Source organism: Chachezhania sediminis, from assembly GCF_009765275.1.
Classification (GTDB): Bacteria; Pseudomonadota; Alphaproteobacteria; order Rhodobacterales; family Rhodobacteraceae; genus Chachezhania; species Chachezhania sediminis.
The window spans coordinates 171446-228291 of sequence record NZ_VOPH01000007.1 but is presented as its reverse complement, the minus strand read 5'-3'; the positions used below and the strand labels follow the sequence as shown (position 1 = coordinate 228291).

Sequence of the window (56846 nt, the reverse complement as noted above, 5' to 3'; positions counted from 1 at the left end):
ACGCCTGCATGCAGCCGGGTCCAGGCCATGGCAAAGGGGCGGCGACACGGGGTCCCTACTGACGGCCTGGCAGCGTCGGTCGCGGAACGCCAGGTTGAAGAGGGCGGCGCCGCCGGCTTTCGTGCGGCCCTCCTTCGCTTCGCAGCGGCCCGACCCGCCATTGCCCGAATTGTCGACCGTCTTTGCAATCCCGCCAGACCGCATGTCCTGTCAGGTCCGCAGACCGGCGGCCAGGCCCGGGGCCTGTTCCAGCGCCGCACGATAGTCGCGGGCCATCTCGCGGCATATCTTGGCGGCAGGCTCTACCTTGCCGATGCTGCCGATCCCCTGCCCGGCTGCCCAGATATCGCGCCATGGGCGCAGGTTGCCGGTAGTGCCGAAGTTCCGTTCGTGGGCGATCTCGGCCCCGTCCGGGTCGATGCCTGCCGCAGCCAGGCTCGCCCGCAGGAAGTTCGCCGGGACCCCGCTGACCGCGGCGCTGAGCGCGACGTCGCCGCCCCCGCCGTCCAGGATCATGTCGCGGTGGCCGGGCTGCGCACTGCTTTCGGGCGTGGCGATGAAGCGCGTTCCGATATAGGCCATGTCCGCCCCCATCAGCTGCGCCGCCGCGACCTGTGTGCCATGGGTCAGGGCGCCGCCCAGGACCAGCGGACCGGCAAAGTCGCGGCGCAGTTCGGCCACCAGCGCGAAGGGGTTCAGCGCCCCGGCATGCCCGCCCGCCCCCTGTGCCACTGCGATCAGCCCGTCGACGCCGGCCGTGATCGCCCGTTCCGCGAAGCGCCGCGTGGTGACATCGTGAAAGACCAGCCCGCCGGTTTCGTGGACAGCGGCGATGACCTCGGGCTCCACCCCCAGAGACGTGATCACCAGCGGCACGCGGCGCCGGACCGTCACCTCCAGATCGGCCGCCAGCCGGGCGTTGGACCGATGGACGACAAGGTTCACGCCGAAGGGTGCCGCGTCCTGTCCGTCGAGCCGCTCCTCGATCCGGTCCAGCCAGAGGGCATAGCCGTCGGTGGTGCGCTGGTTCAGGGCGGGAAAGGTGCCCAGCACGCCGTTCAGGCAGCAGGCCGTGACAAGTTCGGGGGTCGAGACCAGGAACATCGGCGCCGCGATCACGGGCACCGACAGCCGGCCATGCCAGTCCTTGGGCAGGGTCATGGGGATGCGTCCGGGATGGACCGGTACGGAAGGCAAGCCCCCCGCACCGGCTGGGATCAGTAGTCGGCGAAATCGGTCTTGCGGGTGAAGGTCTTCGACGCGGCATCCAGCTGGTAGACGGCGATGGCCGTGCCCGACAGCTGCTTGTCGTTGTCGAAGCTGATCGGCGCCATGATGCCGCCGACCTCGAAATCCTTCAGCTTGCGCAGGTTCTCGACGGTGCAGGCGCGGGTCAGGTCCTGGCCGCACTGTCCCATCGCCTCGGCCATCGCATGCAGCGCCGCATAAGTCACCAGCGTGTAGCGGTTCATCGCGGCGATGTCGTCGGCGGTGACATACTGCTTTGCCTTCTCGACAAAGGCGTCATAGTCGTCGCCGGTCAGTGCCACGTAGTCGCCGACATAGTAATCGTACCCCGCCTGCGCGGCGAGGTTCACCGACAGCGGCATGTCCTCGCTCCAGACCTGTGCGGATTCCAGCGGCATGCCCAGCTTGCGCGCCTCGCTCAGGATGTTGGCCGCGCCGGAGATGATGCCGCCATTGGCCAGAACGTTCACGCCGGCCGCACGCATCTGGATCATCTCGGCCGCGAAGTTCGACGTGCCCTTCTTGAAGCGCACGATGCCGCCGTCCTTGACGCCGAAATCCTTCACCGCACGCTCATAGCCATGTTCCACCGCCAGCCCGAAATCGTCGTCCTGCCGGATCAGGCCATAGACCGGGTTTTCCGGCTGGGTGTTCTCGTGGATGTATTTCAGCTGCGCATAGAAGGCGTCGGAATAGCTGGCACCCAGCGTGAAGACGGACGGCCGGACCGGGTCATAGACCAGCTCGTTCGGGGCCGTCGACACGATGGTCGGCAGGTTGTTTTCCTCGATCAGCGGCATCATGGCCAGGACGTTGGCCGTGCCCGACGTGCCGTTCAGCGCGAAGATCTCGTCGACTTCCAGAAGCTTGGTCAGCGCCTGGAACGACCGCGCCGGAATGTAACCGTCGTCTTCGGTCACGATGGTGATCTTGCGCCCGTTCACGCCGCCGGCGGCATTGATCTCGTCCGCGGCGATCTTCGATCCGATCGACACGGCCCGCCCGATGAAGGACGCGGGCCCCGTCATGATGTTCACGTCGCCGATCCTGATTTCGGTATCGGTGACCCCGGGATCGGCGGCCATGGCCGCGCTTCCCATCAGAGCGGCGATGACCGCGCCTGCGAGATGTTTCATTTCTCTCCTCCTCCGCTTGTGCGGCCGCCGGCTCAGTAGGCCAGCGGCCAGTTGCTCCAGTACTTCCGCGCATCCCGCCAGAGGCCGATCAGCCCGTCCGGCTTGAAGCGCAGGAACGCGACGATCACCGCCCCATAGGCGACGCCGCGGATTTCGTAGACATATGTGGAATAGAAGGCCGACCCGGGCGTCAGGATCAGGTTGAAGGCGATCCGGATCGCCTCGGGCAGAAGCGTCAGGAACACCGCCCCCATGATCGCGCCCGCGACCGATCCCATGCCGCCCAGGATGATGATCGCCAGCGCCTCGATCGACAGGATCAGGCCGAAGACGTCGATGTTGATGAACCGGATCTGCAGCGACAGAAGCCCGCCGGCGATGCCCACGATGAAGGACGACACCACGAAGGCCAGCAACTTGTAGCGGGTCAGGTCGATCCCCATCGCCCGCGCCGCGATGTCGTGGTCGCGGATCGCCAGCCACCCGCGGCCCAGCCTTGTGCGCTGCATGTTCAGGACCATCAGCACCACGCAGACCGCCACAAACAGCGTCAGATAGTACAGCGCCGGCCCCTTCTGGACGTTGACGCCAAGGATCTTGGCCCCGTTCACGAAGATGCCGTTGGGACCATGGGTGATCGGTTCGGCATAAAGGATCACGTGGCTGACGATGAAGGAAAAGGCCAGCGTGGTGATGGCAAGGTAAAGCCCCTTCAGCCGCAGGGACGGGATGCCCACCAGCAGGCTGATCAGCGCCGACACCACGCCCCCCGCGGGCAGCGACAGCCAGACCGGCCAGCCGTAATCGACCATCAGCACGGCATTGCCGTAGGCGCCCACCGCCAGAAACCCGGCCTGCCCCAAGGAGATCAGGCCCGTCGTCCCCGTCAGCAGGTTCAGACCCACGGCGCCCACGACGGCGATCAGGACGGTCACCATCAGCGTCAGTTCATAGTTTCCGACCACCAACGGCGCGGCCAGCAGGCCCGCGATCAGGACGCCGGTCCAGCCGATCACGGCAGGACTGTCGGTCAGGGCGATCAGCTGCCCAGTGGTTTCCTGGAAATGTCCGGTGCGCATGGCTCAGACCCTTTCGATGTCCTTGTCGCCGAACAGGCCGTACGGACGGACCATCAGGACGACGATGATGACGATGAAGCCGGACGTCTCGCGCAGGCCCTGGCCGATATAGCCCTGGGACAGGTTTTCGATCAGGCCGATGATCAGACCGGCCATGGCCGAGCCGAGGATGGCATCCAGCCCGCCAAGGATCACCGCCGGGAAGGATTTCAGTCCCTGGAACCACAGATCGGGCGCCAGCTTGAAGTTCATGGCAAAAAGGACGCCCGCCACGGCGGCCAGTGCCGCGGACAGGGCCCAGGCGATGGCATGGATCCGCTTGACCGAAATGCCGACCAGCAGCGCAGCCGTCTCATGCGCCGCCACGGCCCGCATGGCGATGCCGATGCGGGAAAACCGCAGGAAGGCCCAGGCCAGCGCGGTACAGATTGCCAGTGCCGCGATGGACATCAGCTGCGCGGCATAGAACGGCAGATGGCCGATCATGATCACGCGGGTGGTGACGCCGGCGGTCAGGTTGTGCGGGTCCGGCCCCCAGATCATCATCGTGACACCCCGCAGGATCACCGCCAGCCCGATCGTTACCATGACGATGGAAAAGACCGGTTCCCCCAGCATCGGACGGATGAAGATCCTCTCCAGCGCCAGTCCGATCAGCATGGAAATCGGGATCGTCACCAGCATCAGCGGAATGAAGGACAGATCGAAGGCCTGCGTCAGGCTGAAGGCGACATAGGCCGTCAGCATCACCAGCTCGCCATGGGCGAAGTTCACCACGCCCGTGGCCTTGTAGACCAGCGCGAAACCCATCGCGATCAGCCCGTAGGACGCCCCGATCACCAGCCCGGTCGAGACAAACAGAAGGAAAAGGTCCATCACGCGGCACTCCCGTAGATGATGTCGATTTCGGCGCTGAACTTGGTCTCGATGGCCTTGCGGCGGACCTTCATGGTGGCCGTCAGCTCGCCGTCGTCATGGTCCAGTTCCTTGCGCAGGATCTCGAACTTGCGGATGTTCTCGACCCGGGCGAAACGGGCATTGACCCGGCTGACCTCTTCCGCGATCAGGTCCCGGACGGCCGCGTTTTCGGCAAGTGTCCGATAGGTCGTGTACTGGATCGCATTGGCCTGGGCCCATTTTCCCGTCGTCTCCAGATCGATCTGGATCAGCGCGGCCAGGAACTTGCGCCCATCGCCCAGCAGGATCGCCTCGCGGATATAGGGGCTGTCCTTCAGCGCGTTCTCGATCAGGGACGGCGTGATGTTCTTGCCGCCCGAGGTGATCAGGATGTCCTTCTTGCGGTCCAGCACGCGGGTGTCCCCGCCTTCGCCGATCTCGACGATGTCGCCGGTATGAAGCCAGCCGCCTGCATAGGCATCGGCCGTGGCCTGATCGTTGAACAGGTAGCCCTGAAAGCAGCTGTCGCCCTTCAGCAGCAGCTCTCCGTCCGAGGCGACGGTCTGTTCGACGCAGGCCAGGTTCGGGCCGGAACTGCCAAGGCTCGTGAACCCGGGGCGCTGCGTGTGCGAGGCGCCGGCGCATTCGGTCATGCCGTAGATCTGGAAGACCGGCACGCCCAGCGTCCAGAAGAACAGCAGCACCTCTTCCGAAATCGAGGCCCCGCCGCAGAACCCGGTCCGGACCCGGTTCAGGCCCAGGAACCGCTGCAGGCTGCGGAAACAGACCATCCACAGGGCGAAGTAGGCCAGCCGGTCCGCCAGCGACGCGAAACTGCCGCCGTTGTCCAGCCGTCGCCGGGCGATCTCGCGCCCGCGGGTCAGGGTGGCATTGTAGACGCGGCGTTGGAGCGGAGTAGTGTCGCGGACCCGGTATTCGATGCTCTGCTGCATCTTCTCCCAGATCCGTGGCACGCCCAGAAAGCCCAGCGGCGCGATTTCCCGCAGGTTCACCACCACGGTGTCGACGGATTCCGCGAAGGACACGGCGCAGCCCGTCACCAGTTGCTGCACCAGCGAAAAGCTGCGTTCCGCCACGTGGCACAAGGGCAGATAGCACAGCACCGAATAGCAGGACGCGTCCAGCCCGTGGATCCGCGAGATCTCGCAGGCCGAGGCCAGCATGTTGCGATGGCTCAGCATCGCGCCCTTGGGCATGCCGGTCGTGCCCGAGGTATAGACGATGATCGCCGTATCGTCGGGCTTCCCGCCGGCGATCAGACGGTCGACCTCGGCACCGTGGGTGGCCTCGTTCTCGTCCCCCAGCGCCATCAGGTCGTCCCAGGACATCAGCCCGGCGCGGTCATAGGACCGCATGCCCTTCATGTCGACGCAGATGACGCGTTCCAGGTCCGGCAGGCCGCCTTCGTTGGCCTGTGCGTCCAGCACCTTGTCGGTCTGTTCCTGGTCGCCGCAGACGATCACCCGGGCGCGGGAATGACGCACGACATATTGCAGTTCCGGCCAGGGGTTGGTGGGATAAATCCCCAGACCCGCCCCGCCCAGCATCTGCGCCGCCAGATCGCAATAGTACCATTCCGGCGTGTCCTCGGACGCGATCGCCAGCCGGTCGCCGGGCCGGAAGCCCATGGCGTAAAGCCCGATGGCCGCGCGCCGCGCATTGGCGAAGTATTCGGCCCAGGTCGTCCGCCGCCACAGGCCGCGGACCTTCTCGCGCAGCGCCAGCCGCGCGCCATGGTCCTCCGCCCGGCGCTGCAGCACCTGCGGCATGGTCAGTCCCAGAATATCGTCTCGGGTCAGGGTCATGCCGCACGGCTCCGGCTGCCCAGATAGGCCTCGATCACCACCGGATCGGCCGACACCTCGGCCGGCGTGCCCTCGGCGATCTTCGATCCGTGGTGCATCACGCAGACCCGGTCCGAGATGTCCATAACGATGCCCATGTCGTGTTCGACCATGAAGACGGTCATCCCCAGCTCCTCCTTCAGGTCCAGGACGAAGCGGCCGATCTCCTCGCGCTCTTCCTGGTTCATGCCCGACACCATCTCGTCCAGAAGCAACAGCTTCGGATCCACCGCCAGCGCCCGGCCCAGTTCGACCCGCTTCTGCTGGCCATAGGACAGCGTCCCCACCGGCAGATCGCGCAGGTCCTCGATTTCAAGGAATTCGATGATCTCTTCCGCCCTCTCCCGCGCGCGGATCTCTTCCCTACGGGCGCGTCCCCAGAAGATCGCGGCCGAAAACAGGTCGGTCCGCAGGCTGGAATGCAGGCCCACAAGGATGTTGTTCACCACCGTCTCGTGCTTGAAGACCGCCAGGTTCTGGAAGGTCCGCGCCATGCCCAGCCCTGCCATCGCATGGGTCGGCGTCCGGGTAATGTCCTGCCCGTCGAAGGTGATGCGCCCCGCGCTGACCGGAAAGATCGAGCTGATCAGGTTGAACAGCGTCGTCTTCCCCGCCCCGTTGGGCCCGATCAGGCTGTAGATCTGGCCCTTCTCGACCGTCAGGTCGACGGCATTGACCGCGGTCAGCCCGCCGAAGGTCTTGGTCACGCCGTCCAGTTTCAGGAAACTCATGACAGCCACCTCTTGCGGCGCTTGTAGTGCTTCACGTCCCGCATCGACCGCCGTTCGCCGCCGGCCATGCCCAGATAGAATTCCTGCACGTCGTTGTTGGCCCGCAGCGCCTCGACCGGCCCATCCAGCACGATGCGCCCGTTTTCGATGATGTAGCCGTAGGAGGTCACATCCAGCGCCAGCTGCGCGTTCTGTTCCACCAGCAGCACCGTCAGTCCGGCCGACCGGTTCAGGTCGACGATGGCATCGAAGATCGCGTCGACGATCTGCGGCGCCAGACCCAGCGACGGTTCGTCCAGCATGATCATCCGCGGCCGCGCCATCAGCGCGCGCCCGATCGCAACCATCTGCTGCTCCCCGCCCGACAGATATCCCGCGATCTGGTGCCGCCGTTCCTTCACCCGCGGGAACAGGGCATAGACCCGTTCGATGTCATCGCGCGCCTCGGCCCGGTTGCGGGTGAAGCCGCCCATCAGCAGGTTCTCCTCGACCGTCAGCGGCGCGAACAGCGCGCGCCCCTCCGGCACCTGAATCAGGCCGCGGCGGACGATGTCGGCCGGCGACCGGCTGCCCAGGGGGGCGCCGTCCAGCACGACCGAACCCGACACGATCTCGCCGTCTTCCTGGTACAGCACGCCGCTGATCGCCTTCAGGATCGTCGACTTGCCGGCCCCGTTGGACCCCAGCAGCGCGATCATCTGCCCCTCGGGCACGGAAAGCGACACGTCGCGCACCGCTTCGATGGCGCGGTCATACAGAACCTGAACGTTCCGCAGCTCAAGCATTGCACTTGCGGCACAGGATGCTGCGTCGCCGCAAATGAATTGCATTTATTACTTGCGCGCCCTTCGCGGAAGCCTGACCCAGCCTGATAAGACCGAGGTTCTTACCTTTTATCACTAGCAATATCCCCTCCGCTTGCGCTCAGCGATCCGTTTCGCGGAGTTACCCTCTTGCGTCTGGATCATCTTTAATGAACTATCTTCATTACAGGGGCACCCCCGGGGGCTGTCAACGGTTTTTCGACGCGGAGTGAGGGAGGTTCAGGAATGACCGACACGCAGGAAGACGCCATCCTGACCAACTGGCCGGCGCCCGGCATCGCCCGGCTGGTGCTGGCCCGGGACGCCACGATGAACACGCTCACGTGGGAGATGATGGACGCGATGGAGGCGGCCTTCCGCGCCATGATCCGCGCCGAACCGCGCGCCGTGATTGTCACCGGACGGGGCCGCGCCTTCTGTGGCGGGGCGCAACTGACCTATTTCACGGACCCAGAAAGCCCGATGACCGCCAATCCGGGCGGCGTACGCGACGTGTATGTCCGCCGGGTGCTGGACGTCTTCGGACTGCTCCGCAGGATCCCCTGCCCGGTCATCGCGGCGATCAACGGCCATGCCCTGGGCGGCGGGATGGAACTGGCCATCGCCTGCGACTTCCGCCTGATGAGCGCGTCGGCCCGCATCGGCCAGCCCGAAGTCCGGCTGGGCCTTGCCGCCGGAGGGAATGGCGTTCAGCAACTGCAGCGGCTGGTCGGCCGGCCGGCGGCGCTGGACCTGCTTCTGTCGGGCGATTCGATCACGGCCGAGGCCGCGCTGGCCATGGGCCTTGTCGGCGCCGTCCACGCGCCCGACGCACTTCTGCCCGCGGCGCTGACCTTTGCCGAACGCTTCCTGGTCTGCGGGCCCCGCGCCGTCGCCGCCACCAAGCGCGCGGCCTATCGCACCGAAACCGCATCGCCCGAAGAGGCCGACGCCATCGCGCTGGATGCAGTCTTCGAGACCTTCTCGACTGCGGAATCGCGGGAAGGAATGACGGCCTTCGTCGAAAAACGCCCGCCCGCCTTTGCCGTGAAGGCCCCGCGATGACGCGCCCGCAAGCCCCGGCCACCCGCCGCCCGCGCGAGGAACGCATCGCCGACATCATGGCCGCCGCCAGCGAGGAATTCCGCATCTCGGGCTTTGAAGGGGCGTCGATGGCCAGCATCGCGCGGCGCGCCAATGTCGTCGAGGGCAGCATCTACCGCTTTTTCACCCACAAGCACGACCTGCTGACCAAGGTCGTCGAACAATGGTACGAGGACATGCTGGCCGACTATGCCCGCCAGCTTTCGTGCATCGCGGGGACGCGGAACCGGTTGCGCTACATGATCTGGCGGCACCTGAAGACGATCCACGACGACCCGGAGATGTGTCGCCTGATGTTCGATCATGTCCGCAGCGCGCCGGACTATCGCGATACGGCCGTGTTCCGCCTGAACCGGCTTTACACGTTGCGGACGCTGGAGATCGTGCAGGAAGCGATGGCCGCCGGGCGGGTTCGACAGGACCTGGACCTGACCATGGTACGCGACTTCATCTATGGCGGGGTCGAGCATCGAAGCTGGGCCTATCTGCGCAGCGAAGGGACGATAGATCCCGATGCCACCGCCGATGCCATCGTCGACCTGGTCCTGCACGGGCTGTGCGCCCGTCCGGAGGAAGCAGCAGAGGACCTGCCGATCGACCGGCTGGAGGCGCTGGCAACGCGGCTTGAGGCGGCGGTCAACGGGCTTGGGTGACATGGGGGAGATCGCGATGGCAAACGTACCGACAGCCAGGGCCGGAATGGCCAGTGTCTTCGACCTGTTCCATGCGCAGGTGCGCGCGGCACCCGATGCGGTGGCGCTGTCGGACGCCGATGGCACGGTCGGCTATGCCGAACTGGAACGGCGCGCCCTGCGGCTGGCGGCGCTGTTCCGTGCCCGCGGGCTGGTCCGCGGCGACCGGATCGCGCTTTTGTCCGAGAACCGCCGCGCCTTCGTCGAGATCCAGCTGGCCGCCGCCGCGCTTGGACTGATCGTAGCCTGCCAGAACTGGCGGCTGAACCGCGAGGAGCTGCGCCACTGCATCGACATGGTGACGCCCGGGCTGGTCCTGGTCTCGGCCCGTCACGAAGAGGCGTGGAAGGCCACCGGGCTGAACCTGCCCGCGCTGGTCATCGACCGGGACCTGAACGACCTGCCCGTCCCCGCCACGGACCTGCCGGACGTCGATCCGGAGGACGGTCTGGTGATCCTCTACACCAGCGGCACGACTGGCCTGCCCAAGGGGGCGCTGATCAGCCATCGTGCGGAAATCGCACGAATGTGCGTATATCGCACAGACTTCACTGTGGGGCCTTCGGATGGTTTCATCGCCTGGGCGCCGATGTTCCATATGGGTTCGACCGATCAGGTGCTGGCGACGCTGATGTTCGGCGGCACGGTCCATGTCATCGACGGGCTGGACCCCCGGCGGATCGTCGACATCATGGGTACGCACCGGCTGGGCTGGCTGCTGCTCATGCCCGGGTCGATCGAGCCGGTTGTGGCGATCCTGAAGGCCGAAGGCACGCAGGTCGCAGGGATCCGGGCAATAGGCGCCATGATCGACCTTGTCCCCCGCGCGGTTGCGGCCGATCTGGCGCGGCTGACCGGGGCGCCCTATCTCAACAGTTTCGGGTCGACCGAAACGGGGCTGCCGCCCTGTTCCGGTCGGCTGATGTCACCCGACGACCTGCTGCATGGCAACCTTTCGAAAAGGCCAAGTTCGCTAGTGACCATCAACCTCGTGGACACGGACGGCCAGCCCGTCTCCGACGGCGATCCCGGAGAGATGTCGGTCCGCGGGCCCACGATCTTCAGCGGCTACTGGAACGCTGCAGACGCCAACGCGAAGGACTTCGCTGACGGGCGGTTCCGGATGGGCGACATGTTCCGGCGCAATCCGGACGGCAGCTATGATTTCGTCGACCGGGCCAAATACATGATCAAGTCGGGGGGCGAGAACATCTATCCCGCCGAAGTGGAACGCGTCCTGCTGGCCGACCCGCGCGTCCGCGATGCCGTCGTGGTCCGGAAGGCCGATCCTCAATGGGGCGAAATCCCGGTGGCCTTCATCGCGCGTCAGGACGACACGCTGGATGCGGCCGGGGTCGAAACCCTGTGCCGCGCGCACCTGGCCGGCTACAAGCGCCCGCGCGAGGTGCGGTTCGTCGACTATGATGCCCTGCCCCGCAGCACGACCGGCAAGATCGTCCGGCACGAAATCGAGGCGCAGCTGAAAGCGGAACTGCCGGGCCGATAGGCGGCCCGGCCAAGGCCCGGATGTCAGCCGTCCTTCAGGACGACGATCATCTGGCCGGTCTGCACCGTCTCCTCCCGCTGGTTCAGCACGCGGAAGGCGAAGGTGCCGACCGCGCGCCCGGGCTTGGACGACGGGCGGATCCCGGCGATCTCGACCTCGCCATGGATCGTGTCGCCGATCCGCACCCCGCCCGAGAAATCCCAGCCGATATTGCGCAGCCCGATCACCCGTTCGCCGAAGATCCCCAGCCGCGTGGCCAGCCCGATGACCACCGACAGGACCAGCGGCCCATGCGCGGTACGTTCGCCGTAGGGCGTGGTGCGGGCGAATTCCGCATCCGTGTGGATCGGCGTGAAATCCCCCGAAAGCCCCGCGAAACCGACGATATCGGTCTCGGTTATGGTCCGCGCCTCGGTCCGGTAGCGGGCGCCTTGCGTCAGGTCCATGTGCCGGCCCTCATGTCTGGAAATAGGATGGTTTCGGGATTGTCCATGTCTCGCCCCAGTGCTGGCTACCGCCGTCGACGGTCAGGACTTCCCCGGTCACGAACCGGCCCGAAAGGGCGGAGAGATAGGCGCAGGCCTCGGCCACGTCCCAGGCGGTGCCGACCCGCATCATCGGGTTGCTTTTCGGATAGGCATTGCGCGCTTCGGGGGTGTAGACGTTCCAGCCGTCGGTCTCGATCGCGCCGGGGGCCACGCAGTTCGCGCGGATCCCCAGCGGCGCCCATTCAACGGCTACGGCCTTTGTCAGGCCCACGACCCCCGACCGCGCGGCGATGGTATGGGCCACGCCATGAAGGCCCCCGGTCGTGACCACAACGATATTGGCAATCGACCCGCCCCGCCCGGCCGCGCGCCATTTCAGCGCCGCGGCCTGCATCATGTGCCAGGTGCCGTTCAGGTTCGTGTTGATGACCGCATCCCAGCCTTTCGGCGTGAAGTCGATGGCCGCCTGCGGGAACTGCCCGCCCGCGCTGTTGATCAGGATGTCGACCGGGCCCTGAAGCCACACCCGGTCCCAGAACGCATCGACGGACGCGCGGTCGCGGATGTCCACGACCTCTCCCCGCGCGTCATGCCCGGCCTCCGTCAGCGCGGCGACGATCCCGTCGATCTTCTCGGCCTTCCGCCCGGTGATCACGATCCGCGCGCCCATCCGGGCGAACTGCCAGGCGGTGGCCCGGCCGATCCCCCCGGCCCCGCCCGAGATCACGGCCACCTGCCCCGCCAGCGCATCCGCGGCAAAGCTGCTGGGCATGTCCTTCAACTGGGCATCGGTCAGGCCGAAACGTTCCGGCTCAGCCACGGGGCATATCCTTCAGAAGCTCGCCCGCGATGATCATCTTGCGCACCTCGGTCGTACCGGCACCGATCTCCAGCAGCTTGGTCGACCGGAACAACCGGTTGATCTCGGACTCCCAGATATAGCCGGTGCCGCCGTGGATCTGGACGCCAAGGTCCAGGATCTTGTTCACGGTCTGTGCCGCGTACATGACAGAGGCCGCGGTCAGCTTGTGGATGTCGCCACGTCCGCCGGCACCGATTTCGACCTTCGCGCCCGCCGCCAGCACGCGATAGGTGAAGGTGCGCATCGTCTCCAGCAGAACATACATCTCGGCCAGCATCGACTGGACCATCTGGAAACTGGCGATGGGCTTGCCGAATTGCCTGCGGGTCTGAGCATAGTCCAGCGACAGGTCGAACGCCCGTTCCGCGATCCCCAGGCAGATGGGGGATATCATGGCCCGTTCCAGGTCCAGTCCGCTCATCACGATGCCGACGCCCTTGTTTTCGGCGCCCACCAGGTTTTCGGCCGGGACGCGACAGTCCTCGAACACCAGTTCGGCGGTCTGGCTGCCGCGATAACCCATCTTCACCAGCTTCTGCGCCACCTTGAAGCCGGGCGTGTCGGTCGGCACGATGAAGGCGGAAATGCCCTGCGCGCCATTTTCGGGATCGGTCTTGGCATAGACCAGCACGATGTCGGCGACCGGCCCGTTGGTGATGTAGATCTTGGCGCCGTTCAGCACGTAGTGGTCGCCGTCCTTCTTCGCCACGGTCCGCATCGACCCCAGCGCATCCGACCCGGCGCCGGGTTCGGTCAGGCCAAGCGCGCCGATCTTCCGCCCCGAACACAGGTCCGGCAGGTATTTCGCGCGCTGCGCGTCGCTGCCGTTGCGATAGATGTTGTTGGCGCACAGGTTGTCATGCGCCACGACCGACAGCGCCATCGCGTGATTCCACCGCGAAAAGCCCTGCAGCACCAGCCCGGCGGAGATCAGGTCCATCCCTGCCCCGCCGAACTCTTCCGGAATCGTGGCGCCGAAGAAGCCTGCATCGCCAATGGCGGGAAAGGCCGTGTCGGGCCACCACTCCTCGTCATCCATGCGCTGCGCCAGCGGAAAAAGCTCGTTCCGGCCAAAGCGGTCCGCCTGATTCAGAATCTCTCTCTGCTCGGCGTCCAGCTCGAAGGTTTCGGGATAGTTCGCGGTCATCTTCGGGGTCTCCTCCTGAACCAGGCTCATTTTGCATCCGCAGAATAATGAGGTGGTTTCATTTGTCAGCATCGCCTTGATGCGTTCGCCACTCAAGAGAAAAGTTCCGCGTATGGAAAATAACGCTAGGCCTGACGGAGGCCCTTGATGGCCGTATTGACATCCTTACTGAGTTGCGATCATTAATATTGGAAAGCGGCCCGCGAACGAGTGCGGGCATCAGGAGGAGCGCGATGAACGATACCGTGAACATCCGGCAGGACGGGGCCGTGCTGACGGCCACGATCACGCGGGAAGAGCGGCGCAATGCGCTGAACGCGCAGGTCGCCGAGGGCATCATCGCTGCGATTTCCCGTGCCGAAGCCGATCCCGACATCCGCGCGCTGGTTCTGACCGGCGCCGGCGACCGCGCCTTCTGCGCCGGGGGCGACCTGCAGCCGAACGCCGAAGGCACGCCCTTCAAGCTTGATGAGGCGCACCCGGTTAACTATGTCGCGGACCTTTTCCGGGCGATGAATGACGCCAGGGTGCCGATCATCGCACGGCTGAACGGGCATGCGCTGGCCGGCGGTTTCGGGCTGGTCTGCGGCTGCGATCTGGTGGTCGCGCGCGAAGACGCACTGATCGGCGTGACCGAAGTGAAGATCGGGATCTTCCCCATGATGATCCTGCCCTTCCTGATGCGCAACACGCCCAACCGCCTGCTGATGGAGATGTGCCTGACCGGAGAGCCCATCACCGCAGCCGAAGGTCTGCCCCACGGGCTGGTGAACTATGCCGTGCCGGTCGCGGATCTGGACGCGAAGACCGACTGGCTGGTGGAGCGGATCATCTCAAAATCGCCCACCGGCGTCCGGCTTGGCCTGCAGGCGCTGTCGAAGATCCGCGAGATGAGCTTTGACGCGGCCCTGGAATACGCGCCCTTCATGTTGGCCAACATGGCCCGGACGGAAGATGCCCGCGAAGGATTCCGCGCCTTCGTCGAAAAGCGCGCGCCCGAATGGACGGGGCGCTGACCATGGGGCGCGAGATCCGCATCGGAGGCGGCGGCGGCTTCTGGGGCGACAGCCCGGAAGGCGCACGCCAGATCGTCGAACGGGGGGATGTCGATTACCTGGTGATGGACTATCTGGCCGAGATCACCATGTCGATCCTGGCCCGGATGAAGGCCAAGGATCCCGGTCAGGGCTATGCCCCCGATTTCGTGACCCGCGTGATGGCACCGCTGGCGCGCCAGATCGCCGACAAGGGCATCAAGGTCGTCACCAATGCGGGCGGGCTGAACACCGCGGCCTGCCGGACCGCGCTGGAGGCCGTCTTTGCCCAGGCCGGCGTGGCGCTGAAGGTGGCGATTGTCGAAGGCGACGACATCTCGGCCCTGGCCGACCGGCTGCGCGCCGATGGCGTGACCGAGATGTTTTCCGGCGCCGCGATGCCGGAGCGGATCAGCTCGATGAACGCCTATCTGGGGGCCGGCGCGATCGCGAAGGCGCTGGACGAAGGGGCGGACGTGGTCCTGACCGGCCGCGTGGTGGACAGCGCCACTGTGCTGGGTCCCCTGATCCACGAATTCGGCTGGGGGCCGAGCGACTTCGACCGGCTGTCGGGCGGCAGCCTGGCGGGGCATCTGCTGGAATGCGGGCCTCAGGTCACGGGTGGGATCTTCACCGACTGGCAGGACGTGCCGGGCTGGGACGATACAGGCTTTCCCATCGCGATCTGCCGCGAGGACGGCAGCTTCGACCTGACCAAGGTGCCCGGGACCGGGGGACTGGTCTCGCCCCGGACCGTGGCCGAACAGGTCTGCTACGAGGTCGGCGATCCCGCCAGCTACCTTCTGCCCGACGTGACCTGTGACTGGAGCGGGATTTCCCTGAGCCAAGCCGGGTCGGACGTGGTCCGCGTCGCTGGCGCGAAGGGGCGCGCACCCGGCAAAAGCCTGAAGGTCAGCGCGACCTACCCGGATGGGTTCCGGTCTGCGGTGACGATGATGATCGCCGGCCGCAGCGCCGCCGCCAAGGCGCAGGCCACGGGCGAGGCGATCCTGAAACGCGCTGGCCGGCTGCTGGCGGAGCGCAACATCGAACCGTTTTCCGAAACCATGGTCGAGGTGTTGGGCGCCGATGCCAGCTATGGCGCGGATCCTATGACCCACTCCGCGCGCGAGGTGGTGCTGAAGCTGGCGGTCCGGCATGACGACGCCAAGGCGCTGAACATCTTCGCGGGCGAGATCTATCCCGCCGCCTGCTCCATGGCGCAGGGCATCACCGGTTTCGCCGGCGGGCGCCCTGCCCCGCAACCTGTCATCCGGCTGTTTTCCTGCCTTGTGGACCGGGACCTTGTGCCCGTGACCGTCGACCTCGAAGGCCGGACAATCGCGGTGCCACATCCAAAAGGGCAGGACACGGAAGCCGCGACGGTCCCCACGGGCGAAACGGCCGTGCCGAAAGGTTCGCTGGCCCGCGTTCCGCTGATCGCGCTGGCCCATGGGCGCAGTGGCGACAAGGGGGACAAGGCCAATATCGGTGTGCTGGCCCGCGATCCGGCCTATCTGCCGTGGATCCGGCGGTCGGTCACCGAAGCGGCCGTGGCCCAGTGGTTCGGGCATTTCGTCAAGGGAAGCGTAACCCGATATGAATGGCCCGGGCTGCAGGGCTTCAACTTCCTGATGGACCGGGCGCTTGGCGGCGGCGGCGTCGCTTCGCTGCGCCATGACCCGCAGGGCAAGGCACTGGCGCAGGTGCTCCTGGACCTGCCCGTCGAGGTGCCCGCGGACTGGATCGCCCCCGGCGGCCCCCTGTCCGCCTATGCCGAGGAGGCCGTACCGGCATGAAAGACTATCCCTTCACCCGCATCCTTGTCGCCAACCGGGGCGAGATCGCCTGCCGCGTGATCCGTGCCATCCGCGAGATGGGCCTGACCTCCATCGCCGTGCACCACGCGGTCGAGGCCAGTGCCCGCCATGTGCGCGAGGCCGACGAGGCCGTCGAGATCACCGGAGACACGCCCGTCGCCGCCCATCTGGACATCCCGCAGCTGATCGCTGTGGCAAGTACCACGGGCGCACAGGCGATCCACCCGGGCTATGGCTTCGTGTCGGAAAACGCGGGCTTTGCCCGGGCGGTGGCCGAGGCCGGTCTGGTCTTCATCGGCCCCGACGCCGACACCATCGCGCTGATGGGCGACAAGATTTCCGCCCGCACCTTCGCCGAAGCCCATGGCGTGCCCGTGGCGCCATCCGTCCTGCCGACCGACGATTTGGACGCCTTCGCCGAGGCGGCGGCGCAGATCGGGTTCCCGCTGCTGATCAAGGCCTCGGCCGGGGGCGGCGGCAAGGGGATGAGCATCGTGCGCGAAGCGTCATCGCTCCGTGACGCCGCGCGGCTGGCGGCCAGCGAGGCGAAGCGGTATTTCGGCGACGGACGGGTATATGCCGAACTTTACGTCGAACGTCCCCGCCATATCGAGGTGCAGGTACTGGGCGACGGTCAGGGCCGGGTGCTGCACCTGCACGAACGGGAATGTTCGGTGCAGCGGCGGTTCCAGAAGATCGTGGAAGAGGCACCGTCGTCGAACCTGTCGCCCGACGTCGCGGCCGAGATCTGCGCCAGCGCAGTGCGGCTGGCCGAGGCCGCGAAATACCGCAATGCCGGGACGGTGGAATTCATCCTTGGGCAGGACGGGCGCTTCTTCTTCCTTGAGATGAACACGCGGCTTCAGGTCGAACACCCGGTGACCGAGATGATCACCGGCATCGACCTTGTGAAGGCCCAGATCGACGTGGCCGCCGGGCGCGGTCTGCCCTGTCCGCAAGGCGAGATCGGCCGCAACGGTCATTCCATCGAATGCCGGATCTGTGCCGAGAATGCAGATCAGGACTTCCGCCCCGAAACCGGCCGCATCGATTTCCTGCACGTCCCCGAAGCGCCCTGGCTTCGTTTCGAACATGCGCTGGATCAGGGGCAGCGGGTGACGGCGGATTTCGACCCGATGCTGGCCAAGCTGGTCGTCCACGGCGCCGACCGGGCGCAGGCCATCGACCGGGCCATCGGTGCCCTGGGGGAACTGTCGATCCTGGGTGTCACCACCAATGTCGACTATCTGGCGCGGGTTCTGGACAACGCGGCCTTCCGCGCGGCCGACATCCACACCGGCTTCCTCCAGGAACAGGCCGAAGCCTTGCTGCCGCCACCGATGGACGACGCCGCCACCGACCGCGCGCTGATCGCGGCCGCCCTGGGCTTCCGCGACTTTCGCCGGATGATCTTCGACGTGCCGCCCCTGCAGGCCGCCATCGGGTACTGGAGGAACTGAGATATGAGCTTTCGCATCCTTCTTGACGGCGTGGAGCGGCAGGTCGACATCCTGCAGCGCCGCCCGCACCTGGTCCTGTCCGTCGACGGCCGCACCCATGTGGTCGAGGACGCAGGCCCGGACGGTGACGGCCTGATCGACCTGACCGTCGCGGGGCAGTCCGTCACCGTGGCCCGCGCGGATGGCACGGAAGGTCAGTCCCTGCGGATCGCCGGGCGAACCCATCACGCGACGCTGCTGGTCGAGGGCGAAGGCCCCGACGACGCGGCCGAAGCCGAGATCCGTGCGCCGATGCCGGGTGCCGTGGTGGAAATCCATGTCGCCGCCGGTGCCATCGTCGACCGGGGGGCCGCGCTGGTCACGATGGAAAGCATGAAGCTTCAGACCGTTCTGGGCGCGCCCCGCGACGGGGTGGTGGCCGAAGTGCACGTGACCGAAGGGCAGACCTTCGACAAGGACCAGCTTCTGGTCAGCCTCGAAGCCCGGGAAGGAACCGACGCCGATGCGTAGACTGCAATCCAAGATTAACACCGGCGCGGCCGACTTCCGGGCGAACATGGCCCATAACCGCCGCGTGGTGGCCGAGTTCCGCGCCAAACAGGAAGCCGCGCGCCACCTGCGCCCGCAGCGCGACATGGACCGGCTGGAAAAGCAGGGCAAGATGCCGCCCCGGAAGCGGATCGAGATGCTGCTGGATCCCGGCACGCCGTTCCTGGAACTGTCCTCGCTGGCCGCCAACCGCGACTATGACGGCGAGGCGCCCTCGGCCAGTTCCATTGTGGGCATCGGTACCGTGTCGGGGCGCGAGGTACTGATCCGCGCCGACGATCCGTCGGTCAAGGGCGGCGCGTGGTATCCGCTGACGGTCAAGAAGATCGTCCGCGCGCTGGACATCGCGATGGAGAACCACCTGCCGGTCATTCATCTGTGCGACAGCGCCGGCGGGTTCCTGCAGCTGCAGTCCGAAGTCTTTCCCGACAAGTACGCAGCGGGGCGGATCTTCCGCAACCAGTCGATCCTGTCGAAGAAGCGCATCAAGCAGCTGTCGCTGGTCTTCGGCCACTGCACCGCGGGCGGCGCCTATATCCCCGGCCTGTCGGACTATTCCGTCATCGTGCGCGGCACCGGCGCCGTCTTCCTGGGCGGCCCGCCGCTGGTCAAGGCCGCCACCGGCGAGACCGTGTCGGTCGAGGAGCTGGGCGGCGCGGACATGCATACCTCGGTGTCCGGGACCTGCGATTACCCGGCGCGGGACGAGGCCGACGCGATCCGCATCGGGCGCGAGATCGTGGCGCAATGGGACCGGCCGGCGAAATGGGCCTGCCAGCAGGAGACGCCCGAAGACCCGGCCTATGACCCGGCCGAGCTTTATGGAATCCTGCCCGACGACATCAAGAAAAGCTTCGACATGCGCGAGGTGATCGCGCGGCTGGTCGACGGGTCGCGCTTTCACGAATACCAGCCGGCCTATGGCACGACGCTGGTCTGCGGGTACGCGAACATCTGGGGCTACAAGGTCGGGATCCTGGCCAATAACGGCGTGCTGTTCAACGAAAGCAGCTTGAAGGGGGCGCATTTCATCGAGCTTTGCAATCAGAACAACACGCCGTTGGTCTTTTTGCAGAACATCACCGGCTACATGATCGGGCGGGAATACGAACGGCGGGGGATCACCAAGGACGGGGCCAAGATGATCATGGCGCAGTCCTGTTCCCACGTTCCGAAGTTCACCGTGATGTGCAACGGGTCCTTCGGGGCCGGGAATTATGGCATGTGCGGACGGGCTTTCGACGGGCGCTTCCTGTTCACCTGGCCCAACCACCAGATCGGCGTCATGGGTGGCGATCAGGCCGCCAACACGCTGGCCGAGGTGAAGGCCAACCAGATGCGCCGCAACGGCCACACCGTCGATGCGGCCGAGATCGAGGCCCTGTGGAAGGACACCCGCCGCGCGTACGAGGATCAGCTGTCCGCCTATTACGCCACCTCGCAGCTGTGGGACGACGGGATCATCGATCCGGTGGACACGCGGAACGCGCTGGCGCTGGCGATTTCGGCATCGCTGAACGCGCCCCTGCCCGATCCGGGCTATGGCGTCTTCCGCTTCTGATGGCCCGCCTGGTCTTCTGCTTCGACTTCGCTTCGCCCTATGCCTATGCCGCCTTCGACGCGACCGTGGCACTGGCGGAGGAAGCGGGATGCACGCTGGAGCTTCGCCCGGCCATGGTCTGGGCGATCCTCAAGGCGCAAGGCATCATGCCGCCGCTGGAGCGGCCCGCCCGGCAGGCCTACATGGCGCGGGACATGCCGCGAACGGCCGCATTCCACGGACTGCCCTATGCCCCGCGGGAGCCGCTGGCGATCTCGGCGCATCTTGCGCTTCGGATGTGGCTGGGGCTGACCGGTGGCGACATCGCGACGGGTGCCGAGCTTGGCCGCCGCCTTTTCGCGGCGCGCTTCGGCGAGGGGCTGAACATCACCGACCCGGAGGTCCTGGTCGATGTGGCCCTTGCAGCCGGGTACGACGCGGAGGCCGCGCGTACCGCGATGCAAAGCGACGCGACAAAGGCCGGGCTGCGCACCTCCATTGACGCGGCGCTGGCGGATGGTGCGGTGGGCGTGCCCTTCTACCTTCTGGACGGCGAACCCTTCTTCGGGGTCGACCGACTGCCCCAGTTGCGCTGGCGCCTCGGGTTGGAGGCGTGACCGCAGCCTGCCTTGCATTGCCCCGGCAAAGCTGGTTCTTTTGGCCGGTTACAAGCGGAGCAGCGCATCCATGGCCTCGAAACGGCGTGTCAGCCGGCTTTCGCCAGAAAAACGGACGGCCGACATCCTGAAAGCCGCGCGCGAGGTCTTTGCCGAACGCGGCTATCAGGACACGATCATGTCCGAGATCGCGGAACGTGCAGGCATCGTCGAAGGCAGCATCTATCGCTATTTCCGCAACAAGCGCGACCTGATGTTCCGCATGGCCGAGGACTGGTTCGAGGAGATGATCCTGTCGGACGAGACCACGCTGCAGTCGATTTCGGGCGTCGAGAACCGGTTGCGCTTCATCATCCACCGGCACCTTCTGTCGATCCACAACGAACCCGACCTGTCGCGGCTGGTGTTCCAGCACCTGCGCCCCGATCCCGACTATCGTCAGACCAAGCTGTTCGACCTGAACCGGACCTATACCGCCCGCGTCACGGCCGTGATCCGCGACGGTATGGCCTCGGGCGAGATCCGGCCCGGGGTAGAGCCGACCCTGGTCCGCGACATCGTCTTCGGGTCAATCGAACACCGAACCTGGGCCTTCCTGCGGCACGAAGGCGACTTTGCCCCGGAACAGTTGGCCGACAGCGTGGTGGCCCTTGTGTGGAATGGGCTGAAGGCGCCGGAGGCCGAAGCCTCCATCGCGTCGGTCGTCGACCGCCTGGAAAGCGCGATCAGCGCGCTGCAGGCCAGGACCTGACCTGTTGAGGGTCGCTCACTGTTCTATCTGAACGGTCCCCGATCAAATGCGGAGACGCTTCCACGTCTCTGGAAAGTCTGTGCCGCAACCCCTTCAGGACTGCGCCGGCGTTGTCCCATCGCAACACGGATGCCAGAAAGATCCGTGATGAGATCCACTCATCACGGACTCCGTTCCGCATTTCGAAGGGAAGGCCTCGATGACCGTCCACCATCCGCCCGACCGCGCCGTCGACCCCTATGACACGGCCGCCGTCCGGACGGCGCTGGAGCGGGTCCTGACGGATCGCGCCGGGTACCCCGTTGCCGTGACCCATCTGCGTCGCTTCACGGTGGGCTTTTCCTGGATCACCTACGGCTTTGCCGCCGCCGGCAGGGCGCTGGTCCTTCGGATCGGTCCGGCCAATGGCGTCTTCGCCCCCTATCGCGCAACACCCGAGGCGCTGGTCCTGCGCAGCCTGGCCGGCCATGGCATCCCGGTCCCGGTCGTCCACCTGTGGGACGAGGGCCCGGGTCCGTTCGGCGCGCCCTTCCTGGTCGTCGACCTTGTTCAGGGCCAGGCACCGATCCCCTGGACCGCCGACGGGGGCCCTGCCTTTGCCGAGCCTGAGCGAGAGATCCTGGCCGACCAGTTCCTGCAGGCCCTGGCCGCGCTGCACGAATTCGACTGGCAGGCGTCGGAGGCGGGGGCACTGGACGGAACGCGCGACGCGACCCGGACGGCTGTGGCCCAAATCGACGCCTGGGAAAACCGCATGGGCGAATGGTCGGCGCGGCGCTTCCCGATGCTCGACTGGGCCATCGCGTGGTTCCGGTCGACGGCGCCTGTGGCGCAGCGGATTTCGCTGGTTCATGGCGACTTCCGGATCGGCAACTTCCTGGAACGCGACGGGCGGATCACGGCGATCCTCGACTGGGAACTGGTCCATCCCGGCGACCCGATGGAGGACCTGGGCTGGATCTGCCTGCAGGCCTGGCGCGGCCGGTCGCCCCATATGTGCCATCTGCTGACCAGAGAGGACCTGGCGGACCGCTACGAAGCCCTGACCGGATACCATGTCGACCCGAAGGCCCTGGCCTGGTGGGAGGCGTTCGGGACCTTCAAGCTGGCCGTCATGCATCTGGGCGCCGCCCATTGCTATGAAGCGCGCGGCTTCAACGACACCCGTATGGCCGGGATGGGCGCGCAGATCCCTCGGCTTCTGCTGCAGCTTGAAGCGGCGGTGGAGCGGGCGTCATGAACAATTCGCTGGACAGGCTGGTGGCCGGGATCATCGCGACGCTCCGGACCGAGGTGATCGCCCATGTCGACAATCCCTATGCCAGGGGGCAGGCTATCGGCGTCGTCGACCTGCTGAACAATATCGGCGCGCATCTGGAATGGAGGCATGCGCCATTGCAGGATGCCATCGCCCGGCGGCGGGCGTGCATCGACACGGTGCATGGGTTGATGGACCTGCCCGCACTGCCCGATCCCGTGCCGCCGGCATCGGCCGAAGACCTGCTGGCCGAACGGGACCGGCTGGACAGCATCATCAGCGCCCTTGTCCGGCAGGTCTTCGGACCCGACACGCCCGGCCCGGACGCGGCCCGGGCCGTCCTGCGCCGGCACATGCATGACGATGCAGAGATCGAGATGCGGCAGGTGAAAAAGCCGCTCTTTGCCGAGATCGCCCGAGGCGGGGCCGAGAAGACCTGAGGGGGAATGACATGTTCGACGAGATGCCGGAACGGACCCGCGCGCTGAAGGATCGGCTGGAAGCCTTCATGGAGGCCGAGATCTATCCCAACGAACGCGCCCTGCTGGAAGGGCCTGCGGGTCCCGGCTTGTGGTCGCCCGTTCCCCTGCTGGCGAAATTGCAGGCCAAGGCGCGGGCCCAGGGGCTCTGGAACCTGTTCTGGAACCATGGGCCAGAAGGGGCGGGACTGTCGAACTATGACTACACCCATCTGTGCGAGGTGCTGGGCCGGTCGCTGGCCGCGCCTTCGGTCTTCAACTGCAACGCGCCGGATGTCGGCAACATGGAGATCCTGGCCGCCTATGGCACCGAGGCGCAGAAGAAGACCTGGCTTGCGCCGTTGCTGACGGCGGAAATCCGGTCCTGTTTCGCCATGACCGAACCCGGCGTGGCGTCGAGCGATGCGACGAATATCGAGACCGAGATCCGCCGGGATGGCGACCACTACGTGGTGACGGGCCGCAAGTGGTGGACGACGGGCGCGATGTCGGACCAGTGCCGCGTGGCTATCGTGATGGGCAAGTCCGATCCTTCCGCGCCGAAGCACCGCGCCCAGTCGATGATCCTTGTGCCGATGGACGCCCCCGGGGTCACCATCGAACGGCCACTGACCGTCTATGGCTATGCCCACCCGCCGCTGGGTCATGCCGAAATCACCTTCGACGCGGTGCGCGTGCCGACAGAAAACATGCTGCTGGGCGAAGGCCGCGGGTTCGAGATCGCGCAGGGCCGGCTGGGGCCGGGCCGGATCCATCACTGCATGCGCTTCATCGGTCTGGCGGAACGGGCGCTGCAGATCCTGTGCCAACGGGCTGCGTCGCGGACCGCCTTCGGCAGCCGGCTGTCCGACATGGGCGGGATCCGGCAGGTCATCGGCCAGTCGCGTTGCGAGCTGGAACAGGCACGGCTGGTGACGCTGAAGGCCGCCTGGGCGATGGATCGCCACGGCAACAAGGCTGCACGCAACGAAATCGCGGTGGCCAAGATCGCCGTGCCCTCGATCGTCGGGACGATCCTGGACCGGGCGATCCAGGTACATGGCGGCGCCGGCCTGTCGCAGGACCTGTTCCTGGCCGAGGCCTTCGCCGAGACCCGTTTCCTGCGGATCGGCGACGGCCCGGACGAGGTTCACCGCGAAGCGCTCGCCCGGGCCGAGATCGCACGGCACGTCGCGAAGGTTCCGGCTTAGGAGGCATCGCTCACTTCCGCGGGACGACCGCAGCAAGCCAGTTTCCACGAATGAAGAGAACGCATTCCGGATCTTCGGAAGAGATTCCGATCGTTGACCCGACCCTGCGTATCCCATTCAAATGATGACAACTCACTAACGGATTTTCGCAGGGAGGAGCCCGTGGGACGGCTGGACGGCAAGACAGCACTGGTGACCGGCGCAGGTCGTGGCATCGGGCGGGCGCTGGCGCTGAGGCTGGCGGCCGAGGGCGCGCAACTGGTGCTGAACGACCTCGACACCGACCCGCTGGAGGAGGTGGCAGCCGCGGCCGTCGACACCGGCGCGCGAGTGGTGACGCAGCCCGGCAGCGTGGTGGAAGACGGCTTTGCCGAAGACTTCGTGGCCCTTGCGTTGGCCGAATTCGGCGCGCTGGACATCATCGTCAACAATGCCGGCTATACTTGGTACGGGACCTGCGCCACGACCACGGACCAGCAGATGGAGACGATGGTGGCGCTCCACATGATGGCGCCGTTCCGGCTGCTGCGGGCTGCCATCGGCCCGATCCGTGCCTTCGCCGACACCGAACGCGCCGAGGGGCGCGAGGTGCTGCGGAAGGTGGTCAACATCTCCTCCCTCGCCGGGACCGGGGGCGTCGCGGGGCAGTTCGCCTATTCCGCGGCCAAGGCGGGTCTGGTCGGCATGACGCAGACGCTGTGCAAGGACTGGGGGCGTTACAAGGTCAATGTGAACGCCGTGGCCTTCGGGCTGATCGACACCCGCCTGAACCGGGTGGTCGAGGGCAACGCCCCGCCCCTGCAATTCGACGGCCGGGACGTCCCCATCGGCATCAGCGAGGGCTTCCGCGAAGCCACCGAACGCATGATCCCGCTGGGCCGCATCGGCACGCCCGAGGAAGCGGCGGCCGGGGCCCTTTTCTTCTGTTCGCCCGATTCCGACTACGTCAGCGGCCAGGTGCTGCACGTGGCCGGCGGGCTCGTGAACTGAGGGGCGCGCATGACTTCCTTCGGCGACGTGGAGCGCTTTTTCCACATCAACGTGAACTGTTCGGACTTCGACCGCTCGCTGGCCTTCTATGAAACCGTGGGCTTCCGCGTCCTGCTGGATTTCGAGGACGCCCCGCCGCCGCGCCGGACCTTCGGCGAAATCGGCCTGGGCCCCGTCCTGAACCTGCCCGCCGACTGCGACGGCCGGGCAGCGCTGCTGACCCTGTCGGACGATCCGCGGGCGATGCGGCTGGACCTGATCGAATGGCGTGTCCCGCAGGAAGAGGCGCCGCCCAGGCGCACGCTGGCGCAACCCGGCATGGCGCGGATCTGCCTTGCGACACGCGACGCGCTGGCCGTTCACGCGCGGCTTCAGGCGGCAGGGTACGACAGCTATTCCGCGCCGGTCGACACGGCGCTTGGCGGGTCGCTGATCCGGGTCTTCTGCTGCGAAGACCCGGACGGGACCGTCATCGAGTTTATGCAATTCCTAGGCCCGGAGACCCCGTCGGTATGAGAGACGACATCGACCACCAGGACCTCGAAGCCCGAGGCTGGATCCGGAACGAGACCCATGCGGCCTTTTCCAGCCATGTCGGCCCGGTCTGGCGTAAGGCGGACGGGGACCGGCACCGCTTCGGCTTCCGCGTTGGCCCGCATCACGACAATTCGCAAGGTCGCGCCCATGGCGGGATGATCATGACCTTCTGCGACGACGCGCTGGGATCGACGGCGATGCTGGCGCGGCCGGGGCGGGTGCTGTTCACCGTGTCCTTCGACTGCCAGTTCATTTCTGGCGCCGAAACCGGGGAATTCGTGGAGGCGGTGACAGAAGTCGTCCGCGCCACGGGGTCGCTGATGTTCATGCGGGGCGAATGCCGCGTCGGCGACCGGGTGGTCGCGACCTGCAACGGCATCTGGAAGGTTCTGGGCGAAAGGGGAATCCGGGCATGACCATCAACTACAGGCAACTGATCGACTGGGCTTTCCCGGAGGTCGTGCAGGACTATCGCTGGCAGGACACGGCGCTTTATGCGCTGTCGGTGGGGCTGGGCGCCGACCCGATGGCCCGCGACCAGCTGCGCTTCGTCTACGAGGACAACATGCTGGCCCTGCCGACCATGGCGGCGGTGCTGGCGGGACAGGGCTTCTGGATCCGGGATCCGGGGACCGGGATCGACTGGCAGCAGTCGCTCCATGGCGAGCAGGAGATCGTCTGGCACAGGCCGCTGGCCGCGATGGGGCGGATCACCGGGCGCATGCGGGTCGACAGCCTGATCGACCGGGGCGCCGGAAAAGGGTCGATCCTGACCACATGCAACGACCTGTTCGATGCCGGGGGCACGCATGTCGCATCGGTTTATGCCACCGCCTTCAACCGCGCGGACGGCGGCTTCGGCGGTCCGGCCGGGCGGGGGCGCGAGGTGCATCATCCCCCGGAACGCGCCCCGGATCACGTTCTGGACCTGCCGACCCTGCCCCGGGCCGCGTTGCTGTACCGGCTGAACGGCGACGACAACCCGCTGCATGCCGACCCGGACGTCGCCGCCGCCGCGGGCTTTCCGATGCCGATCCTGCACGGGCTTTGTACCTATGCTATCGCCGGCCGCGCACTGCTGGAGGCTGCCTGCGGATGGGACCCGTCCCGGATGAAAAGCCTCCGCGCCCGCTTTTCTGCGCCCGTCTTCCCGGGCGAGACGCTCCGGACCGAGATCTGGGAAGAGGCCGGGCTGGTCTCCTATCGGACAACAGCGCTGGAACGGAACCTGCCCGTGATCATTGGCGGCGTGATGGAATGGGCCTGACCGGGCCTTAACGGGGCCCTAACGGGCGCCGCGCATCTCGTCCCTTGCCTCGTCCCAGCGGGCATTGTCCCAGTCGAACAGCGGCCGGATCGCGTGGCCATTGGTGCCGCCGATCCAGCGCCCGCCATCGATCACCACGCATTCCCCGGTGATATAGCTGGCCTCGTCCGCGACGAGATAGCTGGCGAGGTTCGCCAGTTCGGAATGATCACCCATCCGCCGCGCCGGGATTTCTTCGTGCAGGGGTTCGGACAGGGCCCCCGACGGATACATCCGGTCCCAGGCCCCTGCGGTATGGAAATAGCCCGGCGCGATTGCGGCCGTGCGGATGCGCTTCGGCCCCCATTCGACGGCCAGCGACCGCATCAGCGCCAGCACGCCACCCTTGGCCGCGGCCGAGGGCGCGGTGAAGGGCTGGCCGGTCCATGCGGCCGAGGTGACGATGGACAGGATCGTGCCCGGGTCCCCGGCCTCGATCCAGCGCCGACCGGCAGCCAGCGAGCAATAGGCGGTGCCATGCAGCACGATCGACGCAACGCTGTCGAAGGCGCGGTGGGACAGGCGTTCGGACTGGGCGATGAAGTTGCCGGCGGCGTTGTTGACCAGGACCGATAGCGGACCGTCCTGCCAGATCCGGTCCATCACCTCCTCCACCATATCGGGTTCGCGGATGTCCAGCCGGATCGGTGTGACCGGGCGGCCGCTGACGGCCGCAATCTCGGCCGCGGCGGTGTCCAGTTTCTCCTGCCGGCGGCCGGCAATCACCACATCGGCGCCCAGCGTGGAAAACCGTTCGGCCATACTGCGGCCCAGCCCGGTGCCGCCCCCGGTGACGAGGATGCGTTTGCCCGCCAGAAGATCGGTCCTGAACATGGTTATTCCTTTCGCTCAGCGTCCCGTGAAGGCCGGGACCCGCCGTTCCCGGAAGGCCTGAACGCCTTCCCGATGATCGTCCGTGGTGAAAAGGACCGCCGCGCAGTCCCTTTCGAACCCCAGCGCCCGGTCGATGCCATGGGCCAGGTAGTCCTTCAGGTAGCTGACCGGCAGCGGCGCCGTCGCGGCCGCCTGTCCCGCCAGATCCACGGCCATGTCCAGGGCACCGTCCGCGGGTGCCACCCGGTCGGCAAGGCCGATCGCCTGCGCTGCGGCGGCATCGAAACCTTCCCCCCAGATCATGATCTGGCGCGCGCGCACGGGGCCGACCCGCAGGGGCAGGGTGTGGATCAGGGCCAGGTCGGGCAGGACGCCGACCCGGTCGAAACCATAGGCCAGCCGGGCGTCGCCTGCCGCAACGATCAGGTCGCAAAGGCAGGCCAGGCCCAGCCCGGCGCCGACCGCCCAGCCTTCGACCGCCGCCACGACCGGTTTCGGGAACCCCGCCAGCCGCCGGGGCAGCCGCGCGATGTGGTCGAAATGGTCCCGCCAGCCGGTCAGGTCCTTGCCGCCCATGTCGTCGAAATCGCCACCGGCGCAGAAGGTCCCGCCAGCACCCGTGATCACGACCGCTCCCACGCCCGGATCCGCGGCGGCACTGTCCAAAGCCTCCAGCAGCGCACCGCAGACCGCGCGAGAGATCGCGTTCTTCTTTCCCGGCACGTCAAGGCTCAGCACGCGGACGGCGCCGCGTGTTTCTGTGGCAATCATGGCTGGTCTCCCGTCGGGTCAGGCGAGGCTCGTCTCGCGCCCTTCCCAGTACAGTTTCCGGATCTCGCGCTTCAGGATCTTGCCCGCGCCGGACACCGGGAACGGATCGGTCCGGAACTCCACCGACCGCGGCACCTTGTAGCCCGAGATGTGCTGCCGGCAATGCACGATGATCTCGTCCGGCGTGGCGGCATGGTCCTTGCGCGCGATGACGATGGCATGGACCTGTTCGCCCCACTTGTCGCTGGGCACGCCGATCACCACGCAACTGGCCACCGCCGGATGAAGTGCGACGGCATTCTCGACCTCGGTGGAATAGACGTTTTCGCCCCCGGTCACGATCATGTCCTTCAGCCGGTCGATCAGGAACACGAAGCCGTCTTCGTCCATAAAGCCCGCATCGCCCGTCCTGATCCAGCCGCCGACCATCGCCTTGGCCGTTTCTTCCGGTTTTTCCCAGTACCCCAGCATCATCTGGGGACCGCGCACCAGCACCTCGCCCACTTCGCCGCGCGGCAGTTCCCGCTGCGCGTCATCGGCCACGATGATGTCCGTGCACAGCCCGGCCACCCCGGCGGACCGCAGCTTCGTCGGGTCCTTGTGGTGCCGCGGCAGCAGGCTGGAGATATAGGGCGCCATCTCTGTCTGGCCGTAACCCTGCTGCAGCCCGACATGGGGCAGCTTCGCCGCCGTCTCGGAAATCTGCGCCTGGGTCATCGGCGCCGCGCCATAGATCAGCGTCTTCAGGGTCGACACGTCGAAGCTGTCGAAGTCCGGCTGGTCCAGCACCATGCGCACCATGGTCGGCACCAGCTGGGTATGGGTCACCTTCTCGTCCTGGATCGTTTGCAGGATCGCCTTCGGATCGAAACCCGGATGGAAGATGTGGATACCGCCCGCGATGGTCGTGGCAAACAGCACCCCCGACCCGCCGCTGTGAAACAGTGGCATGGCATGCAGGAAGATCGTCCCCTCGGACGCCAGGTCGGCATAGTCGGTCGACAGCGCCACCGAGCTGGCCCAGATCGCCAGGTGCGACAGCATCACGCCCTTGGACAGGCCGGTCGTGCCCCCGGTGTAACAGATGGCCGCCATGGTCTCGCCCGGCACGGGAAGGACAGGCGCCGGGCGGCTCCGCGCCACCAGGTCTTCGTAGTCCAGCACATCGGCCGGCAACCCGGGATCGGGCGCCCGCGACGAATTCAGGAAGATCACATGGCGCAGGCCCGGATAGCGGCGGCGCAGGTCCGGCAGCATCGGCAGGAACTGCGCGTCGACCATCAGCACATCGGGGCGCGCATCGTTCAGGCCATAGGACAGTTCTTCCAGCGTCCAGCGGGTGTTAAAGGGCACCACCGCGGCACCGATCCACGGAATGGCGAAATAGGCCTCCATGTAGCGGGCCGAGTTCAGGGCAAGGATCGCCACGCGATCCCCCTGCCCCACGCCAAGACCGGCCAGACCGCCGGCCAGCCGGGCGGTTCGGTCTGTCACCTGGGCCCATGTGCGGCGGTCGGTGCCGTCCACGGTGGCAAGGCGGTCGGGTGCGATCTGGGCCATGCGCCGCAGAGACTGAGTAAGGTACATTAAGGTTCCTCCCTGGGATCGGGCCCCGGCTGCATTCCTGTCGATGCGTCCCGGCTTTCCGGGGATTCAGGGCCTGATCCGACTATTCTCGTTTATTGAGCGTTCCTCAACTATGAATGTTCTCGATCAGCCCGGCCATGCCCTGACCGCCGCCGATGCACATGGTGATCACGGCATAGCGCCCGCCGGTCTTCTTCAGGTGGTCGATGGCCGTCATCGTCATCCGCAGCCCCGTCGCCCCCGGCGGATGGCCAAGAGAAATGCCGCCGCCGTAAAGGTTCGTCTTCTCGCGCGGGATGCCCAGTTCGCGTTCGGCATGCAGGTTCACCGGGGCAAAGGCCTCGTTGATCTCGAAATAGTCGATGTCGTCGACGGACAGGCCGAACCGTTCCAGCAGCTTCTGCGTTGCCGGCACCGGGCCGATGCCCATGATCTCTGGCGGGACGCCCACCACGGTCCAGCCCAGAAGCCGGGCGTCGGGGGCGATGCCTGCCTCTTCGGCGGCACTGCGCGAGGCCACGACGATGGCCGCAGCCCCGTCCGTCACGCCACTGGAACTGCCGGGAGTCACCCGCCCGCCCTCGCGCCGGAAGACCGGACGCAGCGCGGCCAACTTTTCCGCCGTGATGCCGAAGCGGGGGAATTCGTCCTGTTCCAGCATGCGGGTGCCCCGCCCCTCCGGCACCTCGATCGGTTCGATCTGCTGCGCCAGGAACCCGCTTTCGATGGCCGCCTGCGCGCGCTGCTGGCTCATCAGGCCCCATTCGTCCATCTCTTCGCGGGTATAGCCGAAGCGGTCCGCCACGTTCTCGGCCGTCTCGCCCATCAGCTCTCCGGAAAAGCCGCAGCGATAGATCACGTCTGCCCCGTCCTCCAGCGTGACATGGCCCTTGGTGTTGCCCCAGCGCATGCCACGGGCGACATAAGGAATACGGCTGAAGTTCTCGCCCCCCGCCGCGACGCTGATCCGCGCGCCGCCGGTCCGGATGTCCTGCGCCGAAGACACGATGGATTGCAGCCCCGACGCGCAGCCGCGGTTGACCCCCATGGCGTTCGATTCGACCGGCAGCCCCGCCTTCACGGCGATCACCCGGCTGACGATGGCCGCCTCTTTGTCCACCGGCGTCACGTTGCCGAAGTTCAGGCTGTCGACCTTTTCGCCCGCGATGCCGGCCCGCGCCAGCGAGGCCTTCACCGCATGAACGCCCAGATCTTGCAGCGGCACATCGCGGAGGCTCTTGCCGAAGTCGCCGAAGGGCGTGCGTACGCCTCCGGCCAGGATGATCTCTTCCATCTGCGTCTCCTAATCCTCGCGGCCCAGACGTGATGAGGGCCACTCTCTTGACGATTAATGTGCGTTACTCATTATGGACTGTCAAACGGATCCGGCCGGGAAGTTACAGGGTAAAGGCCGCAAGGTTCCCATTACACGTATGTAGAAATGCAGTTGAAATGACGGAAATTGGCCTGTCTTTGCCACCGGATCGCCCATCGGTCGCCGTCGGTCGAAGCCCCCCCGGATTGACGCAACATGATGCCGGTGTAATGAGTTTCACTTATCAAACAGCGACGAGGGATCGGATGACCAGCATGATCAGGTTCGACGGGCGCGTGGCCATCGTTACGGGGGCCGGCAACGGGCTGGGCCGGGCGCATGCGCTGGGACTGGCCGCCCGCGGGGCACGGGTCGTGGTGAACGACCTGGGCGGCGACGGGCGCGGCGACGGCGGATCGGTCGGTCCGGCCGAAGCCGTGGCGGAAGAGATCCGCGCGAACGGGGGACAGGCCATCGCGGATGGCGCGGACGTGTCCGACCCGGCGGCGGTGCAGGCCATGGTCGACCGGACGATGGCGGAATGGGGGCGGGTCGACATCCTGCTGAACAATGCCGGGATCACGCGGGATGCCTCCTTCGGGAAGATGGCGCTTGAGGATTTCCGCAAGGTCGTCGACGTGCACCTGACCGGATCGATGATCTGCACCCGCGCGGTCTGGAACATCATGCGCGATCAGGAGTACGGGCGAGTGCTGCTGACCTCCTCGACCTCGGGTCTTTATGGCGCCTTCGCGCAGGCGCATTACGCGGCCGCCAAATCGGCGATGCTGGGGCTGATGAACGTGCTCCAGATTGAGGGCGGGCATCACAATATCCGGGTGAACATGCTGGCCCCCTGGGCCGCGACGCGCCTGACCGCGGGCCTGCTGCCACAGGAGATGCTGGACCGGATGCGCCCCGAACTGGTCACGCCGGCGGTGCTGTACCTGCTGGGCGAGGACGCGCCGGAACGGGTGATCATCGGGGCCGGGTCCGGCAGCTTCTCGCGGATCCAGCTGGTGGAAGGCGCGGCCATTCACCTTGCCGGCGACCAGTGCACCCCCGAGGCGCTGGCCGCCCGGTTCGACGAGATGTCGGCGGCCGAGCACCTTCACACCGTGACCGACACATTCGAACAGAACCGCGCGCTGCTGGCAGCGGCGGAACAGGCCTAGGGAGAGCAGGAATGACCATTCGCTTCGACAACCGCGTGGCAATCGTGACGGGCGCCGGCAACGGGCTGGGCCGGCACCATGCGCTGGGGCTGGCGCGGCTGGGCGCCAGGGTCGTGGTCAACGACCTGGGTGGCGCCACGGACGGGTCCGGCGGATCGCCGGGCGCGGCAGAGCTGGTAGCCGAGGAGATCCGCGCCGCCGGAGGCCAGGCCATCGCCGACGGCGCCGACGTGTCGAACGAGGATCAGGTCGCGGCCATGGTCGACCGGGCCATGACCGAATGGGGCCGGATCGACATCCTGCTGAACAATGCCGGAATCCTGCGGGACAAGTCCTTTGCCAAGCAGGACCTGGGCGATTTCCGGAAGGTGATGGACGTCCACCTGTGGGGCACCGTCGTCTGCACCAAGGCCGTCTGGCCGATCATGCGCGACCAGAAATACGGGCGGATCCTGCTGACCTCGTCGACCTCGGGCCTTTACGGCAATTTCGGACAGGCAGCCTATGGCGTGGCCAAGGCCGGGATGCTGGGCCTGATGAACGTGCTGCACCTTGAAGGCATGCGCGACGATATCCGGGTGAACATGCTGGCGCCCTCTGCCGTGACGCGGATGACCGAGGACCTGCTGCCCGCCGACGCCATCGCGCTGATGCGGCCCGAGGCGGTGACCCCCGGTGCGCTTTACCTTCTCAGCGAGGATGCGCCGTCCCGCGTGATCCTGGGCGCCGCGGCCGGCAGCTTCGCGCGGATCGTCCTGAACGAGACCGATGCGGTGAACCTGACCGGCCCGGATCTGACGCCCGATGGCGTGGCAGCCCATTTCGACCGGATCTGCGACACCGGGCACCTGCACACGATGCAGAATGCCTTCGAGCAGAACCGCAACCTTGTCGGCAAGGCGGCAGAAGCTGCCGGGACCACGGTGTCCTTCTAGGAACCGTCAATGCTCCAGCAGGGTCTCGATCCGGGCCAGCCGTTCGTCGATCCGCGCCAGCGTGTCGTCAGCGGCGGGCGCCGGACCCCGGGCAAGACCGCGGTAGACAAGGGTGGCGATATGGTCGGCGATCCGGTCGACGTCGATATCCTTTTCGCCCCGCAGATAGCTCCAGGTCTGGTGGTCGATGCCGCCATAGACCATGTCGCGGGCGATGCTGACCGGGATGTCGGCGTGGAATTCGCCCGCGGCGATGGCGTCTTCGATGATCCGGGTCGTGCATCTTGTATAGCTGCGGTTCAGCTCGAAGACGACGGTCTCGCGATAGTCGGGGTCGGTCTTGACCTCGTACTGCACCAGCCGCGCCAGCGCCGGATCGTCGTGGATCGTCTTCAGGTGCCGCCAGATCAGATAGCGCAGGCGATTCCACGTCCCGTGTATCCCGGCCAGGTGGTCCTCGAAATCGGCGATCGCCTCTTCGTAGGCGCGGGTCACGACCTTGTTCAGAAGCTCGCGCTTGCTGGCGAAATGGCGATAGATCGTGCCTTCGACGATCCCCGCCCTTTCGGCGATCTCGGCGGTCGAGGTCAGCTGGTAACCCTTCTCGCTGAAGACCTCGGCGGCGATGTCGAGGATTTCGGCCTGGCGGCTTTCCTTGTCGAGGCGCCGCCGGCGCTGTGGTCGTTCGGACATCGCGTTCGCTCCTTTCCCGGTGCGGGCCGGGATCGCCCTGCGTCTAGCGCACATTGCAAGCCCCCGCATTCCCAGCCACCATCGGCCGGACAGGATCGCACTGTCGCGCCAGGACCAGAAAACCGAAAGGACGCACAAGATGCCAGACGCAAACGACAGGCCATCTGACGGGCCATCCGACGGTCCGACCGACGCCTCGCTGGCCGCCACCCGGTTCCTGGACTGGACCACGCCAAGCCTGCAGGACTTCGCGGTGGACGCGGCCGGTGATGGCACCGACCGGGACAAGGCCGTGCGCCTGTGCCACGCCGTGCGGGACCGGATCCGGTACGATCCATACAGCTTCCGGCTGGCGCCGGAGATCTATGTTGCCTCGCACTGCCTTGATGCACCCTCGGCCTATTGCGTGCCGAAGGCGATCCTGCTGGCTGCCGCGGCACGCGCGGTCGGCATCCCGTCGCGGGTGGGCTTCGCCGACGTGCGCAATCACCTGAGCTCGCCCAAGCTGACCGCAATGATGGGGACGGATGTGTTTCGCTGGCATGGCTACACGCTGCTGTGGCTGGACGGGCGCTGGGTGAAGGCGACGCCGGCCTTCGACATCGGGCTCTGCACCCGCTTCGGGATTGCCCCGCTGGATTTCGACGGGGTGCACGATTCGATCTATCACCCGTTCGACAGCGCCGGCCGGCAGCATATGGAATACGTGGCCGACCGGGGCGGGTTCGACGACGTGCCCTTCGACATCTTCGTGGCGGGAATGCGCACCTATTACGCCCCGATGCTGGAGATGCTGGAAGCCCAGGATCGGGCCGGGGCCAGGATGGACGACACCGCCTTCGGCACCGCCTGACCCGGACAAAAGGGCGCCCGCTGTCCGCGGACGCCCACTGTCATGACGCCTCAGCCACCCAGCAGCGGGCATGGGCTTTCCTCGAGCGGGCGATAGACGCTGTCGCCCGGGATCATCTCGACCACCTTGTAGAGATCCCAGGGGCCCTGCGAGTCCGCGGGCGCCTTGGCCTCCAGCATGTAGAGGTATTTCGGCACCATCCGCCCGTCCGGCCGCACCACGCCGTCGATGGCGAAGAAGTCCTTCACCGGCATGGTCTTCATCTGCGCCGTGACCGTGCGCCCGTCGTCCGACCCCGCCGCCTCTGCCGCGCGCAGGTAGTGGGTCACGGCGGAATAGGCATCCGCCTGGCTTTGCGTGGGCACCCGGCCATAGACATCCGAGAACCGCTTCGAAAACGCCCGCGTCTCGTCATCGCGGTCCCAGTAGAAGCTTTCCGCCACGATCAGCCCGTTGGCGGCATCCAGCCCGATGGCATGGGTGTCGGTGATCGAGGTGACAAGCCCGATGATCTTCTGCCCGCCCGCGGCCAGACCGAATTCATTGGCCTGTTTCAGCGCATTCATCGTGTCGTTGCCGGCATTGGCCATGGCGACGATATCCGCCCCCGACGCCTGTGCCTGCAGCAGGAACGAACTGAAATCCGTCGTTCCCAGCGGCGCCCGGACACTGCCCACGACCGTGGCATCGCCCTTCGCCAGTTCGGCCTCCGTGTCGCGCTGAAGCGATTCACCGAAGGAGTAGTCGGCGGTGATGAAGAACCATTTCTTGGCCCCAAGCACCTTACCCGCATTGGCCCCCATCCGGGCCGCGGCATAGGTGTCGATGCTCCAGTGTGTGGCCGTATCGGTGCAAAGCTTGCCCGACAGGTCGGAACTGAGCCCGCCGGTGTTCAGCACCGCCACGCCCTTTTCCTTCGCGACTTCCATCGCCGCCAGCGCGATGGGCGATCCCGAGCCTGCCACGAGCACGTCGACCCCATCCTCGTCGATCCAGCGGCGCGAGGTGGTCGAGGCGATGTCGGTCTTCAGCTGCGTGTCGGCGTTCAGCACTTCGACCGGCACGCCGTTCACGGCACCGCCGAAATCGTCGACCGCCCATTGCACCACCGATTTCAGGCCCGGACCCACCGTATCCGAATATGGCCCGTTCATGTCGTTCAGGATGCCGATCTTGATCGTGTCGCCGGAAAAGCCGCCTTCGGCCGCCGCCGGGCCGGCAAGCCCCGCCGCCAACGCGATGGCAGCCGTGCCGGCCGCCAGTCGGGAATGTCTGGTCATGTCTTCTTTTCCTCCCTTGGTCCGCCGGCCCGCCCCTCCTGACGTTCCGGCTTCGACTTAATAAGCATAGCTCACCAACGGCTTTTCCCGTAGGCAATTGTGGGCTTGCGACACTCGGAAAGGGCCTTTCTGGCCTCGTTCCACATACATGGAATAGGTTATTGACAGAGAATAGCCTTGATGTTCCCCTATTAGTGAGCACTACTCACTAATACAGACTCGGCCGGCCGCGCGGAAGGAGACGGGCGCCGGCACGGGATGTGAGAGGATCGGTCAGGGAGGACCCGAAATGGACATCGCGCATCTGGTGGAGGAGCCGGAAACCGCAACGGTAAAGTCGGCCCGGCGGGCCCTGCTGATCCTTGAACTTTTCGGCCGCGAGCGGCGGCAGATGTCGACGACGGACATCGCGATGCTGCTGGACCTGCCGATTTCCAGCACGGCCGCGCTGCTGAAAAGCCTGACAAGCCAAGGGTATCTGGTCTTCGACCGTCAGTCGCGGATCTATGGCGTCAGCCTGCGGGTGGGCTTCCTGGGCGGCTGGATGCACCGCGCCAGCGAAGGGTTCGGGCGGCTCGACGCCGCGATCGACCGGCTGGCAGAGGAGACGGGGCGCGCGGTAATCCTGGGCGTCCGGAACGATTTCAGCATCCAGTACGTGAAGGTCGAAAGCCGGGGCCTGCCCTTCGCGCTGCCTGTGGGCAGCCGTCAGCGGCTGGTCGACACGGTGATGGGCAGGAGCCTGCTGGCCGGCGACGACGACCGCGCCATCGAACGGCTGGTTCGCCGCGCCAATGCCGAACGGCCCTGCGACCGGGACCCGGTGGACCTGACCGCCATCCGGGCCGAAATCGCCACGGTCCGCGACACCGGCACGGTCTTCGCGGGCCACGCCTTCCACGACGGCTTTGCCGCCGCCGCCGCCCCGATCCGCATTGCTGACACGGGCCAGGTCGCGGCCCTTGGCATCGTGGGCCCCGCCGAAGACATGGAACCCGACCGGGCGCACATCACGGCCCTGCTTTGGTCGGTCGTGCGCGAGATCCAGTCTCCGGCTCCCCTGCCCCGGGACCTGCCCGCGGCAGAGCTTCGCCAGATCGCCTGACCGTTCAGGTCAGGCCCCGCGCATGAGCCCGGGTGAAATAGCCGGTGTTGCCGTACTGCGCTTCCAGCACCCGCGCGCGGCGGTAGTAGTGGGAAATCGGCATTTCCTCGGTCATGCCCATGCCCCCGTGCAGGTGCAGCCCGTCGCCCGCGACCCGTTTCGCCACGTCGCCCGCCAGCACCTTCAGCCCGACGGCGGCCCGCAGGCGGTCCGGCCCCGGCTGATCCGCGACCGACAGGGCATGCAGCAGCAGGGCCTTCAACTGCTCGATCTCGACGAACATGTCGGCAAGGCGGTGCTGCACCACCTGGAAGTCGCCCAGCCTCCGCCCGAACTGGCTCCGCCCGGCGACATAGTCCCGCGTGTGCTGCAGGGCACCTTCGGCCACCCCGACAGCTTCGGCCCCCAGCGCCGTCAGGGTCGCGCAAATGGCCGCGTCCAGCGCAACCTCGGCAGCCGCTCCGGTCGCAAGCACCGTCCCGTCGACCCCGTCCAGGTCCAGATCCGACACGAAGCCCTTGTCGAGCGTCCGGTAGTCCTGCCGTTGCCCGGCCGGGTCAATCAGCGCCAGCACGAGACCGCCGTCGCCCTGTGCCGTGACAACCACCTTGCCGGCCGTCGCCGCATCCGGGACCAGCCGCTTTCGCCCGGTCAGACGGACGGTGTCCGGCCCCGAAGCCACAGCCTTTGTCCCCGGCACATCAAGGATACCGCGCCCGCCCGGCTCTCCATGGGCCAGCGTCACGGTCAGGGTGCCGGCGGCGATGCCCTCCAGCAGGCTTTCGGCATGTTTCCCGTCCACGCTGCACAACAACCACGCGGACGTGACCGCCGTCGAGAGATAGGGCCCGACATAAAGCGCGCGGCCCAGTTCCTGCATCAGGATCGCCTGGTCGACCAGCGTGCCGTCCATGCCGCCCACCGCCTCGGGCAGTCCCAGCGCGGGCCAGCCCAGAGCCGCGATGTCGGGCCAGAAGGCCGCGCCGCCTTCGCCCAGAAGCGCCCCGCGACGGCCAAAGTCGAACCGGTCCCGCAGCAGGCGCGCGGCACTGTCGCGCAGCAGTGCCTGTTCATCGGTCAGGGTGAAATCCATGCGCCTAGCCTCGTGAAAGTTGCTTGTAGATGATCGACCGCTGCACCTCCGACGTGCCGGCATAGATCGTGCCCGCCCGGCGATAGAGGTACTGCGCCATGAGCCCCGGCGCCTCGTCCGGGGTCCAGAACGGCAGTGCGCCGCCATTGCCGTCCTCGGGATCGGGATACAGCGGCGTCATCTCGGGACCCATTGCCTCGGCGGCAAGGTCGAGGATCGCGTGCTGGATCTGCGAACCCTTAAGCTTCAGCGCCGAGGCCGCGGCGACCGGGTCCGGCACCTCGCCCGACAGCATCCGCAACACGGCCCATTCCAGCGCCTTCAGGTCTATCTCGACCCGCGCGGCGGCCATGCGGAAGGCCGGATCCTCCAGCAGCGCCCCGCCCTCCGCCCCCGCAATCGCCATCATCCGCCGGAAATCCCGGCGCGAGCGGTGGACGAAGGAATTGAAGGTCCGTTCGTTGTCGAGAAGGAACTTGGCATAGCTCCAGCCCCTGCCCTCCTCGCCCACCAGATCGGTCGCGGGCACGCGGACGTTTTCAAGGAAGACCTCGTTCACCGTGTGTCCGCTGTCCAGCGTCGGGATCGGCCGCACGGTCACGCCCGCATCGGACATGTCGAGCAGCAGGAAGGAAATCCCGTCCTGCCGCCGGTCGGATTTCGATGTCCTGGCCAGACAGAACATCATGTCCGCGAAATGCGCCTCGGTCGTCCAGATCTTGTGACCGTTGACGATGTAGTGGTCGCCGTCCCTGTCCGCTCGCGTCACCAGCGAAGCCAGGTCCGACCCGGCACCGGGTTCGGAGAAGCCCTGACACCAGAAGACCTCGCCCGACAGGATCTTCGGCAGGTGTTCCGCCTTCTGAGCGTCCGAGCCGAAGGTGTAAAGGACAGGCCCCACCAGCCGCAGGCCGAAGGGGCTGGGCGGCGGGGCATCGGCCAGCGCGCATTCGTCATCGAAGATGAACTGCTGCATCGCCGTCCAGCCGGGGCCACCGTGTTCGACCGGCCAGTGCGGTGCGGACCATCCCTTGCGGTGCAGGATCGCCTGCCAGCGTTTCAGGTCGTCCTTCGGCGGATGATAGCCCCGCGCAAAGCGCCGGGCGATGTCCACGGGCAGGTTTTCCTGCAGGAACGCGCGCACCTCGGCGCGGAAAGTCGTCTCGTCTTCCGTCAGCGAAAAGTCCATCCTGAGCTCTACTCAATATCTTCTGGCATCCGGGCACAGCCTTGGGAAGGGACAGGCGACTGTCCACCATCAAACCCCTTTCTGTGCGCTTTTCCACAAGCCTGTACTTTGCGGATACGGAAAGAAGGCAGGCTCATCAACAGGCGGAATTCACACATGTGGAAAGGCCGGGCCGAACGCATCCGGCAGTGGAAATGCAGGCGCCTGACCCGCATCCTTCACACCAGGGAGGACCACCATGACCGCATCGCCACGCCATGTCGCCTGAACCCGTATCCGACGTGCCGGCCGACGACATCGTCCTGTCGGGCACCGACCTCGTGAAGGGGTTCAAGGGCTTCTACGCCGTCGATGGCGTGTCGCTGCAGGTCCGCCGCGGGTCCATCCATGCGCTGATCGGCCCGAACGGCGCCGGGAAGACGACGCTCTTCAACCTCTTGACCAAGTTCCTGACGCCGACCTCGGGCCAGATCCGGTTTGACGGGCGGGACATAACCGGCCTGAAACCGGCCGAGGTGGCACGTCTTGGTGTCGTGCGGTCCTTCCAGATCTCGGCCGTGTTCGACCGGTTGACGGTGCTGCAGAACCTGCGGGTGGCGCTCCAGCGCAAGGCCGGCGACGGGTTCCGTTTCTGGGAGACCGAGAACCGCATGCGCCGCTTCGACGATGAGGCCGAGGCGCTGATGGAAGAAGTCGGGCTGGAAGGCTTCGCCCATACGCCCGCCGCCGCCCTGCCCTATGGCCGCAAGCGCGCGCTGGAGCTGGCGTCGACACTGGCCGTCGATCCGAAGGTCCTGCTGCTCGATGAACCCATGGCCGGAATGGCGCACGAGGATATCGACCGGATCGCCGACCTGATCCGCCACGTGGCACAGTCGCGGACGGTTCTCATGGTCGAACACAACCTGTCGGTCGTGGCATCCTTGTCCGACCGGATCACCGTTCTGGCCCGCGGCAAGGTTCTGGCCGAAGGCGACTATGCCAGCGTCAGCCAGGACCCGCAGGTGGTGGGCGCCTATATGGGCGAGGGTCTTCATGCCTGACGGAACCCGCCCTCCCCGCCTGACCGTCGACGGGCTGAACGCCTGGTACGGCCCGTCCCATGTCCTGTTCGGCGTCAGCTTCGACGTGGCCCCGGGCGAGGTCGTGACCCTTCTGGGCCGGAACGGTGCCGGCAAGACCACGACGCTGCGCGCCCTGATGGGAATGCTGCCGAAACGGATGGGATCGATCCTTTTCGACGGGGTCGAGACTATTGGCCTGCCCGGCCGCCGCATTGCCCGGCTGGGTATGGGCTACGTGCCGGAAGAACGCGGGATCTTCGCCAGCCTTTCGGTCCGCGAAAACCTGTTCCTGCCGCCGGAAATCGCCCCCGGCGGTGCGTCGGAGGAGGAGATCTATGGCCTCTTCCCCAACCTGCGCGAACGCCGCTTCAGCCGGGGGACACAGCTGTCGGGGGGCGAGCAGCAGATGCTGGCCATCGGGCGGATCATGCGGACCGGCGCACGGTTCCTGCTGCTGGACGAACCGACCGAAGGCCTGGCCCCGGTCATCGTCGAACAGATCGGCCGCACCATCGCCGCGCTGAAGGCGCAGGGCTTCACCGTGATCCTTGTCGAACAGAACTTCCGTTTCGCCGCCGCGGTCGCCGACCGGCACGTGGTGATGGAAACGGGGCGCGTCGTCGACACCATTCCCAACGATCAGATCGGCGCCAGCATGGGCCGGCTGCGCGGCTATCTGGGCATATAGGGGGCAAGCCATGTTCGAACTGATCGGCATACCGCCGCAGGCGCTGCTGGGGCAGCTGTTCCTGGGCCTGATCAACGGGTCCTTCTACGCCACGCTCTCGCTGGGGCTGGCGGTTATTTTCGGGCTTCTGCACATCATCAACTTCGCCCATGGCGCCTTCTACATGCTGGGGGCCTTTGCGGCATGGTTCGGGCTGACCCATTTCGGCATCGGCTACTGGTCGGCGCTGGTCCTGGCGCCGCTGATCGTGGGCGCGGCCGGCATCGCGGTGGAACGGTTGCTGATCGCACGGATCAGCGGGCTGAACGTGCTTTACGGGCTGCTTCTGACCTTCGGGCTGGCGCTGGTCGTGCAAGGGCTGGTCCGCAACTTCTACGGCTCGTCCGGCCTGCGCTATCCGGTGCCAGCGGACCTGGCCGGCGGCAAGAACCTGGGCTTCATGTTCCTGCCCTGGTACCGCGGCTGGGTCCTGGCCATATCTGTCGTCGTCTGCCTGACCACATGGTTCGTGATCGAACGCACGCGGATCGGGTCGACCCTGCGCGCCGCGCAGGAAAACCCCGGCCTGGTCGAGGCCTTTGGCATCAACGTCCCCCGCCTTGTCTCGCTGACCTACGGCGTGGGCGTGGCGCTTGCCGCCTTCGCCGGCGTGCTGGCCGCACCGATCTATTCGGTCCAGCCGGAAATGGGCGCGGACCTTCTGATCGTCGTTTTCGCCGTGGTGGTGATCGGCGGCATGGGCTCGATCCTGGGCTCGATCCTCACCGGCCTCGGGCTTGGCCTCATCGAGGGGCTGACCAAGGTCTTCTATCCGGAAGCCTCCAACGTGGTGATCTTCGTGATCATGGTCGTCGTCCTGATGATCAAACCCGAAGGCCTCTTTGGGAGCGCCCAATGACCGACACTTCCGCGCCGATCGGCCTGACCGCGGCCCGCGCCACGCCCGCTGCCGAACGCGATCCCAAGCAGCTGCAACGCTGGATCTTCGTCGGGCTGTTCCTGTTCCTGTGCGCCGCGCCGTGGTTCGCCTATCCGATCTTCGTGATGAAGATCCTGTGCTTCGCGCTCTTCGCCTCGGCTTTCAACCTGCTCTTCGGCTATGTGGGCCTCTTGTCCTTCGGCCACGCCGCCTATTTCGGGATGGCAAGCTATGTCGCCGCATACACGGCAAAATTTTGGCCCGTCACGCCGGAAATCGCGATCCTGCTGGGCACCGCCACGGCCACACTGATGGGACTGGTCTTCGGTGCCATCGCCATCCGGCGCCAGGGCATCTACTTCGCCATGATCACTCTGGCGTTGGCGCAGCTGGTCTATTTCTTCGCCATCCAGACGCCCAAGTTCACCCATGGCGAAGACGGGCTGCAGGGCGTGCCACGCGGGTACCTTTTCGGGATCTTCGATCTGGCCAACGACATGACGCTCTATGCCATGGTGCTGGCGATCTTCATGGGGGGCATGCTTCTGATCCATCGTGTGATCCATTCCCCTTTCGGCCAGATCCTGCAGGCGATCCGCGACAACGAACCCCGCGCGATCTCGCTGGGCTACCGGACGCAGCGCTACAAGCTTCTGGGGCTGGTCCTGTCGGCCGGGATCGCCGGGCTGGCGGGGGCGACCAAGGCTATCGTCTTCCAGGTGGCAACGCTGGTCGATGTCCACTGGTCGATGTCGGGAGAGCCGATCCTGATGACGCTGGTCGGCGGCATGGGCACGATTTTCGGCCCCATGGTCGGCGCCGCGGTGATCGGGGTCATGCAGAACTACATGCAGGGGCTGGGCTCGTGGCTGACGGTCACGCAGGGGCTGATCTTCATCTTCTGCGTCCTGGCCTTCCGCGCCGGCATCGTCGGCACCATCGGCCGCCTGATCCGCCGCGACATCTGACCTTCAGGAGACCCAGATGGATTTCGAGTTCACCGAGGACCAGCGCGCGCTGCGCGACCTGACCCGCCGCTTCGTCGAGAAGGAGATGGCGAAGGACACCATTGCCGCCTGGGACCGCGACAACGAGCTGCCGATGGCGCTTCTGGACAAGATGGCCGAGATCGGGCTGATGGGCGCCACGATCCCCGAGGAATACGGCGGATCAGGCGGCGGCGTGATGGAGGAAACCATCGTACTGGAGGAACTGGCCCGCCATTCCTCGACCGTGGCGCTGGCCTATGGGCTGGACGTGTCCTTCGGCGCCGTGACCATCGAACGGCACGGGACCGCTGAACAGAAACGCGAATTCCTGCCCGGGCTGGCGACGGGCCGTCACCATTTCGCGCTGTCCCTGACGGAGCCCGATGGCGGGACCGATATCCTTGGCGCGATGAAGACGGTGGCGAAGCCCGACGGCGACGACTTCGTCATCACCGGCTCCAAGGTCTTCACCACCGGGCTGAACATTGCGTCGTGGCTCTTCGTCGTGGCGCGCACCGGGCATGATCCCGACAAGCCCAGTCGCGGGCTGACCGTCTTCCTTGTCCACAAGGACACGCCCGGGATTTCCTATCGCAAGATCGAGAAGCTGGGCTCGCGCTTCCTGCATTCCTACGAGGTCCGGTACGATGCTGTCCGAGTGCCGAAATCGTCCATCGTGGGCGAGGAAGGGCGCGGCTGGCACGCGATCCTCGACACGCTGAACAACGAACGGATCTTCATTGCGGCCACCTGCGTGGGGCTGGCGCAGGGCGCCTTCGAAGACGCGAACCAGTATGCAAAGGAGCGCCGCGCCTTCGACCGGCCGATCGGGCAGTTCCAGGCGATCCAGTCGATGCTGGCCGACAGCCTGACCGAGATCGAGCTGTCGCGGCTGATGACCTACAAGGCCGCGTGGATGCAGGACCGGGGCCAGGACTGCGCGCTGCCAGCGGCCATGGCCAAGTACTACGCCTCGGAAACCGCGTTCCGGACCACCGACCGGGGCATGCGGGTGCTGGCGGGCTATGGCTTCACCATGGATTACCACATGCAGCGCTACTACCGCGACATCCGACAGCTGATCTTCGCCCCCCTGACCAACGAGATGAACCGCAACTTCATCGCGCAGGTCGGCTGCGGCCTGCCGAAATCCTACTGAGGACGTGCCATGAACCCCGATCCGCTCGACCTCTGGCGCCGGATGATGCTGATCCGGCAATGCGAAGCCCAGCTGAACGATGCCTTCGCCAAGAACCTCTTCCCCGGCTACATCCATTCCTACCTGGGTCAGGAGGCGTGCGCCGTGGGCGTCTGCGCGGCGCTGGAAGACAGCGACTGGATCGTCTCGACCCATCGCGGGCGGGGGCATTATCTGGCCAAGGGGATGGCTTTGAAGCCCATGATGGCCGAAATGTTCGGCCGCGCCACCGGCATCTGCGGCGGCCGGGGCGGAGAAATGCACGCGGCTGACCCCACGAAGGGCATCCTTGGCGGCAACGGCATCGTGGGTGCGGGCATGCCCATCGCGGCGGGCGCAGCCCTTTCGGCGCAGGTCGAAGGCAAGGGCCGCGTCGCGGTCGCCTTCTTCGGCGAGGGCGCCAGCAACAACGGGTCCTTCGCCGAAACGATGAACGCCGCCGCCGCCTGGTCCCTGCCGCTGCTGATGGTCTGCGAGAACAACCTCTATGCCGAAATGACCCCCTTCGCCGACACCTCTGCCGCACCCGACATCGCCGCCCGCGCCACCGGCTATGGCCTGCCGGGCGAGATTGTGGACGGCAACGACGTGCTGGCCGTGACCGAAGCGGCCACCCGCGCCGTCGAACGCGCGCGCAGCGGCAAGGGCCCGACGCTTCTGGAACTGAAGACCTACCGCTGGGGCGGTCATTTCGAAGGCGATCCCAAGGCCTATCGCAGCCGCGAGGAAGAGGTGGAATGGATGGACCGTTGCCCCCTCCGCTGTCTGCGCGAGGTGCTGCTGGACGGCCGCGCCGATGCCGCGACACTCGACACCATCGAAGCCGAGCTGACGGAAGAGGTCGCCGCCGCCATCCGCTTCGCGCTCGACAGTCCGGAGCCCGAACCGTCCTCGGCGCTCGCCAAGGTCTTCGCGGCTTAAGGAGGGACAGGCATGCCGACACGCACCTATTGCTGGGCCCTGATCGACGCGATCCGCGAAGAGATGGAGCGCGATCCTTCCGTGATGCTTCTGGGCGAAGACGTGGCTGCCGCGGGCGGTGCCTTCGGCGGCTCGCGTGGGCTTTTGGACGCGTTCGGGCCCATCCGCGTCCGCGACACACCGATCAGCGAGGAGATCATCGCAGGCCTCGGCGTCGGCGCGGCCATGACCGGCCTCCGGCCGGTGGTCGAGATCATGTTCATGGACTTCTTCGGTCTCTGCCTCGACCAGATCTTCAACCAGGCGGCCAAGACGCATTACATCTATGACGGGATGTTCCGCATGCCGCTGGTCGTGCGCACCTCGACCGCGGTCGAGATGGGGATCGGCCCGCACCATTCGCAGCTTCTGGAGGCGTGGGTCGGCCATGTGCCCGGCCTGAAGGTCGTGATGCCCGCCACGCCGCGTGACGCCAAGGGGCTGATGAAGGCCGCGATCCGGGACGACAACCCGGTGATCTTCATCGAACATCTGGCCCTTCACCGCATGAAGGAGGAGTTCGAGGACGGAGAGATCCTGATCCCCCTCGGACAGGCCGCGATCCGAAGGCCCGGGCGGGACGTGACCATCGTGGCCACAGGCCTCATGGTCGCCCGCGCGCTGGAGGCGGCAGAGACGCTCTCCGCCGACGGGATCGAGGTCGAGGTGATCGATCCCCGCACCATCAGCCCGCTGGATATCGACACGATCCTGGAGTCCGTCCGCCGCACCAACCGGGCGCTGGTGGTGACTTCGTCGCTGAAGCCTTTCGGCTTCGGGTCGGAAGTGTCGGCCGAGATCACCGAAAAGGCGTTCTTCCATCTGGACGCCCCCGTCCGCCGCCTGACGCCGCCCTTCACGCCCATGCCCTTCGGCAAGGGGTTCGAGGCGTTCCTGCACCCCGACGCCACCTCCATCGCGGCCGAAGTGCGGTCGCTGCTGGCCTGAGGGAAAATGCGATGCCCCAAGAAGTGACGATCCCGAAACTTGGCCTGACGATGACAGACTGCACGCTGGTCGACTGGGCGCTGGCCGATGGCGACCGGGTCGCCAAGGGCGACGTGATCTGCACCATCGAGACCGACAAGATCGCGACAGAGATCGAGGCCGATGGCGACGGCTGGCTGCGCCGCATGGCCTCGGTCGACAGCGTCCTGCCGGTCGGCGCGCTGGTGGCTCTCCTCCATCCAAGCGCAGAGGCGGCCCTGGAGGATGCCGAGCCCCCTCCGCCGCCCGGGGCCACCTCCCCTGCCCCGGTGATCGCTCCGGCACCGGTCGCCGCCACCCCGTCGCTGACGGTGCACACCGCCAACGGCCGCCTTCTCGTCTCGCCCGTGGCCCGGCGGATCGCGACGGAAGCCGGGCTGACGCTGGACGACATCACAGGAACCGGCCCCGACGGCGCGATCCTGAAGCGGGATGTCGAGGTATTTCAGACCCGACCTGCAGAGGATCCGGCGATCGCAGACCGGCGCCCACTGGCCGGGATGCGGCGCGCGATTTCCCAACGGATGACGCAGAGCCTGCAACAGTCCGCCCAGATGACCGCCTTCGCGCGGGTCGACATGGGCGCCATCATGGACCTTCGCCGCGATGCGCTGGCCCATTCGGACGCACTGGCGGTCCGGATCAGCGTGACCGATCTGGTCCTGAAGGCGGCAGCCGGCGTGCTGGCCGGAATGCCGTCCATCAACGCCTCGATCATCGGCGACGAGGTTGTCACCTGGCGCGGGGTCCATATCGGCCTGGCCGTGGCGCTGGACGACGGGCTGGTGGTGCCGGTGATCCGCGATGCCGACCGCAAGTCGGTGGTCGAGATTGCGCAGGACCGAATGCGGCTGGTCGACCGGGCCCGCAGCGGGACGCTGTCCCGGGCGGATGTGGATGGCGGGACCTTCTCGCTCAGCAATTTCGGCAGTTACGGCGGGGATTTCGAGACGCCGATCCTGAACCCGCCGCAATCGGCGCTGCTGGGGATCGGGCGGATCACGGACGAAGCCGTCGTGCGCGACGGCGCCATCGTGGCGCGGCCGATGATGATGCTGTCGATGACCTTCGACCACCGCCTGATCGACGGCGCCACCGCCGGCCGGTTCCGGGCGCTCCTGCGCGAACGGCTTGAAACCCCTGCCCTGATGACGGTGACCCAGCGATGAGTGTAAACCCCCTGACCACGTTCGAGGCGGCCGAGATCGGCCGCAAGGTCTGCGAAGGCCGCATGACCGTGACCCAGACCGACATCGACACCTTCTGCGCGCTGATGGGCTATGACGACCCGGCCTATCGCGCGGACGCGCCGGGCGGCGCCATCGCCCCGTCGTCGATGGGGCTGACCTATGGTCTGCGCCTGGGATGGGAAGAAAGCGTCTTCCCGCCCGGCGCCATCCGCATGGGCGACGAGAACATCCACGGTGTCCCTGCCCGCCCGGGCGACGAGCTGGTCACCGACCTGACCGTCACCGACCGTTTCGAACGCAAGGGCCGGCGCTTCCTGACCTACCGGATGGAGACCCGCAACAGGACCGGTGCGCTGGTCTGTTCGGTAGCCTTCACCGCCATCGTTCCCTGAGGTGCCCATGACCGCCCTGCCCCACGCCCGGATCGCCATCACCCAACCGATGATCGACGGCTACGCGCGCCTGTCGGGCGACTTCAACCCGCTCCATGTCGATCCGGAGGCCGCGGCGAAGACGCCCTTCGGCGGCACCATCGCCCATGGCTGCATCCCGATGGAGCCGATCTTCCAGGCAATCCAGCACTGGCTGGGCCGTCCCGACCTGCCGCAGGACACGCGGATGTCGCTACGCTATCACCGCCCCTCGCAGCCCGGAGACACGATCCGGCTGGAGGCGACGGCCGCCACGGCCGACGGCACCGATGGCATCCTGCGGGTCGACTTCGCCTGCCTGAACCAGCGGGACGAGACGGTGATCTCGGGCCACTGCACCCTTCCGGCTCCCGCCGCGTGAGCGATCTTCCCCGGCACCTGCTGGTGATCGGCGGCGGCATCGGCGGCTATACGGCCGCGATCCGCGCGGCGCGGGCGGGCCTGCGCGTGACGCTGATCGAACAGGCGGCCCTTGGGGGGACCTGCCTGAACGTCGGCTGCATCCCTACGAAAAGCCTCCTGCTGCACGCCCGACCCGGTGGCGACATGGCGACCATCGCCCGGACCCGCGACGCGGCCGTCCGCCGGCTGGTGTCCGGCGTGGACCTTCTGGTGCGCCGCAACCGGATCACCCTGAGAACCGACCGTGCCCGCTTTACCGGCCCGCGCCGCGTCCGGCTTGAAACCAGCGGAGAGGAGATTGCCGCCGATCTGGTCGTCATCGCCACCGGATCCGTCCCGGCTTTGCCTCGGCTACCGGGCATCGACCTTCCCGGCGTGATCACGAGCGATACGGCCGTTGCGATGGACACCGTTCCGGAACGGATCGCCATACTTGGCGGCGGCGCAATCGGCGTTGAATTCGCGCAGATCTTCGCCGGTCTCGGCAGCGCCGTGACCCTGATCGAAATGGCGTCGACGCTTCTGCCCGCCGAGGACCCCGAGGCCGTTGCCGTTCTTGCCACGACCCTGAAGGCGCAGGGCGTCAAGATCCACACAGGGACGGGCGTGACCGGCATCGAACGCAGCACGGCGGGCCTGTCGGCAACCTTTCCCGGCGGAAGCGCCGAGGCCGACCTTGTCCTTGTCGCCACCGGGCGCCGGCCGAACATCGCAGACCTTGACCTGGACGCTGCCGGGATCGCGGTTGGGAACGGCGCCGTGAAGGTCGATCCGCAGCAACGCACAAACATCCCCGGCACATATGCCGTGGGCGATGTCTGCGGCGGGGCGCTTCTGGCGCATCGGGCCGCCGCGGATGCCGAGGTCGCAATGGCCGGCATCCTGGGCCATCCTGCCGTCCCCACAGGCCAAAGGGCCATGCCGCACGCGGTCTACACGATGCCCGGCCTCGCCAGCGTCGGCCTGACCGAGGCCGAGGCCCGCGCGAAAGGCCCCATCCGCATCGGTCGCTTCCCCTTCGCCGCCAATGGCCGGGCCGTCGTCGACGGCGCGCCCGAGGGCTTCGTCAAGATCGTGGCCGACGCCCGTTATGGCCAGATCCTGGGCGTCACCATCGTGGGCGCCCATGCCGCCGACCTCCTGGGCGAGGCGACGCTGGCGGTCGAGATGGAGATTACGCTCGCCGCCTTCGTGCAGGTCATCCACCCTCACCCGACCCTGTCGGAAGCGCTGGTCGAGGCCGCGCATGATGCGCTGGACGGGGGCGCGGTGCACCTGCAGCCCGGGGCCTACCGGGCGTCGACGTAGGGTTGCACGGGCCTCGGACCGGACGACCGTCACGAGAAGGTTGCCGCCAAGCAGTACCCGCAGGAACGCTGTGCCGCCTACTGCGAGCCCCGATCGCTCTGCATGAACGTGATTGGGCCGAAGCGGCGGACCGCCCGGTTCAGGAGTGAGCGCGGGATGTCGGACCAGGTGCCAAGCAGTCGCGCCTGATGACGTAGAGGCAGAGATGCCGAAATGGGAACACCCGTCGGCAGGGACCAGTGGCCTGACACGTTCCGCCACCGTCAGGACATGCGGCCCCGCTCCACGTCCGTTGACGGATCCGGGGGGCAGGTCACGGCGTTTCGGCAGCGGGAAGGTCCGCCCCTAGAACCGGAACTCCAGCCGCACCGACCCGCCATAGGCCCTGCTGGATTGCGTCAGTCCGGCCTCGGCCGCCAGCGACAAGGTCAGCTTGTCACCCAGGTCCATGTCGACGCCAGCGGCCAGGTTCCCGCGATAGCGTTCGCCCGACAGGGTCATGTCCATCGTGTCCAGACCGGCATCGCCCCCCACCAGAACCGACGACATCCCGTAGGTCGGATCCGTCAGCGCCATGGTCACCCCACCGCGCAGGTAGCTGACCATCGACCGGCCGCGGAAGGTCGACGCCTGCCCGATCTCCAGCGAGGGCGTGAAATCGACCGCGGTATTGGCCGTCCCGGCCACGTCCCAGTTCATCGAGCCGGTCCCGGATTCGGTGAAGCCGTCTTGCCAGACCCGGGTCAGGGTCAGCGCGCCGACCGGCTTGAGGTAAAGACCGCCCCCCTTCTGGAAGACGCCCGAGGCGCGCGCCTCCATCGACAGGAAGTTGCCCTTCACCTTGGCTGAGGCGGTGCGGGTCGTGCCCGACTGCGCATAGCTGCGGTTCTGATCGAAGCTGTAGACCCCGCCGGCCAGGCCGAAGGACAGGGTATAGCGCCCGATCTCCTTCTTCAGGGCGGCGCCCAGGGCATAGCGTTCCCCGCTTTGCGAGAAACTCTCTCCCGACACGGACACGCCCTCGTAGGCGCCGCCGAATTCCAGGAATATGTCTTCCGCGATCTCGCGCTGGACGGCGCCGGCAAATCCGCCGGCCCGTTCCGAATAGCCGGGGGTCTGGTCGGTTTCATCCTGGGTCAGGTTCGACGTGATGCCCCTGATCCACGCGCAGTCACGCTGTTGCAGGAAGGCCAGGCCATCCTTCGGGTCCAGCTGCGGGCAACTGTTCAGGCGGCCCTGCATGGTCAGCGCGGCCTGTACCGCGGCGGACGTGGCGATCAGCGCCTCTTCCGGAACGACCGACAGATAGTGATCTTCCAGCCCCTCGGCCGAGGTCGCGTTCAGGTAGGTCAGCGCCAGCGCCCTCAGCTCCTTGCGGACCTGGCGTGTGGTCTGGTCGGATTGTGCCCCGGCAAGCGCGTTGGTGAAATAGGTCGCGTATTCCTGCGCATTGGCCTGCATCCGCGTGCCCTTCAGCGCCCCGCTGAAGTCGACCCTGTAGTTCAGGAACAGCGCGTTGCGCTCGGACCGCGAATCCAGGCTGTAGTCGACGGTGGCCGTGTCGACGACCGTGGCACCGCTGGCATCGAATGTGCCGCTGCCGGTCAGAAAGGCAATGTCCGTCCGGCCCGACAGGCGGGTCCTGCCGGTGGGCACGTCGATCCAGACGGGGTTGATCCTGGCCGCGAAGGTCACCGTCGGGGTGTAGCGGCCGGTGTTGAAGATGATCCTGTCATTGGCGACCCCCGACGCGACCGGTCTGAGGTTCACGTCGAAGGTCCCCTTCTCCGAATAGGAACCGCCCAGATAGAACGTGCTGCTTCCGGTCCTGTCGTTGCCGAAGGGCCGGATCGTACTGCCTTCAAGACCCTTGTAGTGGCCAAGGCTGCCCAGGTTCACCTGCTGGCCGGGTTCGAAGACTGCGCCCTTGCGGTTCTCGAACTGGTTGCGCATGCCGGGGTTGCTGTAGAAGTTCCCGCCCGGAATGGAGGTCTGCGTCAGGTCGATCGAACCGCTGATCACGCCACCGTCGTTGTTGAAGATCCGCAGCGCCGCGTCGCCGGGCGTCCCGATGACAAGGCTGTAGGGGTCGGCCGACGCGATGGTGCCCGCGTTCGAGATCAGGTTGGACGCGTAAATCGCGCCGTTGGACCGGAAGCTCTGCAATCCGCCGTAAATGCCGATGGTCTCGTAGGCCGCGCGGTCGGTCGTGCGGACAACCGCGCCTTCCTCGACCGTGATATGGGTCGTGCTTCGGCACATGGTCGTGGTCTTGCTGGCGCAGACCCCGGAATTGCCGAAACCGGCGGCGGTGCCGTCGACCACCGACAGGATCGCCCGAGCATTCGCGCCACCCGCCGTCACGGTGCCCGAGATGGTGGCGAGGACGCCCCCGGACACGCTGCTTGACGCGCCGCCCGACACGCTTTGCGCAAAAACCGCCATCGACCCGGCGCCGGTGGTCGACACGGTCCCGTCGATATCCAGTTCGACCAGCCCGGAATCGCCCGCATTGCCCCAGCTGCCGGCGGCCCGGACCTTGCGGAAGACGTATTTCGTCCGGGCCGCCGCCCCCCCGCCGCCACCGACGGATTGCGCCCAGATGCCATGGGCATTCCGCCCCGAGGTCGCGATCGACCCGCCCCGGGGCAGGGCAACCGTCACCCGGCCGCCATCGCCACCGGCCCCGCCATTGCCGCCGCCAAGGGCCCCCGCCCCGAAAGTGGTCTTGCCGAAGCTGTCGATCGCCATGTCCGGCAGCACCTCGAAATCGCCGACGGTGCCGCCGCCGCCGCCGACCGACTGGGCGAAGATCCCCATCGCGCCGTCGCCGGTCGTGGTGATCGAGCCTGCGCCATCGACGCTGACCGCGCCCCCGGCGCCACCGCCCCCGGACGAGGCTTCCAGGCTGAAATCGGTCATCAGCTCGCCGGACCCGTCGCCGGCATTGCCTCCGCCGCCACCGACGGACTGCGCGAAGATCGCCGTGCCGCTGGCCCCCTTGGTCGAGATCGCCCCGTCGTTGGTAACCGTCACGGCCCCGCCTGTCGCCGCGGCGGCCCCGCCGGTCCCGGTCACCTTCACGCTGTAGGTGCTGACGTCCGCTACCGCGTCGACATCCGTCGGCGCATTGGCCAGAACCGCCGTGGAACTTGCCGTGCCCATCCGGCCGTTGCCGGCATTGCCGCCATTGCCGCCGATGGACTGCGCGAAGATGCCGTAGGACGCGGCCCCTGCCGTGGTGACCGTCGCACCCGCCCGGTTGTTGACCGTGACCGCGCCGCCGGTGCCTCCGGCCTCGGTCCCGCCGAACTCTCCGCCGACGGTGACGGACAGGTTGAAGGTGGTGTCCGAAACGACGTTGCGCCCCTGCGTGTAGCCCGCAAAGACGGTCCCGAAGTTGCCGGCATCGCCGCCGCTGCCGCCGATGGACTGGGCGTAAAGCCCATAGGAGGTGTCGGCCCCGGTGGTCACGCCGCCCGCATTGTCCAGGCTCACTGCCCCGCCGACCGCGCCGCTGCCGCCTTCCGCGCCGACGGACAGGCCCACATTCAGGCCGCCGCCGATCCAGTAATTGTCCAGAAGATAGGTGATGGCCGTCCCCGACGCACCGCCGTTGCCGCCGACCGACTGGCCCCAGATGCCGTGCGCATTCACGCCGGAGGTCCGCACCTGGCCGCTGCTGGCGACGGTGACGTCACCGCCCCTGCCACCGGTGCTGCCGCCGCTGCCCAGGGTGCTGACGACGTCGATCGCGTTGACGGACCCGCGCTCCTGCCCCGGGTTGGTCACCTGATAGCTTGCAACGACGCTGCCGCCACTGCGCCCGACCGAACTGGCCAGGATCCCGTATGCGTAGGTGCCCGACGTGGTGACGTGGCCGTCATTGGAAACCGTCACCGCGCCGGCCGTGCCGCCATTGCCGATGCCCGCGCCATTGGCCGTCGACAGCGACAGGCTTGGCTGGGTCGCGTCCAGGATGCCGGCATGGACGATGCCGCCGGCCCCGCCATTGCCCGCGACCGACTGGGCGGCGGTCCCCGTGGCGCCGAAGCCGCGCGTCGTGATCTCGCCGGTGCCTTCGCTGTCTTTGCCGTTGGTCACGGTGACGACCTGCGTCGTTCCGCCATGACCGCCCTGCTTGCCCTGGTCATGGAAGATCGGCCCCGACAGGGTCCCGATCGTTGCGTCCGGCGTCAAGGCAAAGCCGGTGACGCCGCCGCTGCCGGCGACCGACAGGCCGGTAATACCCGCCGACAACGCACCATAGGTGTCGACATAGGACGTGTTGGTGACTGTCACCTAGCCACCGGTCCCGGCAGCCTGCCCGCTGGCGCCATTGGTCAGGATCATGCCGTGGGTATCGACCAGGTTGTCCATGACCAGCCCGATCGCGCCGCCGCTGTTGCCGACCGACGCGGCCACGATGGCCTGGGCCAGCACGCCCCGGGTCGTCAGTTCCGAGCCTAAGGTGTTTCCGACCGTGACGGCACCGCCGCCAGCGCCGACGATGCCCGACCGTCCGTTGGTCAGAAAGATCGAGTCGACATCGACCGGCCCCTGGAAAAAACTGCCGGACTCGCCTCCGCCGCCGGCCACCGACAGCGCCAGGACCGCGTGGCTCAGGTGACCCTTGGTGTAGACCTCGCCGCCGCCGTCGTCGCCCGCCTGGACCTCGACGCTCCCGGCGCCGTCGCCGCCCGGTCGCAGGCTGCCGTTCCGCACGAAGATCGTGTCGATCCTGCTGGTGCCGCCGCCGCCCAGCGAGGCCGCCCAGATCCCATGCGCATAATCGCCCGTGGTCCGGATCAGCGCCTGGCCGTCGGTGCGGGTCGCACCGCTGCCGTCCATGGAAATCACGATGTTGCCGCCGTGGCCGGTCACCGCCGCATCCTCGGAGGCCGCTGTGAAGCTGTAGGTCTTGTAGAGCAGCCGGTTCTTGACCATGCCGCCGTAGCCGCCGCCGCCGCCGACGGATTGCGCCATGACACCATGGGACCCGGTGCCCGCGGTCGTGATCGACGAAGCATCGCCCAGGATCAGGTCGATGGCGCCACCGTCGCCGCCCGCACCGCCGCTGCCCCCGAAGGCAAAGCTGTTGGGCCAGATGCCGGTGAACAGGCCCAGCGTGCCGCCGCTCGATGCGTTCTTGCCGGTGCCGCCGCCGCCGCCGACCGTCTGCGCGAAGATGCCGATGGACCCGTCGCCGGCGGTCGAGACGTCGCCGGTATGGGTGACATCGACCTTGCCGCCGTTCCCTGCGGCGCCGCCGCTGCCGCCGATCACCACGCTCAGCGACGGCTTGGGCAGGACCGAGGTCCCGTCATCATAGGTCGCGTTGGTCAGCTGGTCATAGATTTGGTCGTCGCTGTCGGTATCCGTGCTCTTCTGCGCGTCGATCTCTTCCTGGGTCATCGCGCCCGACTTGATCAGGATCGTCTCGACCGCCGCCGCCGCCGATGGATTGCGCGACGATGCCATGGGCCCCGGCCCCCGTGGTCCCAAGCCGGGATCCGTTGGTCACGGAGACATCGCCGCCGTCGCCCTGCGCCCCGTCATCGCCACCGATCACCAGGTTGGCCGAGAACGAGATCGAGTTCGACGTCTGGGACGCCCCGCCGACACCACCACCGCCGCCGACCGATTGGGCATAGATCGCGTGCGACCCGTCGCCGGTGGTCAGGACCGTGCCGTTCAGGTTCTCGATCGTGACCGTGCCGCCCTTGCCGCCCACCCCGCCCGATCCCCCGATCGACATGTCGAGGTTGAAGGTGTTCGACCCGCTGGCATAGGAGCTGCCGCCGGCCCCGCCGCCGCCGCCGATGGACTGGGCGAAGACACCGAAGGCGTTGACGCCCGACGTGACGACACTGCCGCCGTCGGCGTGGATCTGCACGTCACCGCCATGGCCGCCCTTGCCGCCGGACCCGCCGAAGGAAAAGTGTTCGGACACGCTGGGCAGGCTGGCGATGATGTCCCGGTCGCCCTTCAGAAGCTTGTCCTTCAGGCGCTTCTGGAACGCTTCCAGCGCTTCGCGCTTGCCGACCTTGATCAGCGACACGATCTCGACGGACATGAAGTTGGCCAGCGCCTTCCAGAACTCGTCCGCGTCGGCCGTGGCCAGGTCCTCGACCGCCTCGACGACCTCGATCAGGGAATCCATCGTCTCGAACGCGTGCTGGGTCTTCGAGTTGCCGTTGAAGATGCTGTCCTTGTCGTCGGAATTCGCGAAGGTCGACAACAGGTCGTTCCAGCTGTCGACGTCCTTCAGGATGTCGATGAACACCTCGAACGCGTTCAGCTCGTCGCCCAGCCCGTGCGAGACGGAGCCCGAGAACGATCCCCCGGTCCCTCCACCGCCGCCGACCGACTGGGCGAAGACTCCATGCGACCCGCCACCCTGCGTCGTGACGGATCCGTTATGCGTGATCGCGATGTTGCCGCCATCGCCGCCGGCCCCGCCGCTGCCCCCGACCGAGGTGGTGATTGCCGCCTGGGCGCTGGCGCCGGCATTGTAGCCGCCCCCGTCGCCGCCGCCCCCGCCGATGGACCGCGCCACGATCCCGGCAGAGTTGTCGCCCACCGTCAGGATGCTGCCCGACTGGTCGATGGTCACGTCACCGCCGTGACCTCCGCCGTCGCTGGATCCGCCGACCGCCACGCCGACCCCGAAATCGTCGGCCTTGATCTTCAGCAGGCTGACGAAATTGCTCAGGCCCGAGTCCTTCAGCCACTTGTTCGAATAGTCCTTCTTTGCCGACGCGGTCCCGGACCCGCCGTCGCCGCCCCC

The 56846-nt window shown here is 66.9% G+C and carries 52 protein-coding genes (1 of these 52 cut by a window edge); 32 read left to right on the top strand and 20 right to left on the bottom strand.

The features are described 5' to 3' along the window. Positions 1–210 precede the first annotated feature (210 nt). Genes FQK05_RS19520 through FQK05_RS19490 form a run of 7 tightly spaced genes read right to left on the bottom strand, consistent with a single transcriptional unit; the run spans position 211 to position 7741 of the window. A complete protein-coding gene (locus tag FQK05_RS19520) occupies positions 211–1161 on the bottom strand; it encodes an NAD(P)H-dependent flavin oxidoreductase (protein WP_158969999.1) in 951 nt (316 codons plus the stop codon). 56 nt (positions 1162–1217) lie between these two features. Next, positions 1218–2384 carry an ABC transporter substrate-binding protein gene (locus tag FQK05_RS19515; protein ID WP_158969998.1) on the bottom strand — a complete coding sequence of 389 codons (1167 nt, stop codon included), beginning with the start codon at positions 2382–2384 and terminating at the stop codon, positions 1218–1220. A gap of 32 nt (positions 2385–2416) precedes the next feature. Then, entirely contained in the window at positions 2417–3463 is a 1047-nt protein-coding gene (locus FQK05_RS19510) for a branched-chain amino acid ABC transporter permease (protein WP_158969997.1), read from the bottom strand. A 3-nt stretch (positions 3464–3466) separates the two neighbouring features. Next, positions 3467–4339 carry a branched-chain amino acid ABC transporter permease gene (locus FQK05_RS19505; protein WP_158969996.1) on the bottom strand — a complete coding sequence of 291 codons (873 nt, stop codon included), beginning with the start codon at positions 4337–4339 and terminating at the stop codon, positions 3467–3469. Further along, a complete protein-coding gene (locus FQK05_RS19500; RefSeq protein ID WP_158969995.1) occupies positions 4339–6186 on the bottom strand; it encodes an AMP-dependent synthetase/ligase in 1848 nt (615 codons plus the stop codon). Before FQK05_RS19500 ends, FQK05_RS19505 begins: the two co-directional genes overlap by 1 nt. After that, on the bottom strand, positions 6183–6956 hold the full coding sequence (locus FQK05_RS19495; RefSeq protein ID WP_158969994.1) for an ABC transporter ATP-binding protein: 774 nt from the start codon (positions 6954–6956) through the stop codon (positions 6183–6185). Before FQK05_RS19495 ends, FQK05_RS19500 begins: the two co-directional genes overlap by 4 nt. Then, positions 6953–7741, bottom strand: a complete 789-nt coding sequence (locus FQK05_RS19490; protein WP_158969992.1) for an ABC transporter ATP-binding protein — start codon at positions 7739–7741, stop codon at positions 6953–6955. The genes FQK05_RS19495 and FQK05_RS19490 overlap by 4 nt, the downstream gene beginning before the upstream one ends. Before the next feature lie 264 nt (positions 7742–8005). Here FQK05_RS19490 and FQK05_RS19485 point away from each other — a divergent pair, with 264 nt between their 5' ends. The 3 genes from FQK05_RS19485 to FQK05_RS19475 are packed head-to-tail and all read left to right on the top strand — an operon-like array spanning position 8006 to position 11062. Then, a complete protein-coding gene (locus tag FQK05_RS19485) occupies positions 8006–8824 on the top strand; it encodes an enoyl-CoA hydratase/isomerase family protein (RefSeq protein ID WP_158969991.1) in 819 nt (272 codons plus the stop codon). Then, positions 8821–9516 (top strand): TetR/AcrR family transcriptional regulator, encoded by a 696-nt coding sequence (locus tag FQK05_RS19480; RefSeq protein WP_158969990.1) that lies wholly within the window; start codon positions 8821–8823, stop codon positions 9514–9516. Before FQK05_RS19485 ends, FQK05_RS19480 begins: the two co-directional genes overlap by 4 nt. Positions 9517–9532: 16 nt before the next feature. Next, positions 9533–11062, top strand: coding sequence for a class I adenylate-forming enzyme family protein (locus FQK05_RS19475; RefSeq protein ID WP_233270583.1), 1530 nt, complete (start codon positions 9533–9535; stop codon positions 11060–11062). Between the two features lie 23 nt (positions 11063–11085). Here FQK05_RS19475 and FQK05_RS19470 read toward each other — a convergent pair whose 3' ends face one another. Genes FQK05_RS19470 through FQK05_RS19460 form a run of 3 tightly spaced genes read right to left on the bottom strand, consistent with a single transcriptional unit; the run spans position 11086 to position 13589 of the window. Further along, on the bottom strand, positions 11086–11508 hold the full coding sequence (locus tag FQK05_RS19470; protein WP_158969989.1) for a MaoC/PaaZ C-terminal domain-containing protein: 423 nt from the start codon (positions 11506–11508) through the stop codon (positions 11086–11088). A 10-nt stretch (positions 11509–11518) separates the two neighbouring features. Continuing rightward, positions 11519–12370: an SDR family NAD(P)-dependent oxidoreductase gene (locus FQK05_RS19465; RefSeq protein WP_233270582.1), complete on the bottom strand. Its 852-nt coding sequence runs from the start codon at positions 12368–12370 to the stop codon at positions 11519–11521. After that, the gene (locus tag FQK05_RS19460) at positions 12363–13589 is read right to left on the bottom strand and encodes an acyl-CoA dehydrogenase family protein (protein ID WP_233270581.1); all 1227 of its coding nucleotides are present in this window, start codon (positions 13587–13589) and stop codon (positions 12363–12365) included. Before FQK05_RS19460 ends, FQK05_RS19465 begins: the two co-directional genes overlap by 8 nt. A gap of 203 nt (positions 13590–13792) precedes the next feature. Here FQK05_RS19460 and FQK05_RS19455 point away from each other — a divergent pair, with 203 nt between their 5' ends. The 14 genes from FQK05_RS19455 (at position 13793) to FQK05_RS19390 (ending at position 27051) form a co-directional block, all read left to right on the top strand. Beyond that, the gene (locus tag FQK05_RS19455) at positions 13793–14575 is read left to right on the top strand and encodes an enoyl-CoA hydratase-related protein (RefSeq protein WP_158969988.1); all 783 of its coding nucleotides are present in this window, start codon (positions 13793–13795) and stop codon (positions 14573–14575) included. Then, positions 14560–16392, top strand: coding sequence for an acyclic terpene utilization AtuA family protein (locus tag FQK05_RS19450; protein ID WP_233270580.1), 1833 nt, complete (start codon positions 14560–14562; stop codon positions 16390–16392). The genes FQK05_RS19455 and FQK05_RS19450 overlap by 16 nt, the downstream gene beginning before the upstream one ends. After that, positions 16389–17873, top strand: coding sequence for an acetyl-CoA carboxylase biotin carboxylase subunit (locus FQK05_RS19445; protein ID WP_158969987.1), 1485 nt, complete (start codon positions 16389–16391; stop codon positions 17871–17873). Before FQK05_RS19450 ends, FQK05_RS19445 begins: the two co-directional genes overlap by 4 nt. A gap of 3 nt (positions 17874–17876) precedes the next feature. Beyond that, on the top strand, positions 17877–18383 hold the full coding sequence (locus tag FQK05_RS19440; protein ID WP_158969986.1) for a biotin/lipoyl-containing protein: 507 nt from the start codon (positions 17877–17879) through the stop codon (positions 18381–18383). Then, the gene (locus tag FQK05_RS19435) at positions 18376–19983 is read left to right on the top strand and encodes an acyl-CoA carboxylase subunit beta (RefSeq protein WP_158969985.1); all 1608 of its coding nucleotides are present in this window, start codon (positions 18376–18378) and stop codon (positions 19981–19983) included. Before FQK05_RS19440 ends, FQK05_RS19435 begins: the two co-directional genes overlap by 8 nt. Continuing rightward, on the top strand, positions 19983–20579 hold the full coding sequence (locus FQK05_RS19430) for a 2-hydroxychromene-2-carboxylate isomerase (RefSeq protein WP_158969984.1): 597 nt from the start codon (positions 19983–19985) through the stop codon (positions 20577–20579). The genes FQK05_RS19435 and FQK05_RS19430 overlap by 1 nt, the downstream gene beginning before the upstream one ends. 70 nt (positions 20580–20649) lie before the next feature. Further along, positions 20650–21330, top strand: a complete 681-nt coding sequence (locus FQK05_RS19425; RefSeq protein ID WP_158969983.1) for a TetR/AcrR family transcriptional regulator — start codon at positions 20650–20652, stop codon at positions 21328–21330. Between the two features lie 199 nt (positions 21331–21529). Next, positions 21530–22570, top strand: coding sequence for a phosphotransferase family protein (locus FQK05_RS19420; protein ID WP_158969982.1), 1041 nt, complete (start codon positions 21530–21532; stop codon positions 22568–22570). Then, positions 22567–23028 (top strand): hypothetical protein, encoded by a 462-nt coding sequence (locus tag FQK05_RS19415; RefSeq protein ID WP_158969981.1) that lies wholly within the window; start codon positions 22567–22569, stop codon positions 23026–23028. Before FQK05_RS19420 ends, FQK05_RS19415 begins: the two co-directional genes overlap by 4 nt. Positions 23029–23039: 11 nt before the next feature. Next, entirely contained in the window at positions 23040–24257 is a 1218-nt protein-coding gene (locus tag FQK05_RS19410; protein WP_158969980.1) for an acyl-CoA dehydrogenase family protein, read from the top strand. A gap of 162 nt (positions 24258–24419) precedes the next feature. Then, positions 24420–25247 (top strand): SDR family NAD(P)-dependent oxidoreductase, encoded by an 828-nt coding sequence (locus FQK05_RS19405; RefSeq protein WP_158969978.1) that lies wholly within the window; start codon positions 24420–24422, stop codon positions 25245–25247. 9 nt (positions 25248–25256) lie between these two features. Continuing rightward, positions 25257–25763 (top strand): VOC family protein, encoded by a 507-nt coding sequence (locus FQK05_RS19400; protein ID WP_158969976.1) that lies wholly within the window; start codon positions 25257–25259, stop codon positions 25761–25763. After that, positions 25760–26200: a PaaI family thioesterase gene (locus FQK05_RS19395; protein ID WP_158969974.1), complete on the top strand. Its 441-nt coding sequence runs from the start codon at positions 25760–25762 to the stop codon at positions 26198–26200. The genes FQK05_RS19400 and FQK05_RS19395 overlap by 4 nt, the downstream gene beginning before the upstream one ends. After that, on the top strand, positions 26197–27051 hold the full coding sequence (locus FQK05_RS19390; RefSeq protein ID WP_158969972.1) for a MaoC family dehydratase: 855 nt from the start codon (positions 26197–26199) through the stop codon (positions 27049–27051). Before FQK05_RS19395 ends, FQK05_RS19390 begins: the two co-directional genes overlap by 4 nt. 18 nt (positions 27052–27069) lie before the next feature. Here the strand turns inward: FQK05_RS19390 and FQK05_RS19385 are convergent, their stop codons facing one another. From FQK05_RS19385 to FQK05_RS19370, 4 genes are all read right to left on the bottom strand, one after another. Further along, positions 27070–27924: an SDR family oxidoreductase gene (locus FQK05_RS19385; RefSeq protein ID WP_158969970.1), complete on the bottom strand. Its 855-nt coding sequence runs from the start codon at positions 27922–27924 to the stop codon at positions 27070–27072. 15 nt (positions 27925–27939) lie between these two features. Next, the gene (locus FQK05_RS19380) at positions 27940–28695 is read right to left on the bottom strand and encodes an enoyl-CoA hydratase/isomerase family protein (RefSeq protein WP_158969968.1); all 756 of its coding nucleotides are present in this window, start codon (positions 28693–28695) and stop codon (positions 27940–27942) included. 18 nt (positions 28696–28713) lie between these two features. Beyond that, positions 28714–30282, bottom strand: a complete 1569-nt coding sequence (locus FQK05_RS19375) for a long-chain-fatty-acid--CoA ligase (protein WP_158969966.1) — start codon at positions 30280–30282, stop codon at positions 28714–28716. Positions 30283–30388: 106 nt separating this feature from the next. Beyond that, positions 30389–31576, bottom strand: a complete 1188-nt coding sequence (locus FQK05_RS19370; protein ID WP_158969964.1) for a thiolase family protein — start codon at positions 31574–31576, stop codon at positions 30389–30391. Positions 31577–31863: 287 nt separating this feature from the next. On the opposite strand from FQK05_RS19370, the gene FQK05_RS19365 reads away from it, so the two are divergent. Further along, positions 31864–32772: an SDR family NAD(P)-dependent oxidoreductase gene (locus tag FQK05_RS19365; protein WP_199252712.1), complete on the top strand. Its 909-nt coding sequence runs from the start codon at positions 31864–31866 to the stop codon at positions 32770–32772. An 11-nt stretch (positions 32773–32783) separates the two neighbouring features. Next, complete coding sequence (locus tag FQK05_RS19360; RefSeq protein WP_158969962.1) at positions 32784–33707, top strand: SDR family NAD(P)-dependent oxidoreductase; 924 nt, start codon at positions 32784–32786, stop codon at positions 33705–33707. A gap of 6 nt (positions 33708–33713) precedes the next feature. Here the strand turns inward: FQK05_RS19360 and FQK05_RS19355 are convergent, their stop codons facing one another. Next, positions 33714–34400 (bottom strand): TetR/AcrR family transcriptional regulator, encoded by a 687-nt coding sequence (locus FQK05_RS19355; protein ID WP_158969960.1) that lies wholly within the window; start codon positions 34398–34400, stop codon positions 33714–33716. A gap of 139 nt (positions 34401–34539) precedes the next feature. On the opposite strand from FQK05_RS19355, the gene FQK05_RS19350 reads away from it, so the two are divergent. Beyond that, entirely contained in the window at positions 34540–35253 is a 714-nt protein-coding gene (locus FQK05_RS19350; RefSeq protein ID WP_158969958.1) for a transglutaminase-like domain-containing protein, read from the top strand. A gap of 50 nt (positions 35254–35303) precedes the next feature. Here FQK05_RS19350 and FQK05_RS19345 read toward each other — a convergent pair whose 3' ends face one another. Continuing rightward, entirely contained in the window at positions 35304–36533 is a 1230-nt protein-coding gene (locus tag FQK05_RS19345; protein ID WP_158969956.1) for an ABC transporter substrate-binding protein, read from the bottom strand. Positions 36534–36822: 289 nt separating this feature from the next. Between FQK05_RS19345 and FQK05_RS19340 the strand changes: the two genes are divergently transcribed. Then, positions 36823–37638, top strand: coding sequence for an IclR family transcriptional regulator (locus tag FQK05_RS19340; protein ID WP_158969954.1), 816 nt, complete (start codon positions 36823–36825; stop codon positions 37636–37638). Between the two features lie 4 nt (positions 37639–37642). Here the strand turns inward: FQK05_RS19340 and FQK05_RS19335 are convergent, their stop codons facing one another. Both FQK05_RS19335 and FQK05_RS19330 read right to left on the bottom strand, forming a co-directional pair. Further along, on the bottom strand, positions 37643–38731 hold the full coding sequence (locus tag FQK05_RS19335) for an acyl-CoA dehydrogenase family protein (RefSeq protein ID WP_158969952.1): 1089 nt from the start codon (positions 38729–38731) through the stop codon (positions 37643–37645). A 4-nt stretch (positions 38732–38735) separates the two neighbouring features. Next, on the bottom strand, positions 38736–39920 hold the full coding sequence (locus FQK05_RS19330) for an acyl-CoA dehydrogenase family protein (RefSeq protein ID WP_158969950.1): 1185 nt from the start codon (positions 39918–39920) through the stop codon (positions 38736–38738). Between the two features lie 257 nt (positions 39921–40177). On the opposite strand from FQK05_RS19330, the gene FQK05_RS19325 reads away from it, so the two are divergent. The 11 genes from FQK05_RS19325 to lpdA are packed head-to-tail and all read left to right on the top strand — an operon-like array spanning position 40178 to position 50056. After that, on the top strand, positions 40178–40963 hold the full coding sequence (locus FQK05_RS19325; protein ID WP_158969948.1) for an ABC transporter ATP-binding protein: 786 nt from the start codon (positions 40178–40180) through the stop codon (positions 40961–40963). Then, positions 40956–41672 (top strand): ABC transporter ATP-binding protein, encoded by a 717-nt coding sequence (locus FQK05_RS19320; RefSeq protein ID WP_158969946.1) that lies wholly within the window; start codon positions 40956–40958, stop codon positions 41670–41672. Before FQK05_RS19325 ends, FQK05_RS19320 begins: the two co-directional genes overlap by 8 nt. Before the next feature lie 10 nt (positions 41673–41682). Beyond that, positions 41683–42570 (top strand): branched-chain amino acid ABC transporter permease, encoded by an 888-nt coding sequence (locus FQK05_RS19315; RefSeq protein WP_158969944.1) that lies wholly within the window; start codon positions 41683–41685, stop codon positions 42568–42570. Beyond that, on the top strand, positions 42567–43559 hold the full coding sequence (locus FQK05_RS19310; RefSeq protein ID WP_158969942.1) for a branched-chain amino acid ABC transporter permease: 993 nt from the start codon (positions 42567–42569) through the stop codon (positions 43557–43559). Before FQK05_RS19315 ends, FQK05_RS19310 begins: the two co-directional genes overlap by 4 nt. Positions 43560–43575: 16 nt before the next feature. Then, complete coding sequence (locus FQK05_RS19305) at positions 43576–44739, top strand: acyl-CoA dehydrogenase family protein (protein WP_158969940.1); 1164 nt, start codon at positions 43576–43578, stop codon at positions 44737–44739. A gap of 9 nt (positions 44740–44748) precedes the next feature. After that, positions 44749–45699: a thiamine pyrophosphate-dependent dehydrogenase E1 component subunit alpha gene (locus tag FQK05_RS19300; protein WP_158969938.1), complete on the top strand. Its 951-nt coding sequence runs from the start codon at positions 44749–44751 to the stop codon at positions 45697–45699. 12 nt (positions 45700–45711) lie between these two features. Next, entirely contained in the window at positions 45712–46686 is a 975-nt protein-coding gene (locus tag FQK05_RS19295; RefSeq protein ID WP_158969936.1) for an alpha-ketoacid dehydrogenase subunit beta, read from the top strand. 11 nt (positions 46687–46697) lie between these two features. Further along, positions 46698–47894: a dihydrolipoamide acetyltransferase family protein gene (locus FQK05_RS19290; protein WP_158969934.1), complete on the top strand. Its 1197-nt coding sequence runs from the start codon at positions 46698–46700 to the stop codon at positions 47892–47894. After that, positions 47891–48307: a MaoC family dehydratase gene (locus FQK05_RS19285; RefSeq protein WP_158969932.1), complete on the top strand. Its 417-nt coding sequence runs from the start codon at positions 47891–47893 to the stop codon at positions 48305–48307. Before FQK05_RS19290 ends, FQK05_RS19285 begins: the two co-directional genes overlap by 4 nt. 7 nt (positions 48308–48314) lie before the next feature. After that, on the top strand, positions 48315–48707 hold the full coding sequence (locus tag FQK05_RS19280) for a MaoC family dehydratase (RefSeq protein WP_158969930.1): 393 nt from the start codon (positions 48315–48317) through the stop codon (positions 48705–48707). Beyond that, positions 48704–50056: a dihydrolipoyl dehydrogenase gene (gene lpdA, locus FQK05_RS19275; protein WP_158969928.1), complete on the top strand. Its 1353-nt coding sequence runs from the start codon at positions 48704–48706 to the stop codon at positions 50054–50056. The genes FQK05_RS19280 and lpdA overlap by 4 nt, the downstream gene beginning before the upstream one ends. Before the next feature lie 345 nt (positions 50057–50401). Here lpdA and FQK05_RS19270 read toward each other — a convergent pair whose 3' ends face one another. Both FQK05_RS19270 and FQK05_RS19265 read right to left on the bottom strand, forming a co-directional pair. Next, entirely contained in the window at positions 50402–54358 is a 3957-nt protein-coding gene (locus tag FQK05_RS19270) for an autotransporter outer membrane beta-barrel domain-containing protein (protein ID WP_158969926.1), read from the bottom strand. Between the two features lie 1048 nt (positions 54359–55406). Beyond that, on the bottom strand, positions 55407–56846 hold the 3' end of the coding sequence (locus FQK05_RS19265) for a hypothetical protein (protein ID WP_158969924.1). It continues 2457 nt past the right edge of the window; only the last 1440 of its 3897 coding nucleotides appear in the window; the start codon falls outside the window, past its right edge — the gene reads right to left on this strand; its stop codon occupies positions 55407–55409.

Coding starts and splice junctions, on each gene's coding strand:
- FQK05_RS19490 (WP_158969992.1), bottom strand. CDS start 7,741: ATGCTTGAGCTGCGGAACGTTCAGGTTCTGTATGACCGCGCCATCGAA.
- FQK05_RS19385 (WP_158969970.1), bottom strand. CDS start 27,924: ATGTTCAGGACCGATCTTCTGGCGGGCAAACGCATCCTCGTCACCGGG.
- FQK05_RS19425 (WP_158969983.1), top strand. CDS start 20,650: ATGGCCTCGAAACGGCGTGTCAGCCGGCTTTCGCCAGAAAAACGGACG.
- FQK05_RS19410 (WP_158969980.1), top strand. CDS start 23,040: ATGTTCGACGAGATGCCGGAACGGACCCGCGCGCTGAAGGATCGGCTG.
- FQK05_RS19420 (WP_158969982.1), top strand. CDS start 21,530: ATGACCGTCCACCATCCGCCCGACCGCGCCGTCGACCCCTATGACACG.
- FQK05_RS19345 (WP_158969956.1), bottom strand. CDS start 36,533: ATGACCAGACATTCCCGACTGGCGGCCGGCACGGCTGCCATCGCGTTG.
- FQK05_RS19475 (WP_233270583.1), top strand. CDS start 9,533: ATGGCAAACGTACCGACAGCCAGGGCCGGAATGGCCAGTGTCTTCGAC.
- FQK05_RS19445 (WP_158969987.1), top strand. CDS start 16,389: ATGAAAGACTATCCCTTCACCCGCATCCTTGTCGCCAACCGGGGCGAG.
- FQK05_RS19370 (WP_158969964.1), bottom strand. CDS start 31,576: ATGGAAGAGATCATCCTGGCCGGAGGCGTACGCACGCCCTTCGGCGAC.
- FQK05_RS19290 (WP_158969934.1), top strand. CDS start 46,698: ATGCCCCAAGAAGTGACGATCCCGAAACTTGGCCTGACGATGACAGAC.
- FQK05_RS19485 (WP_158969991.1), top strand. CDS start 8,006: ATGACCGACACGCAGGAAGACGCCATCCTGACCAACTGGCCGGCGCCC.
- FQK05_RS19390 (WP_158969972.1), top strand. CDS start 26,197: ATGACCATCAACTACAGGCAACTGATCGACTGGGCTTTCCCGGAGGTC.
- FQK05_RS19315 (WP_158969944.1), top strand. CDS start 41,683: ATGTTCGAACTGATCGGCATACCGCCGCAGGCGCTGCTGGGGCAGCTG.
- FQK05_RS19460 (WP_233270581.1), bottom strand. CDS start 13,589: ATGAGCCTGGTTCAGGAGGAGACCCCGAAGATGACCGCGAACTATCCC.
- FQK05_RS19360 (WP_158969962.1), top strand. CDS start 32,784: ATGACCATTCGCTTCGACAACCGCGTGGCAATCGTGACGGGCGCCGGC.
- FQK05_RS19505 (WP_158969996.1), bottom strand. CDS start 4,339: ATGGACCTTTTCCTTCTGTTTGTCTCGACCGGGCTGGTGATCGGGGCG.
- FQK05_RS19435 (WP_158969985.1), top strand. CDS start 18,376: ATGCGTAGACTGCAATCCAAGATTAACACCGGCGCGGCCGACTTCCGG.
- FQK05_RS19515 (WP_158969998.1), bottom strand. CDS start 2,384: ATGAAACATCTCGCAGGCGCGGTCATCGCCGCTCTGATGGGAAGCGCG.
- FQK05_RS19395 (WP_158969974.1), top strand. CDS start 25,760: ATGAGAGACGACATCGACCACCAGGACCTCGAAGCCCGAGGCTGGATC.
- FQK05_RS19340 (WP_158969954.1), top strand. CDS start 36,823: ATGGACATCGCGCATCTGGTGGAGGAGCCGGAAACCGCAACGGTAAAG.
- FQK05_RS19295 (WP_158969936.1), top strand. CDS start 45,712: ATGCCGACACGCACCTATTGCTGGGCCCTGATCGACGCGATCCGCGAA.
- FQK05_RS19330 (WP_158969950.1), bottom strand. CDS start 39,920: ATGGACTTTTCGCTGACGGAAGACGAGACGACTTTCCGCGCCGAGGTG.
- FQK05_RS19350 (WP_158969958.1), top strand. CDS start 34,540: ATGCCAGACGCAAACGACAGGCCATCTGACGGGCCATCCGACGGTCCG.
- FQK05_RS19355 (WP_158969960.1), bottom strand. CDS start 34,400: ATGTCCGAACGACCACAGCGCCGGCGGCGCCTCGACAAGGAAAGCCGC.
- FQK05_RS19415 (WP_158969981.1), top strand. CDS start 22,567: ATGAACAATTCGCTGGACAGGCTGGTGGCCGGGATCATCGCGACGCTC.
- FQK05_RS19520 (WP_158969999.1), bottom strand. CDS start 1,161: ATGACCCTGCCCAAGGACTGGCATGGCCGGCTGTCGGTGCCCGTGATC.
- FQK05_RS19335 (WP_158969952.1), bottom strand. CDS start 38,731: ATGGATTTCACCCTGACCGATGAACAGGCACTGCTGCGCGACAGTGCC.
- FQK05_RS19495 (WP_158969994.1), bottom strand. CDS start 6,956: ATGAGTTTCCTGAAACTGGACGGCGTGACCAAGACCTTCGGCGGGCTG.
- FQK05_RS19380 (WP_158969968.1), bottom strand. CDS start 28,695: ATGATTGCCACAGAAACACGCGGCGCCGTCCGCGTGCTGAGCCTTGAC.
- FQK05_RS19510 (WP_158969997.1), bottom strand. CDS start 3,463: ATGCGCACCGGACATTTCCAGGAAACCACTGGGCAGCTGATCGCCCTG.
- FQK05_RS19280 (WP_158969930.1), top strand. CDS start 48,315: ATGACCGCCCTGCCCCACGCCCGGATCGCCATCACCCAACCGATGATC.
- FQK05_RS19450 (WP_233270580.1), top strand. CDS start 14,560: ATGGACGGGGCGCTGACCATGGGGCGCGAGATCCGCATCGGAGGCGGC.
- FQK05_RS19365 (WP_199252712.1), top strand. CDS start 31,864: ATGACCAGCATGATCAGGTTCGACGGGCGCGTGGCCATCGTTACGGGG.
- FQK05_RS19430 (WP_158969984.1), top strand. CDS start 19,983: ATGGCCCGCCTGGTCTTCTGCTTCGACTTCGCTTCGCCCTATGCCTAT.
- FQK05_RS19455 (WP_158969988.1), top strand. CDS start 13,793: ATGAACGATACCGTGAACATCCGGCAGGACGGGGCCGTGCTGACGGCC.
- FQK05_RS19480 (WP_158969990.1), top strand. CDS start 8,821: ATGACGCGCCCGCAAGCCCCGGCCACCCGCCGCCCGCGCGAGGAACGC.
- FQK05_RS19285 (WP_158969932.1), top strand. CDS start 47,891: ATGAGTGTAAACCCCCTGACCACGTTCGAGGCGGCCGAGATCGGCCGC.
- FQK05_RS19375 (WP_158969966.1), bottom strand. CDS start 30,282: ATGTACCTTACTCAGTCTCTGCGGCGCATGGCCCAGATCGCACCCGAC.
- FQK05_RS19400 (WP_158969976.1), top strand. CDS start 25,257: ATGACTTCCTTCGGCGACGTGGAGCGCTTTTTCCACATCAACGTGAAC.
- FQK05_RS19325 (WP_158969948.1), top strand. CDS start 40,178: ATGTCGCCTGAACCCGTATCCGACGTGCCGGCCGACGACATCGTCCTG.
- FQK05_RS19470 (WP_158969989.1), bottom strand. CDS start 11,508: ATGGACCTGACGCAAGGCGCCCGCTACCGGACCGAGGCGCGGACCATA.
- FQK05_RS19440 (WP_158969986.1), top strand. CDS start 17,877: ATGAGCTTTCGCATCCTTCTTGACGGCGTGGAGCGGCAGGTCGACATC.
- FQK05_RS19310 (WP_158969942.1), top strand. CDS start 42,567: ATGACCGACACTTCCGCGCCGATCGGCCTGACCGCGGCCCGCGCCACG.
- FQK05_RS19305 (WP_158969940.1), top strand. CDS start 43,576: ATGGATTTCGAGTTCACCGAGGACCAGCGCGCGCTGCGCGACCTGACC.
- FQK05_RS19500 (WP_158969995.1), bottom strand. CDS start 6,186: ATGACCCTGACCCGAGACGATATTCTGGGACTGACCATGCCGCAGGTG.
- FQK05_RS19320 (WP_158969946.1), top strand. CDS start 40,956: ATGCCTGACGGAACCCGCCCTCCCCGCCTGACCGTCGACGGGCTGAAC.
- FQK05_RS19300 (WP_158969938.1), top strand. CDS start 44,749: ATGAACCCCGATCCGCTCGACCTCTGGCGCCGGATGATGCTGATCCGG.